Here is a 53783-nt window from a genome sequence, read left to right on the forward strand (position 1 = left end):
GGCGCCGAACAGCTCGCCGACGTGGTCTTCGTCGACCAGTCGCCCATCGGCAAGACCGCGCGCTCCAACCCGGTGAGCTACGTGGGCGCGTGGGACGCGATCCGCTCGCTGTTCGCCGACCTGCCGCTGTCGCGCCAGCGCGGCTACACGCCGGCCAAGTTCAGCTTCAACAGCGGCGACGGCCGCTGCCCCACCTGCGGCGGCTCGGGCTTCGAGCACGTCGAGATGCAGTTCCTCTCCGACGTCTACCTGCGCTGCCCCGACTGCGACGGCCAGCGCTACCGGCCCGAGATCCTCGAGGTGAAGATCGAGCGCGGCGGCCGCCTGCTGAGCGTGGCCGACGTGCTCGGCCTCACGGTGAGCGAGGCGGCCGAGCTGTTCCGCGCCGACCGCGAGGCCATCCGCGCGCTGCAGCCCATCGTGGACGTGGGCCTGGAATACGTGAAGCTGGGCCAGCCCGTGCCCACGCTGTCGGGTGGAGAGGCCCAGCGCCTCAAGCTCGCGGGCTTCCTGGCCGAAGCGGCCAAGGCCGGCAGCTCGAGCCGCCAGCCGGTGTCGCGCAAGGGCACGCTGTTCCTGTTCGACGAGCCCACCACCGGCCTGCACTTCGACGACATCGCCAAGCTCATGCGCTCGCTGCGCAAGCTCATCGACGCCGGCCATTCGCTGGTGGTGATCGAGCACAACCTCGACGTGATCCGCGCCGCCGACTGGCTGATCGACCTCGGCCCCGAGGGCGGATCGGGCGGCGGCACGGTGGTGGCCGAAGGCCCGCCCGAGCAGGTGCGCGAGCACCCCACGAGCCACACCGCGCGGGCCCTGCGCGAATACGCCGAGGCCATGGACCGCGTGGTGGCGGTGAACGACGCGCCTGCGCGGCCCTACGCCGCGGCGCGCGCGCGCCGCGCCGCGCCGCACGGCGACGCGATCCGCATCGTCAACGCCAAGGAACACAACCTCAAGCAGCTCAGCGTGGACATCCCGCGCGGCAAGTTCAACGTGATCTCGGGCGTGAGCGGCTCGGGCAAGAGCACCCTGGCTTTCGACATCCTGTTCAACGAAGGCCAGCGCCGCTACCTCGAAAGCCTCAACGCCTACGCGCGCAGCATCGTGCAGCCCGCGGGCCGGCCCGAGGTGGACGCGGTCTACGGCATCCCGCCCACGGTGGCGATCGAGCAGCGCCTCTCGCGCGGCGGCCGCAAGAGCACGGTGGGCACCACCACCGAGGTCTGGCACTTCCTGCGCCTGCTCTACGTGAAGCTGGGCACGCAGCACTGCGTGCACGACGGTGCGGCCGTGAAGCCGCAGAGCGCCGACAGCATTGCCGCCGCGCTGCTGCGCAAGCACGCGGGCCGGCACGTGGGCCTGCTCGCGCCGCTGGTGGTCAACCGCAAGGGCGTGTACACCGAGCTCGCCGACTGGGCGCGCCCGCGCGGCCACACCCACCTGCGCGTGGACGGCGAGTTCCTGCCCACCACGGGCTTCCCGCGCATCGACCGCTTCAAGGAACACACCATCGAACTGCCGGTGGCCGACTTCGTCGTGGATCCCGGCGACGAGGCGAACCTGCGCGCGCAGCTGGCGCGCACGCTCGAACACGGCAAGGGCGTGCTGCACCTGCTGCACCCGCTCGACGGCCTCAAGGAGGCCATCGCCGAGGGCCGGTCCACCAAGGCCATCGGCCAGGTGGAGGTGTTCAGCACCGCGCGCGCCTGCCCGGTGTGCAGCACCAGCTACCCTGAGCTCGATCCGCGCCTGTTCTCGTACAACAGCAAGCACGGCTGGTGCCCCGACTGCGTGGGCACGGGCGTGAAGCTCTCGCGCGAGCAGCGCAAGGCGCTCGACGACTCGGTGCGCGACGACGACCAGAAGGGCCGCGAGCAAAGCTTTGCCGAACCCGAGGTGGAAGGCGTGGGCGACGAGGTCTGCCCGGGTTGCGAAGGCACACGGCTGAATGCGCAGGCCCGTGCCGTGCGCTTCGCAGGGGTGGCCATCACCGACATCGCGCGCCTCTCGGTGAGCGAGGTGCGCCAATGGGTGGTCGGCCTGATGCAGGGCGCGGGCCTGAGCGGGCGCGAGGCCGACATCGCGCGCGACCTGCTGCCCGAGATCGAAAGCCGCCTGGCCTTTCTCGAACAGGTGGGCCTGAACTACCTCACGCTCGACCGCGGCGCGCCCACGCTCAGCGGCGGGGAGGCGCAGCGCATCCGCCTCGCGGCCCAGCTCGGCAGCCACCTGCAGGGCGTGTGCTACGTGCTCGACGAGCCCACCATCGGCCTGCACCCGCGCGACAACCAGATCCTGCTCGACGCGCTGCACCAGCTCGGCGAACAGGGCAACACCCTGGTGGTGGTGGAGCACGACGAAGACACCATCCGCCGCGCCGACCACGTGATCGACATCGGCCCGAGCGCGGGCAAGCGCGGCGGCCGCGTGGTGGCGCAGGGCACGGTGGCCGAGCTCTCGGCCAGCCCCGACTCGCTCACCGGCCGCTACCTGCTGCACGCCATGAAGCACCCGCTGCAGCCGCGCCGCCCGGTGCCGCCCGGCGACGACCAGACGCTCGAGCTGCGCGGCGCCACGCTGCACAACCTGCACCAGCTCGACGCGCGCGTGCCGCTCCAGCGGCTCGTGGTCATCACCGGCGTGTCGGGCTCGGGCAAGAGCACGCTCGCGCGCGACGTGCTGCTCACCAACGTCGCCGCGGCGGTGGGCATGCGCAGCACCGCCGCGGGCAAGAAGGCCTGGGACAAGGGCGAGCGCCCGGCCTGGAACGGCTGCGACAAGCTGCTCGGCAGCGAACCCGTGGACCGCGTGCTCGAGGTCGACCAGACGCCCATCGGCAAGACGCCTCGCTCGTGCCCGGCCACCTACATCGGCTTCTGGGACACGGTGCGCAAACTGTTCGCCGACACGCTCGAGGCCAAGGCGCGCGGCTGGGGCCCGGGCCGCTTCAGCTTCAACACCGGCGAAGGCCGCTGCCCGAGCTGTGAAGGCCAGGGCATGCGCACCATCGAGATGAGCTTCCTGCCCGACGTGAAGGTGCCTTGCGAGACCTGCCACGGCGCGCGCTTCAACCCCGAAACGCTGGCCGTGACCTGGAAGGGCAAGAACATCGGCGAGGTGCTGCAGATGGAGGTCGACGAGGCGGTGGACTTCTTCGCGTCCATGCCCGCCATCAGCCACCCGCTGCAGCTGCTCAAGGACGTGGGCCTGGGCTACCTCACGCTGGGCCAGCCCTCACCCACGCTGTCGGGCGGCGAAGCCCAGCGCATCAAGCTCGTGACCGAACTGAGCAAGGTGCGCGACGAGGTCGGCCGGCGCGGCCAGAAGGCGCCGCACACGCTCTACGTGCTCGACGAACCCACGGTGGGCCTGCACATGGCCGACGTGGAGAAGCTGATCCGCGTGCTGCACCGCCTGGTCGACGGCGGCCACAGCGTGGTGGTGATCGAACACGACCTCGACGTGATGGCCGAAGCCGACTGGATCATCGACCTCGGCCCCGAAGGCGGCGCGGGCGGCGGCCGCATCGTGGCGGCCACCACCCCCGAAGGCGTGGTGGCCGCGGGCACGCACACGGGCCAGGTGCTGGCGCCGGTGCTGGCGCGGGGGTGAGTCCCCGCGGCTGGCGCGTCACCCCCGCGCCAGCGGCAGCGCCGTCTTGTAGCGCACCTGCTTGAGCGCGAAGCTCGATCGGATCTTCTCGAGTTCTGGCAGCGGCGCCAGCCGCTCGAGGATGAAGCGCTCGAGCGTGCCCATGTCGGGCACGACCACGCGGATCAGGTAGTCGGAGTCGCCCGTCATCAGGTAGCACTCCATCACCTCGTCGAAGTCCGCGATGTGCCGCTCGAAGCGCGCCAGCGCCTCCTTGCTCTGGGTCTTGAGGCTGATGTTGATGAACACGTTCAGGCCCAGCCCCAGGCGCGCCGCGTCGGCCAGCGCCACGTACTGCCGGATCACCCCGGCCTTCTCCAGCGCCTTCACGCGCGCCAGGCAGGGCGAGGGCGACAGGCCCACGCGCTGCGCCAGCGCCACGTTCGACAAGGAACCGTCTTGCTGCAATTCGTGGAGGATCCGGCGGTCGAGCGCGTCGAGGTTCATTTGTGCTGAAAAGAGACAAGGTCGCAGCATTATGTGCTGCTGATTTGCCCTGTGGCGACCGTTTCGGCAGCACATGCCGCGCGCCCGCGCCTACAGTGCGCGGCCATGAGCCCGTCCGAACACCTGTCGCCCGACCCCGATCCCCAGGAAACCGCCGAATGGCAAGACGCGTTCCGGGCCCTGCTGCAGGCCCACGGCCCCACGCGCGCCCGCCAGCTGCTGGACGCGCTGGTGGCCACCGCGGGGGCCGGGCGCGTGGGCTGGCGGCCCAGCCTCAACACGCCCTACGTGAACACCATCGCCGCCGAGCAGCAGCCGGTGTTCCCGGGCGATCTCGCGATCGAGGAGCGGCTGGCTTCGCTGATGCGCTGGAACGCGCTGGCCATGGTGGTGCGCGCCAACCAGGCCTACGGTGAACTGGGTGGCCACATCGCGAGCTACGCGAGCGCGGCCGACCTGTTCGAGACCGGCTTCAACCACTTCTTCCACGGCCGCACCAATGCGCACGGCGGCGACTTGGTGTTCTTCCAGCCCCACAGCGCGCCCGGCGTGTACGCCCGCGCCTTCCTCGAAGGCCGGCTCAGCGAGCGGGACCTGCTGCACTACCGCCAGGAGATCGTGGCGCCCGCGCAGGGCGCGCGTGGCCTCTCGAGCTACCCGCACCCCTGGCTCATGCCCAACTTCTGGCAGTTCCCCACGGGCTCCATGGGCATCGGGCCGATCAGCTCGATCTACCACGCGCGCTTCATGCGGTACCTCACCCACCGCGGCCTGCTCGACTGCGGCGGCCGCACGGTGTGGGGCGTGTTCGGCGACGGCGAGATGGACGAGCCCGAGAGCATGAGCGCGCTCACGCTGGCCGCGCGCGAGAAGCTCGACAACCTGGTGTGGGTGGTCAACTGCAACCTGCAGCGGCTCGACGGCCCGGTGCGCGGCAACCACCGCATCATCGACGAGCTCGAACGCCTGTTCGCGGGCGCGGGCTGGAACGTGATCAAGCTGCTCTGGGGCAGCGACTGGGACGGCCTGTTCGCGCGCGACCACAGCGGCGCGCTGGTGCGCGCGCTCGGCGACACCGTGGATGGTCAGATGCAGACCTTCGCGGCCAAGGACGGCCGCTACAACCGCGAGAACTTCTTCGGCCAGAACCCCGCGCTGGCGGCGCTGGTGCAAGGCCTCACCGACGAGCAGATCGACCGCCTCAAGCGCGGCGGCCACGACCTGGTGAAGATCCACGCGGCCTATGCCGCAGCCCTGGCGCACCGCGGCCAGCCCACGGTGATCCTCGCGCACACCAAGAAGGGCTATGGCATGGGCGCGGCGGGCCAGGGCCGCATGACCACGCACAGCCAGAAGAAGCTCGACGCCGACGAACTGCTGGCCTTCCGCGACCGCTTCCAGCTGCCGCTGAGCGACGAGCAGGCCACCGGCCTGGCCTTCCTCAAGCCGGCCGAGGACAGCGCCGAGATGCGCTACCTGCGCGAACGCCGCGCCGCGCTCGGCGGCCCGCTGCCGCGCCGCGAATCGGCCTGCGCGGTGCTGCCCGTGCCCGCGCTCGACGGCTATGCCGGCTTCGCGCTGCAGGCCGACGGCAAGGCCATGAGCACCACCATGGCCTTCGTGCGCCTGCTCGGCAACCTGCTCAAGGACCGCACGCTGGGCCCGCGCATCGTGCCCATCGTGGCCGACGAGGCGCGCACCTTCGGCATGGCCAACCTGTTCAAGCAGGTGGGCATCTACAGCAGCGTGGGCCAGCGCTACGCGCCCGAAGACATCGGCTCGGTGCTGAGCTACCGCGAGGCGCTCGACGGCCAGATCCTCGAAGAGGGCATCAGCGAAGCGGGCGCGCTCGCGAGCTGGACCGCCGCGGCCACGAGCTACAGCGTGCACGGCCTGGCCATGCTGCCCTTCTACATCTACTACTCGATGTTCGGCTTCCAGCGCGTGGGCGATGCCATCTGGGCCGCGGCCGACCAGCGCGCGCGGGGCTTTCTCATCGGCGCCACCTCGGGCCGCACCACGCTCGGTGGCGAAGGCCTGCAACACCAGGACGGCAGCAGCCACCTGGTGGCCGCAACCATTCCCAACTGCAAGGCCTACGACCCCGCGTTCGCGGGCGAGATGGCCCTCATCGTCGACGCCGGCATGCGCGAGATGCTGGTGGACCAGCGCGACGTCTTCTACTACGTGACGCTCATGAACGAGAACTACGCCCAGCCCGACCTGCCGATCGCCGCGCACACGGGCGTGCTCAAAGGCGCTTACCGCTTTGCGAGCCTCGGCCCCGAGGGAGGCGAGCCGGTCACGCTCATGGGCTCGGGCGCGATCTTCACCGAGGTGCAGCGCGCTGCCGAGGTGCTGGCCGCCGAAGGCTGGCGCGTGCACCTGTGCAGCGTCACGAGCTGGAGCGAGCTGGCGCGCGATGCGCAGGCCGCCGAAGCCGAGGGCCGCACGCCCTGGTTGCACACCCTGCTGGCCGACACCGCGGGCCCGGTGATCGCCGCGAGCGACTACGTGCGCGCCGTGCCCGAAGCCTTGCGCGCCTGGCTGCCGCCGGACCGGCGCTACCGCTGCATGGGCACCGACGGCTTCGGCCGCAGCGACACGCGGGCCGCCTTGCGCGGCTACTTCGGCGTGGACGCGGCGCACATCGCGGCCGAGGCGCGTCGCTGAGCTCAGTCCTCGTTGCTGTTGATGAGGTGCTTCTTTTCTTCGCTGGGGCGCCTCGTCGTCTTGAAGAAGCGCGATGCGAGGTCTGAGCGGTCGGTGCTGGGGCGCGCCGCGTCGAGCGGCCGGTAACCGGCTTGATGCGTGCGCACCGCGGACAGGTTGAGGTTGAGCAGGGAGTGGGGGCGCGGCAAGGGAATGTCGGTGGCGGGCGCGCCGATCAGGGCCTCCTGGCTGGGGGCGGATGGGAAGACCGCTTGGGGTGACGCCTCGCGGCTGGACGACTGCAGGCTCACCGCCTGGTCGTCGAGGGGCTCAGGGCGCGCTTCATCGATCGCCACGCGCAACCGGTGCACGCAGGCGCGCAGTGCCTCGGTATCCGCGACCCCGCCTTGCTTGTCGGGGTTGTGGGCCAGATCGCAGAGCGCGCGGCCCGCCGCCCGGAGTGCCGGGGAGCCCTCGCTGGTGAACTGGAGGCCCAGTGCGTACAGGAAGTCCGTCATCGCACTCGCTGCGGCGGTGGCCGTGGCGCGGGGCGTGATGCCCTTCTGGGTGGACACATGTGCCACCCCGTCCACGACCTTGAGGTAAAGGACCTTGCGCGTGGGCCCTGGCTGTCCCCACCGCTTCAGCGACTGCAGGTAGTCATCGAGTGGCGCGACGTTGTCGATCGCGGGTGTGCTGTGGTGGGCGACGGCGGCGTACTTGAGTTGAGAGGTTCTTTCCATGGTCGTGCGGTAAGGGGTTGATGGCGGGGCGGCGGTGTGTGACAGCACGTGTGAAGGGGATGGGTGGGGTGGGTGGTTGCGTGCCGGGCGGGGTTCCGGCACGCCGTCGCCGAGGGCGGTGCGAAGCGCGCGATGATTCGCGTCTCGCCCGGCCCCGCCACCGCATGCCCCACCAGACCATCCACATCCACCCCGAGGCCCCCGCCAAGCCCGCGCTGGGCGCGCCTTGCAACGGCTGCGGCGTGTGCTGCCTGGCCGAGCCCTGCCCCCTGGGGCGCGTGATCTCGCGCAAGCGCGTCGGCGCCTGCGACGCGCTGCGCTGGGACGGCGCTGCGGCGCAGTACCGCTGTGGCGCGATCACCGATGCCGCGGGCGTGCTGGGCCCGCGCTGGGCCTGGGCCGCGCCGCTGCTGCGGCGACTGGCCAGGCGCTGGATCGCCGCGGGAGCGGGGTGCGATGCCAGCCTCGAGGCACAAGCGCCTGCGGGACCGCGCTGAGGCGCGCAGCGGGGCGATCGGGCGGCGCCCGCCGCTCATTGCGGTTCGGGCGGCTGGTCGGCGTTGCGGTCGGCCGAGCCCGGCGGCGTGCGCGGTGTGGTCCTGGCCGTGGACGCCCTGAGCGGCTGCGGCACGGGCTGTGGCCTCAGCGGCCGCGGGCTGTGGGGCGTTTGGCCCGTGAACGCCGTCTTGCGTTCCGGCGGCGTGGCGCCGGGCTCCTCGGTGCGGGGCAGCGCAAGGCGCGGCACGACCACTGGCCACGCCGGGGGCGCGGGCACGGTGGTCGGGACGTCGGCGACCATGGTGTCGCGCGGCGACGGCCGCTCGATCTCCTCGGGGCGCGGGTGCCCCACCTCTTTGGGCGGCAGGTGGCCGATGTCTGGCGCCGTGATGTGGTCGGTGAGTGTGGGCGGGCTGACGGGATGGTCGGCGTCGTGCAACACCTTCAGCGCCTCGCACAGGCTGTCGACCGGAAACTGGTTCTTGTGGCCCTTCGCGGTCAGGCACAGCTGCCGCAGATCCTCGCAGGCCTGCTCCACGAGCGCATTGCCACCGTGCTTGCGCCGGTAGACGGCAATGAGCTGCTGCAGCTGGCCCATGCCCGCTTCGCTTTGCAGCAGCGCGTCGCCGCCCGCGAGGTCGAGGACGAGGACGCGGGGCGTCTTGACATGCCCCTTGATCTTCAGCACGGCCTGGCCGTCCGCATCGGGTCTGACGTACAGGGCTTTGGGATGCCGCTCGAAATCGATGTGCTTGCGGACCATGCGGTCGCGCTTGGCCACCACCACCTGGTACATCGGCCCCACCGTGCGTTGCTCGGGGTCGGCGGCCTCGCGGGCCATGACCTCGGCGAGCGTGAGCAGCGGCCGGGGCGATTTGTGCGATTTGTGAATCATGGGATCGGCTCGATGGTGCAAGGCATGTGGGCCGTGTCACTGGGGGGCCGGGGCGTTGCTCTCGGGGCCGCCGCCACTGCCGGGTTGTGGCCTTGGCGCAGACCGCTCGTGGGTCTTCGACCGGCGCGACAGCGCGGTGACCCGGGGTGTCGAGCGCTGCTCCCCTCCCTCGTCGCGCCTTGAAGCGCGCCGATCGGTCAGTGACGCGGGCGTGCGGGCCAGGTGCGCCACGGCCAGCGGGGGCACGCGCGGAGGCGATGCGGGCACTTCCTCGATGGTTGGCAAGGGGTTCTGGAAGTTCATCGACTGGGGGCGCGTGAACTCGGGGGGGGTGGCCTGCAGACCAACAGCCAGCTCTTCGTCGGCGGCCGTGAGCTCCAGCAGGAGCCGGAGCAGGTTGCGGTTGCATGGCAGGCCGCTGCGCTGCACGTCGTTGCGGTTGCACAGGGTGTTCAGCTCGCGGCAGGCGGCAGCGACCTTGGCATTGCCCCGGTGCTTGTGGGGGTAGGTGGTGTAGAGGCTGCGCATCTGAACCAGGGCCCAGGTGCGCGCGGTCCAGTCCTTGGTGCGCTGGTCATTGATGCGCAGCAATCCGGCCGAGGGCCCCAGGCCCATGAAGGCGACGCCTTCGTGCCAGCGCCGGAAGAGCACCGGCGCGTCCGACGATGCGGTGGTTGCAGGCGGCTGCGCTTTCAGCGCGTTGCTGACCGTTTCGGTCAAGGGGCCGGCGTCGTACTGGTCTTCTTCCGCGGCGACCGTGGCTGCGTACGAGGCGGGCTTTTGGGCGTAGCGGGATGAGGCCGGCGACAGCGTGGTCTTGTTCATGGGGCGTGCTCCGATGCGGCAGGGGGTTGACCAGGACGGCCTTGTGTCGTCTCCCCCGTTGGCACGGTTCCCCAGAGCATCGGGTCAGAGCCCGCATGAAATCGAATCTTGTTGCTATCTTGATAGAAGCAACGCCGCCCCCACCGCCAACACCCCCACCGCCGCGATCAACACCCGCGTGCGCACCCGCAGCAGCTGCACCGCCTCCACCAGGCGTGCGTTCTGCTCGGCGAGCTCGCTCAGCGTCTGCGCCATTTGCTGTTGAACGGCGGCCTGCTGGTCGATGAGCTGGCGCGCCTCGATCAGGCGGTTGCGCAGCTCGCCCAGGGTCGGGGGTTCGGCGGCCGGGTCGAGCGGCGGGCCCGCAGGCACCGGCGTGGCCGGGGCCTTGTTCTTGTCGAGCAGCTTGCGCGCGGCGTTGAGCACCTTGGGGGCGTGCTCGATCACGTCACCCCAGGGGATGATCTTGAGCGCGGCGATCCAGGGAATGGCCATGGGCGGTGTCCTCGTGTGAATGGACGTGGGACGCCGCCCCGCCGCTCAGGGTTCCCGGCGCCGCAGCAACCATACCCCGAGCGCCGCCACCCCCACCAGCAGCGCCGGAAAACCCAGCGTGGGCGACCACTGCAGCGCCGCGCCGCCCAGGGCCGGTGCGAGCACGCCGCCCAGGGTATAGCTCATCACCAGCACCGCGGTGCTGTTGACCAGGGTGATGCCCTGCTCGCGCGAGCCGATGTCGATCATGGCGAGCGTGTAGAGGCAGCCGCCCGCGCCGCCCCACACGAAGGCCACGGGCGCGGCGAGCCAAGGCGTGCCGGCCACGAAAGGAATGAGCAGCGTGCCGCCGAGCGTGATGGCCGCGCACACGCGCATGAGCGTGAGGCGCGTGCTGCGCGCGTCGCCCCAGCGGGCCTTGGGGTGGTGCGCCATGCGGTCGGCCAGCACGCCCGCGGGCAGCATCATGAGCGCGCTGCCCAGGCCGCTGGCCGACACCAGCAGCGCGGCCGCCACCGCGCCCAGGCCCAGGGCCAGGCCGTAGAGCGGCAGGATGGACGTGAGCCCGCTCTCGAAGAAGCCGCCCACGAAGCCCACGGTCATGATCAGCGGGTGCGCGGCGAGCGCGTGCCACACGCCACGCAGGCCCACGCGGGCCTCGTGCGCGTCGGCCGCGGGCGGCACGCGGGGCGTGAGCAGGCTCCAGCCCAGGCCCACCGCCATGAAGCCGAACGCGGCCCACACCGCGGCCTCGCTCTGCGGGCCGACCCAGGCCAGCACCAGCGGCCCGAGCACGAAGGTGATGCCCACCAGGGTTTCGAACAGGCCCACGTAGCGGCCGCGCTGCGCGGGTGGCGCGAACTCGGCCACCAGGGCCTCGGCCAGCACCCAGCGCAGGCCCGAGGCCATGCCCGCGGCGATCTTGAGCGCGAACCACAGCGGCAGGGCGTCCGACAGCGCGAAGCCGATGGTGGCCACGGTGGGGATCAGCGCCGACAGCCACAGCGTGGGCCGGCGGCCCAGGCGCTGCGTGACGGCCGAGGCAAAGGGCACCATGAGCAGGATGCCGAGCCAGCCGCTGGCCGCGAACACGCCCGCGAGCGCGGTGGACACGCCGCCGTCCTTGAGACGCAGCAGCAGCAGGGGCGTGAGCATGAAGTAGCCCACGAGCTCGAAGAAGGTGGCGCCGAAGACGGCGGTGAGGCCCAGGCGCGCGTGCGCGGGCGGCGCGGCGGGCAGGCCCCGCGCCGGCAGCGGGTGCTCGCTCATGGCGCGGCCTGCGCGGCGAGCACGGCGTCCACCACGTCGGCGAAGCCCGCGCCGCGTTCGCGCGGTGCCACGTGGCGCGGGTGGTGGCTGAGTTGCGGCCAGAAGCGCGCCACGTTGGCCACGCCCACGCTGTGCGGGAAGCGCGCGAACATGACGGCGTCGTTGGTGGAGTCGCCCACGTACACCCAGTGCGCGATCTCGTCGTCGAGCGATCGGCCCAGGCGCTCGCGCACGATCCAGCGCGCGCCGCTGAGCTTGTCGTGCGCGCCGATCCAGGCGTTGATGTGGATGGAGCTCACGGTGGCCGTGAGCCCCAGGCCACGCAGGATGGCGACCACGCGCGCGATGTCGGCCTCGCCCAGGTGGGCGTGCTCGCTGTGGTCGATCGCGATGTCGGTCTCGCGGCCCGCGCTGTCGGTGGCCAGGCGCGCGTGCGGCAGCTCGGCGAGCACACGCGCGGCCGCGGCCTGCAGCCGCTCGGCGTTCTGCCGGCGGGTGGCCGCGTCCTGCGCATAGGTCTTGTGCAGCCGGCCCTTGTCGTTCCACAGCGCCACGGCGCCGTTCTCGGCCACGATGGCGTCGATCGGCCAGGCCAGGGCGAAGGGCTCGCTCCAGCCCGCGGGGCGGCCCGTGACCGCGAACACCGGCAGCCCGGCGGCGCGCAGGCGCTGCAGCGCGGCCTCGGCCTCTGGCGCGAGCGCGCCGTCGGCCGTGAGCGTGTCGTCGATGTCGGTGAGCACGCCGTGGATGCGCGCGCGCTCGGCCAGGGGCCAGTGGGCCAGGGGGGTGGGCTGCATGGGGGCGGCAGTGTCGCACAGCGCGCCATACCCCCTCGCGCCCGTCGCCTGTGTGCGATCTGTTGCACCCGTGCGGCGGCGGCTTGGATAGAATTCCGCCCCATCCGAGGAGCGTTGCAGCGCCCCACCCGCACCGAGCGGGCCGCGGGCGTGAGGCTCGGACCCCTGTTTGCAACGACGCTCATCCACTGCACGTGTGATGGGCTTTTTCATCCGCCCCCGCCGTGCCGTGCTTCCACCTCACAGGAGCGCCACATGAATGCACGAGTGAACCCCGTCAGCGCCGATAGCGCCATTGCCGACATCAACCTGGCCGATTGGGGCCGCAAAGAGATCCGCATCGCCGAAACCGAGATGCCCGGCCTCATGGCCATCCGCGAGGAATACGCGGAGAAGCAGCCCCTCAAGGGCGCGCGCATCACCGGTTCGCTGCACATGACCATCCAGACCGCGGTGCTCATCGAGACGCTGCAGGCGCTGGGCGCCGACGTGCGCTGGGCCTCGTGCAACATCTTCTCCACCCAGGACCACGCCGCCGCCGCCATCGCGGCCAACGGCACGCCGGTGTTCGCCATCAAGGGCGAGACCCTGGTCGACTACTGGGACTACACCCACCGCATCTTCGATTTCGGCCCCAAGGGCACGCCGGGCGAAGGCCCCAACATGATCCTCGACGACGGCGGTGACGCCACGCTGCTCATGCACCTGGGCAAGCGCGCCGAGAAGGATCCCTCGGTGCTGGCCAACCCCGGCAGCGAAGAAGAGCGCATCCTGTTCGCGGCTATCAAGGCCAAGCTCGCGCAAGACAGCACCTGGTACAGCCGCAAGAGCGCCGAGATCATCGGCGTGACCGAAGAGACCACCACGGGCGTGCACCGCCTGAAGGAAATGTCGGCCAAGGGCACGCTGATGTTCCGCGCCATCAACGTCAACGACTCGGTCACCAAGAGCAAGTTCGACAACCTCTACGGCTGCCGCGAGTCGCTGGTCGACGGCATCAAGCGCGCCACCGACGTGATGATCGCCGGCAAGGTCGCCGTGGTCTGCGGCTACGGCGACGTGGGCAAGGGCTCGGCCCAGGCGCTGCGCGCGCTGTCGGCCCAGGTTTGGGTGACCGAGATCGACCCCATCAACGCCCTGCAGGCCGCGATGGAAGGCTACAAGGTCGTGACCATGGAGTACGCCGCCGACAAGGCCGACATCTTCGTGACCACCACCGGCAACCGCGACGTCATCACCTACGCGCACATGGCCGCCATGAAAGACCAGGCCATCGTCTGCAACATCGGTCACTTCGACAACGAGATCCAGGTGGCGCAGCTCGAAGAGAAGTGCCAGTGGGAAGAGATCAAGCCGCAGGTCGACCACGTGATCTTCCCCGACGGCAAGAAGATCATCCTGCTCGCCAAGGGCCGCCTGGTGAACCTGGGCTGCGGCACCGGCCACCCGAGCTTCGTGATGTCCTCGAGCTTCGCGAACCAGACCATCGCGCAGATCGAGCTGTTCGCCCACAAGGAGGCCTACGACATCGGCAAGGTCTACGTGCTGCCCAAGCACCTCGACGAGAAGGTGGCCCGCCTGCACCTGAAGAAGGTCGGCGCCATGCTCACCGAGCTGACCGACGATCAGGCCGCCTACATCGGCGTGCCCAAGCAAGGCCCCTACAAGCCCGACACGTACCGCTATTGATCGCGGCCGTGCGTGCCGACCAGTTGCTGGTCGAGCGCGGACTCGCGGCGTCGCGCTCGCAGGCCCAGCGGCTGATCGCCGCGGGCGTGCGCTGGCGGCTCGGGGCGGGGCAGGCCTGGAGGCCCGTCGCCAAGAACGGCGAGGTGCTGTCTCCGCTGGCCGAGCTGGAACTGTCCGACGCCGCCGAGGCGCGCTACGTGTCGCGCGGCGGCTTGAAGCTCGAAGGCGCGCTTGCGCACACGGGCTTTGCGGTACAGGGCCTGCGCGCGCTCGACGTGGGCCAGAGCACCGGCGGCTTCACCGACTGCCTGCTGCAGCGCGGTGCCGCGCAGGTGGTGGGCGTGGACGTGGGCAGCGGCCAGCTGCATGCGCGCCTGCGCAGCGACCCGCGCGTGATCGCGCTCGAACACACGAACGCGCGCGAGCTCGACGCCGACGCACTGCGCGCGGCCGGCGCCGAGCCGCCGTTCGACCTGATCGTGGGCGACCTGTCGTTCATTTCGCAGACGCTGGTGTGGCCGGCGCTGCTGCCGCTGCTGAAAGCGGGCGGCCACGGACTGGTGCTGGTCAAGCCGCAGTTCGAGCTGCAGCCTGGCGACATCGGCAAGGGCGGGCTCGTGAAAGACGCGGCCAGCCACGCCCGCGTGCGCACGCGCATCACCGACGCGCTGCAAGGCCTGGGCCTGCAGCTGCTCGACTATTTCGACAGCGCCATCGCCGGTGGCGATGGCAACCGCGAGTTCTTCGTCTTCATTCGGAAACCGGCATGAACCTGCCCATCAGTTTCGAGTTCTTCCCGCCCAAGACGCCCGAAGGCGCCGAGAAGCTGCGCGCCGTGCGCCAGCAGCTCTATGTGCGCCAGCCGCTGTTCTGCTCCGTCACCTATGGCGCGGGCGGTTCGACGCAAGAGGGCACCTTCGGCACCGTGCGCGAGATCCTCGCCGAGGGCGTGGACGCGGCCTCGCACTTCTCGTGCATCGGCGCCACGCGCGCCTCGGTGCGCGCGCAGCTCGCGCAGCTCAAGGCCATGGGCGTGAAGCGCCTGGTGGCGCTGCGCGGCGACCTGCCCAGCGGCTACGGCCTGGGCGGTGAGTTCCAGTACGCGAGCGATCTCGTGGCCTTCATCCGCGCCGAGACCGGCGAGGACTTCCACATCGAGGTCGCGGCTTACCCCGAGGTGCACCCGCAGGCCAAGTCGCCCGAGGCCGACCTCAAGGCCTACGTGACCAAGGTGAAGGCCGGTGCGCACTCGGCGATCACGCAGTACTTCTACAACAGCGACGCGTATTTCCGCTTCGTCGACGACGCGCACCGCCTGGGCGCCGAGGTGCCGGTGGTGCCGGGCATCATGCCCATCACGAGTTCGGCGCAGCTGCTGCGCTTCTCCGACGCCTGCGGCGCCGAGATCCCGCGCTGGATCCGGCTGCGCCTGCAGGCCTACGGCGACGACACCGCGTCCATCAAGGCCTTCGGCCTCGACGTCGTGACCGACCTCTGCGACCAGCTGCGCAACGCGGGCGTGCCGGGGCTGCACTTCTACACCATGAACCAGAGCGTGGCCACGCTCGAGATCCTGCGCCGCCTCGACGGCCACTGACGCCATGGCCTTGCAACGCCTGCTCTCGCTCGTGCTGGTCGCTGCGCTGGCCGGGTGCGCGACCGGCCCCGCGCCGCGCGACGCGGGCGGTGCACCGGCCGTGGCGGTCGACGAGGCCGAGGTGATCGAGCGCGGCATGGCCTCGTGGTACGGCGACCGCCACCACGGCCGCCGCACCGCGAACGGCGAGGCCTTCGACATGAATGCGCTCACCGCGGCGCACCGCACGCTGCCCTTCGGCACGCGCGTGCGCGTGCTCAACCCGGGCAATGGCGCGTCGGTGGTGGTGCGCATCAACGACCGCGGCCCTTATGCGCAGGGCCGCATCATCGACTTGAGCCGCGCCGCGGCCGAGCGTCTGGGCCTGCTGCGCGAGGGCGTGGGCGCGGTCGTGCTGTTGGCCGTGGACGACGCGCGGCCTTGACCTGCGTCAAACGCCTGCTGCGCTGCAGCAGGCCGCGTCCGCGGCCTTGATCTGACGCAAATCCGCGCCAGCGGGGGACTTCTGTAATGCGTGTGGGGACTGTTCCCCGGCATCGCAAACAGACGACCATGAAACTGCATCACATCGCCGCGGCCGTGGCGGTCACGGCTGGCCTCTTCGCCTCCAGCGCCGCCCTGGCGCAGGACTTCAAGGAAGGCACCGTGCTCGTGCGCGCACGCGCCGTGCACCTGGACAGCGCCAACAAGGACAGCACCGGCCTGGGCCTGTCGATCGACAACAAGTGGCTGCCCGAGGTGGACTTCAGCTACTTCTTCTCGCCCAACATCGCGGCCGAACTGATCCTGACCGTGCCGCAGAAGCAGCACGTGTATTCGAACGGCGCCGAGATCGGCACGCTCAAGCACCTGCCGCCCACGCTCACGCTGCAGTACCACTTCCACACCGACAGCGGCATCAAGCCCTACGTGGGCGCGGGCCTGAACTACACGCGCTTCAGCTCGGTGAACCTGCTGGGCGGCGTGGCCGACATCGACCGCAACAGCTGGGGCCCGGCGCTGCAGGTGGGCGTGGACATCCCGCTGGCGAAGAACCTCTACCTCAACGTCGATGTGAAAAAGGCCTACATCAAGACCGACGTGAGCGCCGGCGGCGCAAAGGTCGGCAGCTTCAAGGTCGACCCGCTGCTCGTGGGCGTGGGCCTGGGCTGGCGCTTCTGAGGCCCGATGCCGCCGGGCCCCGGCCCGGCGGTGTGCGTTAACGCTCGTCGTAGCTCACCACGAGCGTGTCGCTCGTGGGCCGGGCCTGGCAGCTCAGCACGAAGCCCTGGTCGGTCTCCCAGGGTTCGAGCGTGAAGTTCTTGTCCATGGCCACGCTGCCCTGCATGACCTTGGCGCGGCAGGTGCAGCACACGCCGCCGCGGCACGACCAGGGCAGGTCGAGCCCGGCCTCGAGCGCCACGTCGAGCACGTGCTGGTCGCGGCCCATGCGCAGCGCGTGCGGCTTGCCGTCGAGCACCACGGTGAGGGCCACCTCGCCGGCGCTGGCGTCCACGTGGCCGAGCTGCACCTGGGCGCGCTGCGCGCGCGGCAGGGCGTCGAGCGCGGGCGAGCTGAAGCGCTCGGTGTGGATGCGCTCGGGCTTCACGCCCGCGCCGAGCAGGGCCTGCTCTGTGGCCTCGATCATGGCCTCGGGGCCGCAGATGAAGACCTCGTCCATGCTGGGCACGGGCAGCAGCGCCGCGATCAGCGCGCGTACCTTCTCGCCATCGATGCGGCCCTCGAGCAGCGGCACCTCCTGCGCCTGGCGCGAGAGGATGTGGACCAGCGTGAGCCGGTCGCGGAAGCGGTCCTTGAGGTCTTGCAGCGCCTCGTTGAACATCACGCTGGCCATGCGGCGGTTGCCGTAGACCAGGGTGAACTTGGCCGTGGGCGATTCTTCGAGCGTGCTGGTCATGATGGACAGGATGGGCGTGATGCCCGAGCCCGCCGCGAAGCCCACGCGGTGGATCGCGCGCGGGCGGTGCACGGTGAAGCGGCCATCGGGCGGCATGGCCAGCAGCGTGTCGCCGGCCTTGAGCTGCGTGGCCGCCCAGTTGCTGAACACGCCGCCTTCGACCGGGCGGATGCCCAGCGTGAGCTCGCCCTTGTGCGTGTACACGCTGCGCGGGCTGCTGATGGAGTAGCTGCGACGCACGTCCTGGCCGCCGATGAGGGCGCGCAGCGTGAGGAACTGGCCCGGCTCGAACGCAAAGGCGCTGCGCTGTTCGGGCGGCACGGCCAGCGTGACGGCCACCGAACCCGCGGCCTCGGGGCTCACGCGCGCGACGGGCAGTTCGACGAATCCGCGGGGGCTGGTGCTCATGGTCAGTAGGGCTTGAAGAGGTCGAAGGGTTCGAGGCAGTCGAGGCAGCGGTAGAGCGCCTTGCATGCGGTCGAGCCGAAGGGCGAGGTTTCGGTGGTGTGGGTGGAGCCGCAGCGCGGGCAGGGCACGGGCTGCGTCGCGGCGCGGCGCGCGAAGGTGACCACCTTGTCGCTGCCGTGCGCGGCGCGGCCGTTGGGCGGCGCGATGCCATAGGCGCGCAGCTTCTCGCGCGCTTCGGGCGTCATCCAGTCGGTGGTCCAGGCCGGCGCGAGCTGCGTGACCACGCGCGCTTCGAGGCCGGCCGCGGTGAGCGCGGCGCGGATGTCGTCCTCGATCTGCCCCATGGCCGGGCAGCCGCTGTAGGTGGGCGTGATCACCACCTCGGTGACGCCGTCGGCACCGCTGCGCACCTCGCGCAGGATGCCGAGTTCGCTCAGGCTCACCACCGGGATCTCGGGATCGCTCAGGGGCGCGATGGCCGCGCGAACGGCGTCCAGCGGGTCGGTGCGCAGCGCCGGGTTCATGGCCTCACCACACGGCCGCGGGGTGCTCGCGCGCCAGGCCCTGCATCTCGGCGAGCACGAAGCCCATGTGCTCGGAGTGCACGCCGTGTCGGCCCTGCGTCACGTAGCCGCCGTCGGCGGGCCGCTTGAGCGTGGCCTCGGCCACGGCCTCGTCGACCAGGGCGTCCCAGGCCGGCTTGAGCGCCGCGAGCGCCACGCCGGTGCCGTTGGCCACGGCCGCGGCTTCGGCGGCGTCGCCGATCCAGAATTCCTGCGTGTAGGGCAGCAGGTGGTTGAGCGCGGCCTGCGCGCGCGCGCGGCTGTCGTCGGTGCCGTCGCCCAGGCGCACCAGCCAGTCGCCCGCGTGGCGCAGGTGGTAGCGCACCTCCTTGAGCGATTTGGCCGCGATGCCCGCGAGCTGCGCGTCGGCGCTGTGCTGCAGGCGTTCCCACCACAGCGCCATGAGCGCGGCGTAGAGGAAATTGCGCACCGTGGTGGTGGCGAAGTCGCGGTCTTGCCGCGCGGGGCCCGCGAGCGGGCCGTGGTGCGGCAGTTCGAGCAGCGTGAAGTTGCGGAACTCGTGCGCACCGCGGAAGTACGCAAGCGTGTCTTCGCTGACGCCACCGTCCACGCGTGCGCCCTGCAGGTGTGCGAAGCGCTGCGCCTGCTGCGGGTCGGCGTTGATCTGCGCGGCCGCGTGCTGGTAGAGCAGCCGCGCCTGGCCCAGGTGGTCGAGCGCGTGGTTGGCGAGCGCGAGGTCCTCTTCGAGGATGGGGCCGTGGCCCGCCCACTCGGCGTTGCGCTGGCCGAGCAGCAGCGCGTTGTCGGCCAGGTGCAGCAGGTGATCGACCGGCGCGGCGCTCACATGTGCCCCACTTTCTCGGGGATCTCGTAGAAGGTGGGGTGGCGGTAGATCTTGTCGGCCGCGGGGTCGAAGAACGCGTCTTTCGAATCGGGCTCGCTCGCGGTGATGCTCGCCGAGGGCACGACCCAGATGCTCACGCCTTCCTGGCGGCGCGTGTACACATCGCGCGCCATCTGCAGCGCGTGTTGCGCGTCGCTCGCGTGCAGGCTGCCGCAGTGCTTGTGCTCCAGGCCCTGCTTGCTGCGCACGAACACCTCCCACAGCGGCCATTCCTTCAAAGCGGGGGTGCTCATGCGGCCTCCTTCAATTGGCGTTGCTGTTGCTTGCGCGCGTGGGCCAGCGCGGCTTCGCGCACCCAGGCGCCGTCTTCCCAGGCCTTCACGCGCGTGGCCAGGCGCTCCTTGTTGCAGGGGCCGTTGCCGTTGACGACCTGCCAGAACTCGTCCCAGTCGATGGCGCCGAAGTCGTAATGGCCGCGTTCGGCGTTCCACTTGAGCTCGGGGTCGGGCAGGGTCACGCCGAGCACCTCGGCCTGCGGCACGGTGGCGTCGACGAACTTCTGGCGCAGCGCGTCGTTGCTGATGCGCTTGATGCCCCAGCGCATGCCCTGCACGCTGTTGGGGCTGTTGTCGTCGGGCGGGCCGAACATGGCCAGGCACTTCCACCACCAGCGGTTCACCGCGTCCTGCACCATGGCCTTCTGCTCGGCCGTGCCCTGCATCATGGTGAGCAGCGATTCGTAGCCCTGGCGCTGGTGGAAGCTCTCTTCCTTGCAGACGCGGATCATGGCGCGCGCATAGGGCCCGTAGCTGCAGCGGCACAGGGGGATCTGGTTCATGATTGCCGCGCCGTCGACCAGCCAGCCGATCACGCCCACGTCGGCCCAGTTCAAGGTGGGGTAGTTGAAGATGGAGCTGTACTTGGCTCGGCCGCTGTGCAGCGCGTCGAACATCTGGTCGCGGCTGGTGCCCAGGGTCTCGGCCGCGCTGTAGAGGTACAGGCCATGGCCGCCTTCGTCCTGCACCTTGGCCAGCAGGATGCTCTTGCGCTTGAGGCTGGGGGCGCGGCTGATCCAGTTGCCCTCGGGCAGCATGCCCACGATCTCGCTGTGCGCGTGCTGGCTGATCTGGCGCACCAGCGTCTTGCGGTAGGCCTCGGGCATCCAGTCGCGCGGTTCGATCTTGCCGTCGGCGTCGATCACGGCGTCGAAATGGGCCTGCAGCGCGGCGTCCGCCTCGGTGGCCACGGGCTGCAGGGTCGCGGCGGGCGGGCCGCCGTCGGGCACGTTGAAGGATTGGGTGTACATGCGCGTCTCCTCGCCAACGGGGGCGTGGCGCGCAGTCTAACAAATTAACCGACCGATCGGTTGGTTAATTGAGTGGCACCGTCGGGCGGCGCGTGGGGCCGGGCTCAGCCCTCGCCCGATTCCAGGGTGTGGCCCTGGCCGCGGCCGCGGCCCAGCACCTTCACCAGCAGCGGCAAGGTCTCGGCCAGCGCGGCCGAGAGCGTGTGCGGCGGGTTGATCACGAACATGCCGCTGGCCGTGAGGCCGGGGCGTTCGTCGGGCGCGAGCGGGGGGTGGCCCGCGGCCAGGGTGGCGTGCAGCCAGGGGCGGCCCGCGCGCTGGGCGTGGCCGCGCAGCTTGCGCGGCAGGTCGTGCGCCTCGGTGCGCGGGATCACCGGGTACCAGACCACGTAGGTGCCGGTGGCGAAACGCTTGAGCGCGTCCTGTATGCAGGCGCTCACTTTGGCGTAATCGCTCTTGAGTTCGTAGCTCGGGTCGATCAACACCAGGGCGCGGCGCGAGCCCTTGGCGTCGGCGGGCGGCGGCAGCAGGGGCTTGAGGCCCTCGAAGCCGTCTTCGCGCTTGACGACCACCGCGCGGCCGGCGTCGAGCTGGGCAATGTTGGCCGACAGGGTTTTGCCGTCGGTCGGGTGCAGCTCGAACAGCTTGAGCCGGTCGCGCGATTCGTGGCGCATCAGCTGCTGGATCACGAAGGGCGAGCCGGGGTAGACGCGCAGCGAGCCGCTGGGGTTGAAGCCGGCCACGAGGTCGAGGTAGTCGTCGAGCAGCGGCGTGCTCGCGGGGGCGGGGCCGCTTGCGGGGCGCTGTGCGGCAAACAGGCGCACCACGCCGTGTTCCGCCTCGCCGCCCTTGTCGGCGAAATCGCCGTCGAGCCGGTACAGGCCAGCGCCTGCGTGCGTGTCCACCAGCGTGATCGCGGGCGGCTTGAGCATGAGGTGGCGCAGCGTGGCGATCAGCACCAGGTGTTTGAGCACGTCGGCGTGGTTGCCGGCGTGAAAGGCGTGGCGGTAGGAGAACATGGGCCGCGCATGGTAGCGCCGGAATTGCCCCGGGCGCCCGGATTTCGTACAATCGCGGGCTTCGCAGCGTTTTTGCTGGCCCCGCGGCGAAGCTTCCAACACCACCTAAGAGGGTTCCGAAAGAGAACCGCCGACCGTGGAAAAGGGCCGCCAAACCCTCGTAACAGAGAAAACTCATGACCAAAACGTTCAGCGCCAAACCCGCTGACGTGAAGCACGAGTGGTTTGTGATTGACGCGACCGACAAGGTCCTCGGACGAGTTGCCAGTGAAGTGGCTCTCCGACTGCGCGGCAAGCACAAGGCCATCTACACGCCTCACGTCGATACCGGTGACTTCATCGTCGTCGTCAACGCCGCCAAGCTGCGCGTGACGGGCACCAAGTCCACCGACAAGATCTACTACCGCCACTCGGGCTTCCCGGGCGGCATCTACGCCACCAACTTCCGCGACATGCAGGCCAAGCACCCCGGCCGCGCGCTGGAGAAGGCCGTCAAGGGCATGCTGCCCAAGGGCCCGCTGGGCTACGCCATGATCAAGAAGCTCAAGGTCTACGGCGGCGCCGAGCATCCTCACACCGCCCAGCAGCCGCAGGCGCTGGACATCTAAGGAGCCCTGAATGATTGGTGAATGGAACAACGGCACCGGCCGTCGCAAATCCAGCGTCGCCCGCGTGTTCCTCAAGAAGGGCAGCGGCAAGATCACGGTCAACGGCAAGGACATCGCGGTGTTCTTCGGCCGCGAGACCTCGATCATGATCGCCAAGCAGCCGCTGATGCTGACCAACCACGCCGAGACCTTCGACATCCAGGTCAACGTGCACGGTGGCGGTGAATCGGGTCAGGCCGGCGCGGTGCGCCACGGCATCACCCGCGCGCTGATCGACTACGACGCGAGTCTCAAGCCCGCGCTGTCGCAAGCCGGCTTCGTGACCCGCGACGCCCGCGAAGTGGAACGGAAAAAGGTCGGTCTGCGCTCTGCACGCCGCCGCAAGCAGTTCAGCAAGCGCTGATCCTCCGGCCACGGCCCACAGAAACCGCCTGCAAGTTCCGCTTGGGGCGGTTTCTGCTTTCTGGGCCTTGCTTTCTTTTGCTTGCACTTGAATGAAAGGCTTGCATGCGTTGGCGCTTGGGGCGTAGGCGGTGGTCGGCAGGGGCGCCGCGCATGTCGGTGCGCGGGGCGCTGCCCTGGCCCCTGCGCTGGCTGCTGCTGGCGCTCATGCTGGGCTTTTCGGGCGCACTGGCCCTCTGGGCCTTCGAGTTCGGCCGCGACCTGGCCGGCCTCGACCGCAATGCGCGCCAGGAACTTCAGCAGCTGCGCCGCGAGGTGGTGAGCCTGCGCACCGAGCTCGCCGAGTCGCAGGCGCAAGGCAACGTCGCGCAGAGCCAGCGCACCATCGAGCAGGCCTTGCTCGAACAGCTGCGGGTGCAGATCCGCCAGCTCGAGGCCGACAACCAGTCGCTGCGTGCCGACCTGGGCTTCTTCGAGCGCCTGCTGCCCGCAGGCAGCGGCGACGAGCTCGCCATCCGCGGCCTGCAGGCCGAGCGCCTGTCGCCCACCCAGTGGCGCTGGCAGGTGCTCATGATCCAGCCGGGCCGCCGTGCGCCAGAATTCCGCGGATCGCTGGAAATCAGCTTTGCCGGCACGCTCGCGGGCAAGCCCTGGACCGCCAAGCAGGCGCCGGCGCCACAGGCGGTGCTGGTCAAGGGCTACCTGCGCCAGGAAGGCGTTGTCGAGCTGCCTGCCCAGGCCGAGATCAAGTCCGTGACCGCCAAGGTCCTTCAGGGCAACGCGGTCCGGTCGGTCCAGACGTCCGGCCTGTGACACCCACCGACGTTCAGAGGAGCCCACCATGTTCGGCAAGACCAAGCAGCCCCCGATCAAGAGCCTGATCGCACAGGGCACCCGCATCCAGGGCGACCTGCAGTTCGCCGATGGCCTGCGCATCGACGGCGAGGTCGGCGGCAACATCCGTGCGGTCGACGGCCAGTCCAGCCTGCTGATCGTGAGCGAGGTGGCCTCGGTCACCGGCTCGGTCGAGGCCGACCACGTGATCATCAACGGCCACGTGAAGGGCCCGGTGCTCGCGCGCGAACTGCTCGAACTGCAACCCAAGGCCCACATCGAGGGCGACGTGACCTACCGCTCGATCGAGATGCACCAGGGCGCGCGCATCTCGGGCCAGCTGCGGCCGGTGGCCGCCGACGGCAGCGCGGAAATGCCCACACTGAAATTGGCGGCAAACAACCGATAGCCGCAATCCCGAGCGCCCTGCCGTACCATTCAGGGTATTCGCGGGGCAGCCCGCCCCCACGAGAAGAGGAATTCCCATGAGCGCCGTTGCCGAGACCGTCCAGACCGACATGCCCGCCCCGCTGGTTTTCACCGACAGCGCCGCCGCCAAGGTGGCCGAGCTGGTGGCTGAAGAGGGCAATCCCGACCTCAAGCTGCGCGTGTTCGTGCAAGGTGGCGGCTGCTCGGGCTTCCAGTACGGCTTCACCTTCGACGAGGTCGTCAACGAAGACGACACCGCGATGAACAAGAACGGCGTGACCCTGCTGATCGATGCCATGAGCTACCAGTACCTGGTCGGTGCCGAGATCGACTACAAGGAAGACCTCCAGGGTGCGCAGTTCGTGATCAAGAACCCGAACGCCACCACCACCTGCGGCTGCGGTTCGAGCTTCAGCGTCTGAGCCTTCTGCCGCCGGCATGAAAAAAGGAGCCCCAGGGCTCCTTTTTTGTGGGCGGGCGCGGGGGCCGCTCAGTCGGCGCTGGCCTGGCGCACCTGGGCGGCGGCCTCGAGCTTGCTGCGCTGGGCCTGGGCCACGGCCGCAAAGCTGCCGCGCAGGTTCTCGGGCAGCTTGATCGCTTCGCTTTCGCGCGCGATCACCAGCGGGTCGCGGTGCACGCCGTTGTCGCGGAACTCGAAGTGCAGGTGCGGGCCGGTGGACATGCCGGTGGAGCCCACGTTGCCGATGAACTCGCCCTGGGCCACGCGCTGGCCGGTGCGCACGCCGATGCGGCTCAGGTGCGCATACACCGTGACCTGGTTGTTGCGGTGGCGCACGAAGATCACGTTGCCGTAGCCGCGTTGCACGCCCGCGAACTCCACCAAGCCGTCGCCCACGGTGCGCACCGGCGTGCCGGTGGGGGCCGCGAAGTCGACACCGAGGTGGGCGCGCTGGGTGCCCAGGACCGGGTGGAAGCGCATGCCGTAGCCGCTGCTCACGCGCGAGAACTCGAGCGGCGAGGACAGGTAGAAGCGGCGTTTGCTCTCGCCGTCGAAGCCGTAGTAGCCGCCCTTCACACCCGGGGCTTCGAACCACACGGCCTCGTGGGTGCGGCCGTTGTTGATGAAGTCGGCGGCCAGGATGCGGCCGGTCTTGAGCGGCTCACCGTCGGCCACCAGGGCTTCGTAGACCACGTGGAAGCGGTCGCCCTTGCGCAGGTCGCGGCGGAAGTCGATGTCGCTGGCGAACATCTCGGCCAACTGCACCGCGACCGCGTCGGGGATGTTGGCGGCGTCGGTGGCCGCGAACAGCGAGCTGTTGATCTCGCCGCTCACCAGGCGCGGGCTGGCTTCGAGCCGGCCCTTCTCGAGCCGGGCGCTCAGGCCGTCGGGCGCGCGCTCGACCACCAGGCGCAGGAAGCCGCGGTCGTCGCGCGGATCGACCCAGCGCGCGGTGAGGCGCTCGAGTTCCTGGCTGGGTGAGGCTTCGGCGTGCACCAGGCGGGTCTGGCGGCTGGCGAGCAGCTGGCGGGCCAGCGGGTCGCGGCCCAGGAAGGTCTGGGCTTCGGTGTCGTTCACGCCCAGGCGTTTGAGCAGGCTTTGCGGTGTGTCGTCGCTGCGCGTGGTGTCGCTGCGGTACAGGGTCCAGGGCTTGGTGTCGGCCAGCAGCGGGTTGCCTTGTTCGAGGCCCAGGGGGATCAGCGGCGAGGCGATCAGCGTGGGCTGGGCCGACGCGGGCAGGGCCTCGACCACCTGGTGCACGGGCAGGTCGGCGGCGTCGGGGGCGAGCGGGGCAATGCCGAAGGCCGTCACGCCGGTGCCGAGCAGGAGAACGCCGAGGCTGCCCATGAGGCGGCGGGGGTGGCGGGCGATCGATTCAGCGGTCTGGCGGCCCAGGTCGGCCGCCGCGTTCAGGGTCTGGCGTATCAATTTCGGTCATCCATGAAAGGGCCGGTGAGGGCTCTTGGCCACACACCGGCGTCCAGGGAGTGAGCGGGCGGCGCTGCGAGAGTTCACGCCGCGGGCCGGCTTTACACGTGTGCTTTGCCATGTGCAAAAAACACGCCAACTAAAATCCGGCGACAACCGGCAAGTGTACCCACGGGCCGGGCCCCTCCCATCGGAACAAACACGTATGAAGAACGGCTCAATTTCGCCCGACCTGCCGACCTCGCGCCCCAGCGGTGCCGAAACGCTGACCGACGGCGTGAGGCACGCGCTGGCCGTCACCCGGCGCGGGTGCGAAGAATTGATCCCCGAGGCCGACTGGGTGCAAAAATTGTCACGTTCGGAGCGCACCGGCACGCCGCTGCGCATCAAGCTGGGGCTGGACCCGACCGCGCCCGACATCCACATCGGCCACACCGTGGTGCTCAACAAGATGCGCCAGCTGCAGGACCTGGGGCACACGGTGATCTTCCTGATCGGCGACTTCACCTCGCTGATCGGCGACCCCTCGGGCCGCAACAACACCCGCCCGCCGCTCACGCCCGAGCAGATCAAGGCCAACGCCGAGACCTATTACAAGCAGGCCAGCCTGGTGCTCGACCCGGCCAAAACCGAGATCCGCTACAACAGCGAGTGGAGCCTGCCGCTGGGCTCCATGGGCATGATCCAGCTCGCGGCCAAGTACACCGTGGCGCGCATGATGGAGCGCAACGACTTCCACCAGCGTTTCACGGCCGGCACGCCGATCAGCGTGCACGAGTTTCTCTACCCGCTGATGCAGGGCTACGACTCGGTGGCGCTCAAGAGCGATCTCGAACTCGGCGGCACCGACCAGAAGTTCAACCTGCTCATGGGGCGCCACCTGCAGGCCGAGTACGGCCAGGAGCCGCAGTGCATCCTGACCATGCCGCTGCTCGAAGGGCTCGATGGCGTGGACAAGATGTCCAAATCCAAGGGCAACTACATCGGCATCACCGAAGACGCCAACACCATGTTCGCCAAGGTGCTGAGCATCTCCGACGACCTGATGTGGCGCTGGTACACACTGCTCTCGTTCCAGTCGATCGAGGCGATCGAGGCGCTGCGGCGCGAGGTGGCGGGCGGGCGCAACCCCAAGGACGCCAAGGTGATGCTGGCCAAGGAGATCACCGCGCGCTTCCACAGCACCGCGGCCGCCGAAGCGGCCGAGCAGGACTTCATCAACCGCTCCAAGGGCGGTGTGCCCGACGACATCCCCGAGGTGTCGCTGTCGGGCGCGCCCCTGGGCATCGCGGCGCTGCTCAAGTCGGCCGGCCTGGCGCCGTCGTCGAGCGAGGCCAGCCGCCTCATCGATGGCGGCGGGGTGCGGGTGGACGGCGCCGTGGTGAGCGACAAGGGCCTGAAGCTGCCGGCCGGGACCTACGTGGTGCAGGTGGGCAAGCGCAAGTTCGCGCGCGTGAGCCTGGGCTGAGGCCCGGTCGGGTTCAGCGCGCGCCGGCCTGCTCCAGCAGCGCCACCATCGCGCCGTAACCCCGCGCCTTCGCGAGCGCGAGCGGCATCTGACCCTGCCGGTCCGCGAGCTGCAGGTTCGCGCCGGCGCCGATCAGGGCCTTGAGCGTGGCCTGGTGGCGCGCACCGCCATCGCCCAGCACGATGGCTTCGATCACCGCCGTCCAGTGCAGGTTGTTCACGTGGTCCAGCGGCGCGCCGGCCGCGATCAGCTGGCGCACCACGCCGTCGTGGCCGAGGTGGGCCGCGGCGATCAGCGCGGTGCCGTCGTAGCGGCTGGTCACGAGCTTCGCGCTCGCGCCCAGCTGCAGCAGCACGCGCAGCGTCTCCTCGTCGTCGGCCACCGCCGCGATGGTGACCGCGTCGTAGCGGCCGTGTTCGAGCCGCGCGGTGTCGGCACCGGCCTGCACCAGCGCGCGCACGGCCTCGCGCTGGCGCGCGAAGGTGGCCACGTGCAGCGGCGTGCGGCCCGCGGCGTCGGTGGCGTCCACCGGCGCGCCGGCCTTGAGCAGGCGCTGCAGCGCGGGCACATCGCCGCGCTGCGCGGCTGCGTGCAGGCCCTGGTAGGCCGCGATTTCGGCCGGCGCCGGCGGCACCTGCGCCGCCACCGGCAGGCCCGCCGCGGCGAGCGTCAGCAGCAGCGCGCGGCGCTTCATTGCAGGGCCGCCTTCAGCTGGTCGAGCGCGGCCACGGCGCACTGCTCGTCCAGGTGGCCGCCGGGCGCACCGCCCACGCCCACCGCGCCGATCACCTCGTTGCCCGCGCGCACCGGCACACCGCCGCCAAGCAGCAGGTAGCCGGGAATGTCCTTGAGGTTGGCCGCCGCGGGGTTTTTCTGCGAGGCCTCCATCATGGCCAGCGTGGTGTTGCGCGCCGAGGCCGAGGTGTAGGCCTTGAGGCGGCTGGCTTCAAGGGTGTGCGGGCCGGCGTTGTCGGCGCGCTGCACCGCGCGCACGTTGCCCGCTCGGTCCACCACGGTGGCCGTCACGGCGTGGCCGTTGGCGCTGCACGCGGCCACGGTGGCGGCGGCGATCTGGTTGGCCAGTTCGAGCGACACGTTGCGCTCGCTGCGCACCAGCGGCGCGGCGGACTGGGCCTGCGCGAAGGCGCAGGCGGCGAGCAGGGACAGGGCGAGGGCGGTGCGGATCGGGGTGTTCATGCGGGTCTCCAGGCGGTGGGTTTCGGTTCGATCAACCGTGCCCGCACTGTAGGAACCGCCCGCCGCGCGCACCATTCGGCCGGCTACGCCCGCGGCTCCGTAAAACTACGCAGCGCCCGCGCCGCCCGCTTCGGCCACCAGGGCCGCGTAGCCCCGCACGAGCTGGGCGAGCGAATCGACCTGCAGCTTCTCGAACACGTGGGCGCGGTGGGTCTCCACGGTGCGCGGCGACAGGTCGAGCACACGCGCGATGGCCTTGTTGGACAGGCCCTCGACGATCAGCGCGAGCACCTCGCGCTCGCGCGGCGAGAGCTGCTGCCAGCGATCCCGCGCGGCGCGGTCGGTCTGCGCGCGCTGGCGCGATTGAACGTGCTGGCGCACGGCCTGCTGCAAGGCCTCGATCAGCGCCTCGTCGTCCACCGGCTTCTCGAGGAATTCGGCCGCGCCGGCCTTGAAGGCGCGCCGGCACATGTCCACCGTGCCGTGGCCGGTGAGCAGGATCACCGGCTGGTCCACGCCCTGGGCGACCAGCGTGTCGAGCACGCTCAGGCCGCTGATGCCGGGCATGCGCACGTCGAGCACGATGGCGCCGATGCCCTCGCGGTCGAAGCCGGCGAGGAAGGCCTGCGGATCGGCCCATGGCACCACGCGCAGGCCCACGGTGCCGATCAGCAGCGCCAGGCTGTCGCGCACGGCCTCGTCGTCGTCGAGCAGGTGCACGGTGGGGGATCGGTCGTCGGGGCTCATGCTTCGTCCAGCGGCAGGTGCAGGCAAAAGCGCGCGCCGCCGCTGGGGGCGTTGTCGGCGCTCAGGCGGCCGCCCTGGGCATTGGCCAGCGATTCGCTGAGCGTGAGGCCCAGGCCCAGCCCGCCCTCGCGCGTGCTGAAGAAGGGCTCGAACAGGCGCGGCAGCACCTCGGGCGGCAGGCCCGGGCCGGTGTCGGCCACCGTGAGCACGGCCTGATCGCCCTCGCGCTGCACCGCGAGCCTCAGCTCGCGCGGGCCCTGAGGCTGGCGGTCCAGGGCCTGCAGCGCGTTGGTGATCAGGTTGTGCACGATCTGATCGATCGCGACCGGATCGGCCTGCACCGCCAGCGCCTCGCTGGCCAGCCAGCGCACGGTCACGCCGCGGTGCTGGATCTCGGGCTGCAGCAGGTGCAGGGCCTCGCGCACGCAGGCGGCCAGATCGAGCCGGGCGCGCCCGCCCGCGGCACCGGCCGGCGGTTCGAGCCCGCGGCGCAGCCGGCCCAGCACCTCGGCCGCGCGCCGCGCCTGCGCCGCGGCGCGGCCCATGGCCTCGCGCGCGGTGTCCAGCGCCGGGGGCTCGTCGGCCAGCAGGCGCTGCGCGGCCTGGGTGCTCGACAGCACCGCGGTGAGCGGCTGGTTGAGCTCGTGCGCCAGGCCGGCCGCGAACTCGCCCATGGCGTTGAGCCGGCCGAGCTGGCCCAGGCGCAGCAGGGCCTCGGCGCGCTGGCGCGCCTCGCGCAGGCGCAGCGCGTGGCGCAGCGCGGCCAGGCCCGCGGTCACGGCCAGCACCCACGCGCCCATGGGCAGCCAGGGCAGCTCGCCCCAGCCCACCCAGCGCGTGGCCACGGCGTGGAAGGGCTGGCTCTCGGCGGCCACCACCTTGTCGAAATCGAAGCGCCAGCCGCGCGCGAGCGGGCGGCCCGGCTGCACGGTGTGCGTCTGTCCGTTCCATTGCAGCGCCACCTGCACCGGGCTGCGCGCGCGGTCCATGGGCCAGTCGGCGTCGGGCACCAGGCCCGCAAGCGCGATCACCAGCGCGTAGGCGCTGTCGCCGCTGCCGCGCACCAGGGTGTAACGGCCCTGCGCCAGATCGCCCTCGGCCATGGCCGCGCGGCCGCTGGCGCGTGACGCGGCTTCGGCCCGGGCCAGCGCCTCGTCGCCCCAGGCGCTGCCGGGCGCGCGTTCGCGCACCTGCAGCAGCCGCGGGTAGATGGCGCTCAGGCGCGGCAGGGCGTCGCCGCGCTCGGGCTCGAGCAGGGCCAGCGTGGCGAGCACCGCGTCGTGCTGCACCACCTGCTGGCTCAGCAACCGGTGCACGATGCGCGCGTCGGTTTCGAAGGCCGCGCGCTGCGCGTCGAGACCGCGCTGGGCGATCAGCCATGCGCCGCCCAGCGACAGGCCCAGGCCCGCCGCCATCCAGCCCAGCCGGGACCACCACGCGCGTTGCATGCGAGGCATTCTGGCACGCGCACAATGCGCGCCATGGTCCATGTGCTCGAACGCCTCACCCCGCGCCGCCTGCTGCAGATCTCCGTCGGCGTGGCCGTGCTCACCATCGCGCTCAAGACCGCGGCCTGGTGGGTCACGGGCTCGGTCGGTCTGCTGTCGGACGCGCTCGAATCGCTGGTCAACCTGGCCGGTGCGACCTTCGGCCTGCTCATGGTGACCGTGGCCGCGCGCCCGGCCGACGACGACCACCCCTACGGCCACCACAAGGCCGAGTACTTCTCGTCGGGCTTCGAGGGCGTGCTCATCGGGGTCGCGGCGATCGCCATCGTCTGGGCCGCGGTGCAGCGCCTGCTCGCGCCGCAGCCGCTGGAGCAGATCGGCATGGGCCTGTGGCTGTCGGTGCTCAGCTCGGTGTTCAACGGCCTGCTCGCCTGGGTCATGCTGCGCGCCTCGCGCGTGCACCGCTCGGTGGCGCTCGAGGGCGACGCACGCCACCTGTTCACCGACGTCTGGACCTCGGTGGGCGTGATCGGCGGCATCGCGCTCGTGGGCCTCACGGGCTGGCTCTGGCTCGACCCGGTGATCGCCATCGGCGTGGCGCTCAACATCCTGCGCGAAGGCGTGCGCCTGGTGTGGCAGGCCTCGCAAGGTCTCATGGACGAGGCGCTCGACCCCGAGCTGCAGGGCACGATCGACCGCTTGCTCGAAGGCTTCACGGCCGCCCACGGCGGGGCGTCGGTGCTGCGCTTCGACCACGTCACCACGCGCAAGGCCGGCCAGCGCCGCTTCGCCGACCTGCACATGCACGTGCCGGGCGGCTGGTCGCTCACGCGCGCCGCGGCGCTGCGCGGCGAGGTGGAGCAGGCCCTCATGGCCGCCGTGCCCGGCCTGCGCGCGAGCATCCAGCTCCTGCCCACCGATGTGGAGGTGCAAGCCCTGGGCGACGACGGGGAGGGCGCCGCGTGATCGCCCTGTTGCAGCGTGTGAGCCAGGCCCGCGTGGAGATCGCGGGCGAAACCGTGGGCGCGATCGGCGCGGGACTGCTGGTGCTGGTGTGCGCCGAGCCCACCGACACCGAGGCCGTGGGGCAGAAGCTGCTCCAGAAGATCCTCAGGCTGCGCATCTTCGCGGACGCGGCGGGCAAGATGAACCGCAGCCTGCAGGACGTGGGCGGCGGCCTGCTGATCGTGAGCCAGTTCACCCTGGCGGCCGACACCTCGGGCGGCAACCGCCCGGGCTTCACCCAGGCCGCGCCGCCCGCGCTCGGCGAAGCGCTGTACGACGCCTTCGTGGCCGCGGCGCGTGCGGCCCACCCCGAGGTCGCCACGGGCCGCTTCGGCGCCGACATGGCGGTGCACCTGGTCAACGACGGCCCGGTGACCATCCCCCTGCGCATGGGCGCCTGATCATGGACACCCCCGCCACCACCCCCGCCACCGCGCGCGATGCCGAAGCCCGTGCCCACCTGCTGGTGGGCGCGCTGCAGGCCCTGCTCGCCGGCGCGCTCTACGCCTCGGCGACCGCCCCGACCCCCGTGTGGCCGGCGACGCAGCCCGCGGCGTTCGTGCCGCTGCTGCTGTTCATGGCGCTGGCGCCGCTCGCGTTCTACCTGTCGAGCGCCGCGCCGCTGCGCCGCCGCGCCGGCATCGCGCTGGGCGCGGGCGCGCTGGCGCTGGCCGTCGGCCTGTACCACGGGCTCACGGTGAGCGGGCTCGGCCTGCTCGATGGTGAACGCCTGCCGTTCACGCCCGACGACACGCTGCCGCCCCTGCTGCTGCTCGCGCTGGCGCTGCTGGTGGCCGTGCCCGCGCTCGCGGTGGCGCAGGGCGCGCGCGTGCGCTACGAGGCCTGGTTCGACGGCCTGCTGCACAACACCCTGCTGCTCTTGCAGGGCGGCCTGGTCACGGGCCTGTTCTGGCTCGTGCTGTTCAGCGCGGCCAGCCTGTTCCGGCTCGTGAAGCTGCCCTTTCTGCACCAGCTCATCGAACACGCGGCGTTCTGGATTCCCGCCACCGCGCTGGTGTTCGGCTATGGCGTGTCGCTCGCGGTGAAGCACCGTGGCGTCGCGCGCTTCCTGTTCGAGCGCCTCACGCAGCTGTGCGGCTGGATCTACCCGCTCGCGGGCGCGCTGGGCCTGGCCTTCGTGGCGAGCTGGCTGGTGCAGGGCATCGGGCCGCTGCTGCAGACGCGCCGCGCGGCCTTTCTGCTGCTGTGGTTCTCGGTGCTGTGCGTGCTGCTGGTGAATGCGGCGTCGCGCGGCGGCCTCGACGCCCCGCGTTACCCGCGCTGGCTGCGCCGCGCGCTGTCCACCGGCCTGCTGGTGCTGCTGCCCATGGTGGCGGTGGCGGTGTACGCGCTGGGCCTGCGCATCGCGCAGCACGGCTGGACGGTGGACCGCGTGTGGGGCGTGTTCGTGGCCCTGGTGGTGGCGGTGTTCGCGCTGGGCTATGCGCTCAACGCGCTGGCCGAATGGGCGGGCCGGCGCGAGCGCTGCCTGGTGCCCGCCACCAACGCGGCGGCCGCGGTCTTCGTGGTGGCCGGGCTGTTGCTGCTCGGCGGCGGCGCGCTGGACCCGCGCCGCCTGAGCGTGAGCGACCAGTTGCAGCGCCTGGCCCGCGGCGCGCCGGATGAAGAGGGTCTGGTGCGCTACCTCGCACGCGAGGGCGGCGTGTTCGGGCGCCGCGCGCTCGAGGCGCTGGCCGCCAACGACCCCGCGCTCGGCGGCGTGCCCGCGCCGCGCCAGCAACTGGCGCGCCACGCGCTGCTCAGCGCGCGCGAGCGCAAGGCGCTCGAGGCCGAGATCGTGAAGACCCTGCCGGTGCTGCCCGCCGGCACCGCGGTGCCGCCTGCGCTCTACGGCGCGCTCGTGCGGGGCGAGTACCTGGGGCATTGCACGCCCGAGACCTGCCTGGTCTGGCGGTTGCCGGCCGAGGTGGCGGGCGAGGGCGTGTTCACGCTGCTGTCGCGCGAGCCGGGCGTGGGCGGCAGCCTGTGGGCGGCGAATCCGCAGGGCGAGTGGTTCTCGCGCGGGCAGTTGCCGGCGCTCGGGGTGGACGAACGCTGCCAGCGCCGCGAAGCGGGCGAGCGCCTGTTCGACGCGGTGCGCGCGGGGCAGGTGGGCCTGCGTGCCCGGCCGGGCCGCGACATCGAGGCCGGCGGCCTGCGTTTCCCGATCGAACGCTGGGACGGCAGCGCCGGCTGCTGAGGCGGCTAAGGCCGCTCAGGCGCGGGGATCGGCGTAGGGGTCGGGTTCGCCCAGGCCCGCGAGGATGGCGGTTTCGCGCGCTTCCATGGCGTCGGCGTCGGCCTCGCTGGTTTCGTGGTCCCAGCCCTGGGCGTGCAGGGTGCCGTGCACCAGCAGGTGCGCGTAGTGCGCGGCCAGCGGCTTGCCGAGCTGCTTCGCCTCGGCGGCGACCACGGGGGCGCACAGCACCAGGTCGGCCATCACCACGGGCTCGGTGGCGTAGTCGAAGGTGAGCACGTTGGTGGCGTAGTCGCGGCCGCGGTAGTCGCGGTTGAGCGCCTGGCCTTCTTCGGCGTCGACGATGCGCACGGTGATCTCGGCGTCGGCATCGAGCGCATGGCGCATGCAGCGGCGCACGAAGTGGCGCGGCAGCGCGGCGCGGTGTTCGGCCACGCCGTCGAAGCGGCCGAACTGCAGGGACAGGGTGAGGTCGGGCAGGGCCATGGGGCGGCGCTCGCGGTCGTGGGCGTTGGGGTCAGGCGGCGCTGCGGCGCGCGCGGCGCGGCGCGGGGGCGTCTTCGCGCGCGGGGCTGCGCGCCTCGTAGGCGTCGACGATGCGGGCCACCAGCGGGTGGCGCACCACGTCGGCGCTGGTGAGGCGGTTGAAGCCGATGCCGTTGACGCGCTTGAGCACGCGCTCGGCGTCGATCAGGCCCGAGAGCTGCGTGGCGGGCAGGTCGATCTGGCTCACGTCGCCCGTGACCACGGCCTTGCTGCCGAAGCCGATGCGCGTGAGGAACATCTTCATCTGCTCGGGCGTGGTGTTCTGCGCCTCGTCGAGGATGACGAAGGCATGGTTGAGCGTGCGCCCGCGCATGAAGGCCAGCGGCGCGATCTCGATCTGCTGGCGCTCGAAGGCCTTCTGCACCTTGTCGAAGCCCATGAGGTCGTAGAGCGCGTCGTAGAGCGGGCGCAGGTAGGGGTCGACCTTCTGCCCCAGGTCGCCGGGCAGGAAGCCGAGCTTTTCGCCGGCCTCGACCGCGGGACGCGTGAGCACGATGCGCTGCACCGCGCTGCGCTCGAGCGCGTCGACCGCGCAGGCCACGGCCAGGTAGGTCTTTCCGGTGCCGGCCGGGCCGATGCCGAAGGTGATGTCGTGCTGGGCCATGTTCTCGAGGTAGCGCGCCTGGTTGGGCGTGCGCCCGCGCACCTCGCCGCGGCGCGTCTGCATGGCCAGCGCGCCCTCGCCGGGTTCGGTCAGCGCGGTGTCGCCGCTGAGCATGAGCTGCACCTGCTCGGGCGGGATCGGGCCGCGCGCCATTTCGTAGAGCGCCTGGATCACCTCGAGCGCCTGCTGCGCCCGGGCCTTGGGGCCTTCGATGCGGAATTGCTCGAAGCGGTGCGCCACCTTCACCTGCAGCGCGGCTTCGATCGCGCGGATGTGGGCGTCGAGCGGGCCGCACAGGTGCGCCATGCGGGTGTTGTCCGGCGGGCTGAAGGTGTGTCTGAGAATCAAGCCGATAATCCGTGGAGCGTCAAAAGGACTCCGATGATAGGCAAGTTGACCGGCACGCTGCTGGAGAAGAACCCGCCCCAGATCCTGCTCGATTGCCACGGCGTGGGCTACGAGGTGGACGTGCCCATGAGCACCTTCTACCACCTGCCCGCCAGCGGCGAGAAGCTGTCCCTGCTGACGCACTTCGTGGTGCGCGAGGACGCGCAGATCCTCTACGGCTTCGCCACCGCGGGCGAGCGCGACGCCTTCCGGCAACTCATCAAGATCAGCGGCGTGGGCCCGCGCACCGCGCTGGCCGTGCTCTCGGGCCTGTCGGTGAACGACCTGGCCCAGGCCGTGAGCGCACAGGAGCCGGGCCGGCTCGTGAAGGTGCCCGGCATCGGCAAGAAGACCGCCGAGCGGCTGCTGCTCGAGCTCAAGGGCAAGATCGGCGTCGACCTGGGTCTGCCCGCGGGCGCCACGCGCAGCGACGCGCAGACCGATATCCAGCAGGCGCTGATGGCCCTGGGCTACAGCGAAAAAGACGCGGCCGCCGCGCTCAAGGCGCTGCCGGCCGACGTCGGCGTCACCGACGGCATCAAGCTCGCGCTCAAGGCGCTCGCCAAGTAAGCTCGCCAGGCAAATGAGCATCCAGACCGACGATTTCGCCCCGTCGCCGCGCGTCATCTCGCCGGTGAGCGTGTCGCCCAAGGAAGAGGCGATCGAGCGCGCGCTGCGCCCCAAGCTGCTCGACGAGTACGTGGGCCAGATGAAGGTTCGCGAGCAGCTTGAGATCTTCATCGGCGCCGCGAAGAAGCGCGCCGAGGCGCTCGACCACGTGCTGCTGTTCGGCCCGCCCGGCCTGGGCAAGACCACGCTGTCGCACATCATTGCGCAGGAGCTCGGCGTGAACCTGCGCCAGACCAGCGGCCCGGTGCTCGAAAAGCCCAAGGACCTGGCGGCCCTGCTCACCAACCTCGAGCCCAACGACGTGCTCTTCATCGACGAGATCCACCGGCTCTCGCCGGTGGTCGAGGAAATCCTCTATCCCGCGCTCGAGGACTACCAGATCGACATCATGATCGGCGAGGGCCCGGCGGCGCGCAGCATCAAGCTCGACCTGCAGCCCTTCACCCTGGTGGGTGCGACCACGCGCGCGGGCATGCTCACCAACCCGCTGCGCGACCGCTTCGGCATCGTGGCGCGGCTGGAGTTCTACACGGCCGACGAGCTCGCGCGCATCGTGCGCCGCAGCGCGGGCCTGCTCAACGCGCCCATCGACACCGAAGGCGCGTTCGAGATCGCGCGCCGCTCGCGCGGCACGCCGCGCATCGCCAACCGCCTGCTGCGCCGCGTGCGCGACTACGCCGACGTCAAGGGCGGCGGCCACATCTCGAAGGACATCGCCGAGCGCGCGCTCGCCATGCTCGACGTCGATCCCCAGGGCTTCGACCTGATGGACCGCAAGCTGCTCGAGGCCGTGATCCACCGCTTCGACGGCGGCCCCGTGGGCCTGGACAACATCGCCGCGAGCATCGGCGAAGAGCGCGACACCATCGAGGACGTGATCGAGCCCTACCTGATCCAGCAGGGCTACCTGCAGCGCACGCCGCGCGGGCGCACCGCCACGCTCGCGGCCTACCGCCACCTGGGCGTGGTGCCGCCCCAAGGCGAGGGCGGGCTGTTCTCCGAGGCCGGCTGACACCGCCATGAGCGACACGCCTCCCGCCGACCCGAGGGCGCTGTCACAGGCACAGCCGGCCAGCGCCACGGAGTCGCTGTACCGCGCGGCGCTGGGCCCGCGGGCGCTGGGGCACTACCTGCCGGCCTTCGCGCGCTTCGACGAGCTCGGCGTGGCGCGTCCCCACTGGAACCACGCGGCGGGCTGGCTGGGCTGGCACTGGCTGCTGTACCGCCGGCTCTGGCGCGCGGCCCTGCTGCACATGGCCTTGCTGGCCCTGGCCCTCGGGGCCTGGTGGTGGCTGCAGGCCAACACCGGGCCCTGGCCCGCGGGCGTGCGCTGGGGCCTGCTCGCGGCCATCGCCGTGGTGGCCGTGGCCGCGCCCGGCTGGTGGGGCGACGCCTGGCTGCACGCCGCGGTGCGCCAGCGCATGACCGACGCGGTGCGCGAGGCCAAGACCGTGCAGGAGGCCTGCGACCGGCTCGCGCGGCCCGCGCTGGCGCACAAGGCCTGGGTGCTGGTGGTGCTGCTCGAGATCGCGGCGCTGCTGGCCTGGCGCATGGGCGGGCCCCCCTGGGGCGATTCGCCGCCGCCCCGGCCCGAACCGCTCGTGGGCGAGGCGGTGCCGGCGCCCCCAGCCGCGCCGCCTGCTGAGCCGCCGCCCGCGCCCGCGCCGGCGCATGCGCCCGAGCCGTCTGTGCCGCCGTCACCGCCGCCGGCAGAGCCACCGGCGGCTCCCGCACCGGAGCCTGTGCCGGCCCCGGCCGTGCCTACACCCGCACCTGCACCTGCACCCGTGACCGTGGCCGCACCCGCACCCGACAACAACGCCGCGCTGCGTCCGCGCCTGGGCGGCCATGGCGTGTCCGTGGGCATCTTTGCCGACCCGGCCAATGCCGAGCGCGTGGCCAAGCGGCTGCGCGACGCGGGCCTGCCGGTGGTGAGCGATCCGCTGGAGTCGGCGCGCGGCACGCTCACGCGCGTGCGCGTGGGCCCGCTCGAATCCGCCGAAGAGGCCGCGGCCGCGGCCGAGACCGTGCGCAACCTCGGGCTCGAGGCGCGCCCCTACGGCCCGCGCTGACCTAGCCCAGCGCGCCGCGCGCGTCCACGCGCAACAGCCGCTCCACGTGGCCGGCGCTCAGGCCGCCACGCACGCCCACCAGCACGTCGTGCAGGTTCACCGTGGGGTCGCAGTGGCCGGGCACCAGCCACACGGTGTCGCCCAGCGCGGGCAGGTGCGCGCCACGCAGCACGCCGTGCTCGTCGCCGCCGTTGGCGAAGTCCAGGCCCTCGGGCCACCACACGCGCGGCAGGCCGCTGTCGATGGCGTGGCTCTTGTGGCCGGCGTCGATCACCGCGCGGCCTTCGGGCCGGCTCATCACCTGGGCTTTCACGAACAGCGCGTGCTCGAAGGCCGGCGCGTCGGCGTCGGCCGCGTTGGCCGCGTAGTCGGCGTCCATGAACAGGTAGGAGCCGGCCTGCAGCTCGCCCCATTGGCCGCTCGCGGTCTCGTGCACGAAGGTGCCGGTGCCGGCACCCGTGACCAGTGGCACCGCAATGCCCGAGGCCTCGAGCAGGCCGCGGGTGAGCGCCACCGCCTCGGCGGCGCGCGCGATGCTGGCGCGGCGCTCGGCGCCCGAGCGCTGGTGCTGGGCCGTGCCGTGGTAGGCCTGCAGGCCCGCGAAGCGCAGCACCGGGTGGGCCGCCACCGCGCGCGCCAGCGCCAGCGCGGGCTCGCCCGGGGCCGCGCCGCAGCGGCCGTGGCCGACGTCGATCTCCACATACACGTCGATCGCTGCGGCCGCGGTCACGCCCGCGTGCGCGAGCGCGTCGGCCAGGCGCTGCACGCCGAGCGCGCTGTCGACCGCGAGGCCGAAGCGCGTGCCGCCCGCGCGCACCGCGGCGGCGAGGCGCGCGAGCTTGGCCTCGTCCACCACCTCGTTGCTCACGTAGATGTCGCTCACGCCCTGCGCGGCCAGCGCCAGCGCCTCGCCGATCTTCTGCACGCACACGCCCACCGCGCCGTGCGCCATCTGCAGCCTGGCGAGCTCGGCGCACTTGTGCATCTTGGCGTGCGGGCGCAGCCGCAGGCCGCGCGCGCGGCAGAAGTCTGCCATGCGGTGCAGGTTGCGGTCCATGGCGTCGAGGTCGAGCACCAGCGCGGGCGTGTCGATCGCGGCCACGGGCTGGCCGACCAGGTGCGAAAAGCGGTCAGGCGCTGCGTTCATCGAGCACGTCCTCGTCGTCGCCCACCTGCAGGTGGCTCACGTCGCCCCAGCCCACCAGGCTCAGGCCTTCGGGCGACCAGAGCAGGCGGTTCACGCCGGCATTGGCGAGCTGCCAGGTGCGCGGCGCCTGCAGCTCCAGGCGCGTGGCGGCGCGGTAGATCACGTCGAGCACGCCGCCGTGCGCCACCAGCAGGATCTGCTCGCCCAGGTGCTGCTGCGCGAGTTCCTCGACGGCGGCGACCACGCGCTCGCGCAGCTGCACCAGGGTTTCGCCGCCCGGGGGCGCGAAATCGGGCATGCGCTTGCGCCAGGCCAGGGTCTCGGTGGGGTAGCGCAGGGCCAGCTCGTCCCAGGTGTGGCCTTCGAAGCGGCCGAAGCCGCGCTCGCGCAGTCCGATGTGGGTGTGGATCGGCAGGCCATGGCGCTCGGCCACGGCCTGCGCGGTGTCGCGCGCGCGTTTGAGATCGCTGCTGTAGACGGCGGCGATGGGCTCGTCGCGCAGGGCCTGGCCCAGCCGCGCGGCCTGCCAGCGGCCGTGTTCGTTGAGGTCGATGTCGGTGTGGCCCTGGATGCGGGTGTCGCGGTTCCAGGCGGTTTCACCGTGGCGCACGGCCAGGATTCGTGTGGCTTGCAAAGCGTTGGGGGGCGTGGAAAGACCGATGAAATGTACCGGGCCTTGCGAGACAATGGGCCGCATGGATTCGCCGAGCGCACCGGGCGCCGACTTCACCACGCTGTTCCACTTCCTGCCGATCGGTGCTTACCGCAGCTCCGCCGACGGGCAGATGATCCACGCCAACGCGCAACTGGCGCGCATCAACGGCTTTCGCGACGTCGACGAGCTGCTGGCCCACGCGCGCGCCGACCCTGACGGCTGGTACGCCGACCCGCAGCGCCGCGCCGAATTCCGCGCGCTGCTGGCGCGCGATGGCGCGGTGCGCGGCTTCGTGTCCGAGGTCCGCAGCCGCCACGTCGGCGAGCGCATGTGGGTGCGCGAAAACGCCCACGTGGTGCGCGACGCCAGCGGCCAGGTGCTGTTCTACGAAGGCACGGTCGAAGACATCAGCGCCCAGATGGCCCAGCAGCAGGCCATCGACGAGCAGCAGGAGCGCATGCGGGCGCTGGCCGACCAGATCCCCGGCATGCTGTTCTCGCTCGTGGTGCACCACGACGGCTCGCGCAGCTACCGCTTCGTGAGCTCCGGCGTGCGCGAGCTGTATGGCGTGGAGCCCGAAGACGTGATGCGCGACGCGACGCTGATCGCGCGCATGCTGCACCCCGACGATGCCCCCCGGCTGCAGGTCGAGACCCAGGCGCTGCTCGAGCAGGCGCTGGTGCTCTCGGGCGAGTTCCGCATCCGCCTCGCCGACGGCCGTGTCAAGTGGGTGCACAACCGCTCGATCGAGGTGCGGCGCGACAGCGAAGGCGTGCACCGCGTGGGCGTGCTGCTCGACATCACCGAACGCAAGCGCGCCGAAGACGCCCTGCACGAAAACGAGGCGCTCTGGAAGCTGGCGCTGGAAAGCGCGGGCGAGGGCGTGTGGGACTGGAACCTCGTGACCGGCGAGGAATACCTTTCGGACAGCATGCTCGCGCTGTATGGCTACACGCGCGAAGAACTGCGCGGCGAAGCGGTGGCGCTCGACGCCCGCACCCACCCCGACGACGTGGTGGGCATGAGCCTCGCGCGCATCGCCCACTTCGAGGGCCGCTCGCGCGTGTACCGCAACGAACACCGCGTGCAGGCCAAAGACGGGCGCTGGGTCTGGGTGCTCACGCGCGGCATGGTGATCGCGCGCGACGAGCAGGGCCGGCCGCTGCGCATGGTGGGCACGCACACCGACATCACCGAGATGAAGCAGGCCGAGGAGCAGCGCCACGCGCTCGAGGCGCAGCTGCGCGAGAGCCAGAAGATGGAAGCCATCGGCACCCTGGCCGGCGGCGTGGCGCACGACTTCAACAACCTGCTCGCGGCCATCCTCGGCAACCTGGTGCTGGCGCGCGAAGACGTGGGCCCCGACCACCCGGCCCAGGAAAGCCTGGCCGAGATCAACCGCGCGGCGATCCGCGCGCGCCAGCTGGTGCAGCAGATCCTCACCTTCAGCCGGCGCGGCACGCAGGTGATGGAGCGCCAGCCGCTGCTGCCGCTGGTGGACGAGGCGCTGCGCCTCATGCGCTCGCTGCTGCCCGCGGGCGTGCGGCTGACCACGCGGCTGTCCGAGCAAGCCTTGCCCGTGCTGGTCGACGGCACGCAGATGCAGCAGGTGCTCATGAACCTGTGCACCAATGCCTGGCAGGCTTTCGAAGGCCGGGCCGGCGAGGTCACGGTGACGCTCGAAGCCGTGACGCTGGATGCGGGCCACGCGCTGCAGCTTGGCGCCATCGAGCCCGGCGCGTACGCGCGGCTGAGCGTGGCCGACAACGGCCCGGGCATGGATGAAGCCACGCAGCGCCGCGTGTTCGAGCCCTTCTTCACCACCAAGGCCCCGGGCACGGGGACCGGCCTGGGCCTGGCCGTGGTGCACGGCATCGTCAAGGCGCACCGCGGCGCGATCGGGCTCGTGAGCCGGCCGGGCGCGGGGGCGCGTTTCGACGTCTACCTGCCGCTCGCCGCGGCCGATGTCGCGCCGCAGGAGGACGCCATCGCGCCCGCGGCGGCGCCGCTCGAGCCGGTGCGCGCCGGCCTGCACGTGGTCTACGTGGACGACTACGAGGCCCTGGTGTTCCTGGTCAACCGGCTGCTGCGCAAGCAGGGCTACCGCGTGACCACCTTCGAGTCCGGGCAGGCGGCGATCGACTGGTTCGCCCAACACCCCGACGAACCCGTGGACCTGCTCGTGACCGACCAGAACATGCCCGGGCTCTCGGGCATCGAGGCGGCGCGCGAACTGCGCCGGCTGCGCCCCGCGCTGCGCATGGCGGTGGTGTCGGGCCACGTGAGCGACGCGCTGATCGCCGAGGCCGCGGCCATCGGCATCACCGAGGTCATGGCCAAGCAGGACAGCATGGACGCGCTGGGCGCCGCGATCCGCGGGCTGCTCGAGCCCGCCGGCGCCTGATCAGCGCGGCACCTCGATGTTGACCTGGCGCACGCCGGCCGGCGGCGTGGGAAAACCCTGCAGCGCGGCGTCGAGCATCGCGGTCCAGAGCGCGGGCGTGCTGTTCCAGCGGCCGTCGTGCGCGCCGCGCGTTTCGTAGACCACGCGGTTGCTCGCGGCGTCGCGGATCACGAGCGAGACGCTGCGCTGGTAATAGGGCGTCTCGAAGCGCGGCACGGGCGGGAAGAAGATCACCTGGCCGCTGCCCGTGACCACGTAGTCGCGGCCCGGCAGCGCGAAGGGCGAGCCGTAGTAGCCGTAGGGCCCCCAGCGGTCCCAGGGGCTTTCCCAGGGTGCGTGGGGCAGGCGCACCACGCTCGCGCTCACCTGCACCGCCCAGGGCGCCGACACGCCGGGCGCCGCGCGGGTCCAGCCGAGCTTGGCGAGCGAGGCCTCGGCATAACGCTCGAGTTCGTCCTGGCCGCGCGCGTTCGCTTCCTGTTGCGAGGGCAGGCGCTCGAAGCGGTAGACCTGGGGCGCCGCGGGCACGCCGGCGTTGGGGGCGCGGTCCTGCCAGCGCGGAAAACTCTGCACCTGGTTGTCGACCAGGAAGACCGAGGCGCAGCCCGAGAGCAGCAGCGCGGCGAGGGCGGGAACGGCGAGGCGCAGAAAGGCGGTGTTCATGCAGGCTCCGCGAGGGGCCGGCTCAGCCGCCGGCGGCGATGGGTATGACCGTGCGCGCGCCGGACGGGTTCCCGTCGGCGTCCCAGCCCGTGGCCGTGGGCGCGGATGGGGGTGGGGCGCAGGGCTCTTCGTCGAAGGCCTTGTCGCCGGCATCATCGGGCTGGCCCGTGGCGCGCAGGGTTTCAAACGGAAACAGCGTGCGGTCCATGAGGTGGCTGGGCACCACGTTCTGCAGCGCGTTGAACATGTTCTCGATGCGGCCCGGGTACTTCGCGTCCCACTCGCGCAGCAGGTTGCCCACCTGCTTGCGCTGCAGGTTCTCCTGGCTGCCGCACAGCGTGCACGGGATGATGGGGAACTGCCGCACCTCGGCCCAGCGCGCCAGGTCTTTCTCGGGCACGTAGGCCATGGGGCGGATCACCACGTTCTTGCCGTCGTCGCTCACCAGCTTGGGCGGCATGCCCTTGAGCTTGGCGCCGAAGAACATGTTGAGCAGCAGCGTCTGCAGGATGTCGTCGCGGTGGTGGCCGAGCGCGATCTTGGTGGCGCCGAGTTCGCCGGCCACGCGGTAGAGGATGCCGCGGCGCAGCCGGCTGCACAGGCTGCACAGCGTCTTGCCCTCGGGGATCACGCGCTTGACGATCGAGTAGGTGTCCTGGTTCTCGATGTGGAACTTCACGCCGAGCTGGGTGAGGTACTCGGGCAGCACGTGCTCGGGAAAGCCCGGCTGCTTCTGGTCGAGGTTGACCGCGATGAGCTCGAAATCGACCGGTGCGCGCGCCTGCAGCTTGAGCAGGATGTCGAGCATGCCGTAGCTGTCCTTGCCACCCGAGAGGCAGACCATCACGCGGTCGCCCTGCTCGATCATGTTGTGGTCGACGATGGCGCGGCCGACCTCGCGGCACAGGCGTTTCTCGAGCTTGTGGTTTTCGAGTTCGATGTTCATGTTCGTGCCTTTCAGGGCCTCACCACTGGCCGCTTTCCATGCGGATCGCGACCTCGCAGTCGTCGAAGATCTCGAGCTTGGCGATCTTCACGCGCACACCGATCACGCCCGGCAACTGCATGAGCCGGCGCGTGAGCTTGCCGATCAGGCTCTCGAGCAGGTTCACGTGCTCGGCGGTGCACTCGTCGATGATGATCTGGCGCACCTTGCGGTAGTCGAGCACGTGCGAGATGTCGTCGTCCTTGGGCAGCAGCGGCTGCGTGCCCTGGTTGAGCTCGGCGTCCACGCGGATCGGCTGCGGCGCGTGCTTTTCGTGGTCGAGGATGCCCAGGTTGGCATCGAAGCGCAAGCCGCTGAGCGTGAGGGTCTGGTTGCCGGCGACGGTGGGGATCATGGGGCCCTCACATCAGGGAGAAGTCGCGCTCGAAGCGCATCAGGTGCTGGCCGCCGTCGACCAGCAGCGAGGTGCCGGTGATGGACCCGTTGGCCAGCACGAAGGCCACGGCCGCGGCCACGTCGGCCGCGGTGGACGAGCGGCCCAGCGGCGACTGCTTATGCAGCTCGGCGAACTTGTCGTCGCTGAGCAGGTGGCTGGTGAGCGTGAGCCCGGGCGCCACGCCGACCACGCGCACGCGCGGCGCCAGCGCCAGCGCCAGCATGGTGGTCGCGGCCTCGAGCGCGGCCTTGGACAGCGTGTAGCTGAAGAAGTCCGGGTTCATGTTCCAGAGCTTCTGGTCGAGCAGGTTCACCACCGCCCCGTGGCCGTTGGGCGTGCCGCGTTCGCTCAGGTGTTCGTGCAAGGCCTGGGCCAGCACCACCGCGGCGCCGGTGTTGGCGCGCAGGTGCATTTCCATCGCGCCGTAGTCGAAGCTGCGCGCGCTGTCGTGCTCGAAGGTCGAGGCGCTGTTGACCACCGCGTCGACCGCGCCGAAGCGCTGCACCACGGCCGGCAGCAGGGCGCGCACGCTGCGCTCGTCGGCGAGGTCGGCGAAGAAGGTGTGGGCGCTGCCGGCGCGACCGCTGGCGGCCTCGCAGTCGGCCGCGGTCTGGCGCGCCTCGTCCACCGAATGCCGGTGGTGGATGGCGACGTTCCAGCCCGCGCGCGCGAGCGTGAGGGCGATCTCGCGGCCCAGGCGTTTGCCCGCGCCGGTGACCAGCGCGGTGCGGGGCGAATCGGGGGTGGAAGCGGGTGGGGTGGGGGCCATCGGGGACAATGCGGCGCGTGAACACCGCACCCGTGAACGAGGCCGAGAGTGTAGCCAGCGCCCTGCGGGCGCGCATCGCCGCGGCCATTCGCGCCGCGGGCGGCTGGCTGCCGTTCGAGCGCTACATGGCGCTGGCGCTCTACGAGCCCGGCCTGGGCTACTACGCCAACCCCAGCCGCAAATTCGGCCACGGGCCGCAGCAGGGCAGCGATTTCGTGACCGCGCCCGAGCTCACGCCGCTGTTCGGCCGCACGCTCGCGCGCCAAGTGGCGCAGGCGCTCGACGCCACCGGCACCGACGAGGTCTGGGAGTTCGGCGCCGGCAGCGGCGCGCTGGCCTTGCAGCTCATCGAAGGCCTGGCCGAGCGCGGCCGCCCGCCCGCGCGCTACCGCATCGTCGACCTCTCGGGCGTGCTGCGCGAACGCCAGCGCGCCACACTGGCCGCGCACGCCGATCGGGTGCAGTGGGTGGATGCGCTGCCCGAGCGCTTCGAGGGCGTGGCGGTGGGCAACGAGGTGCTCGACGCCATGCCCGTGACCCTGCTCGCGCGCGTGGGCGGCCAGTGGTTCGAGCGCGGCGTGGCGCTGGACGGCGAGCGCCTGGCCTGGGCCGACCGGCCCACCGACTTGCGACCCCCGATCGAGGTGCCCGGCGCGCACGACTACCTCACCGAGATCCACCCGCAGGCCGAAGCCTTCGTGCGCACCCTGGCCGACCGGCTCGCGCGCGGCGCGGCCTTTCTGTTCGACTACGGCTTTCCCGAGGCCGAGTACTACCACCCGCAGCGCGCCATGGGCACGCTGGTGGCGCACCGTGCCCACCGCCGCGACGACGACGTGCTCGGCGACCCGGGTGAGAAGGACATCACCGCGCACGTGAACTTCACCGGCATCGCGCTCGCCGCGCAGGACGCGGGCTTGGACGTGATCGGCTACACCGGTCAGGGCCGCTTCCTCATCAACGCCGGCCTGATCGACCTGGCGCGCGAGGCCGGGGTGCGCGAGAACGCGCTGATGCAAAAGCTCGTGAACGAGCACGAGATGGGCGAGTTGTTCAAGGTGATCGCGCTCGCCCCGCGCGCGAGCAGCGCAGGCTGGGTGCCGATCGGCTTCAGCGCGGGCGACCGCACCCACCGGCTCTGAAAGGTCCGCCGTGATCCGCTGGATGATCGTGATCTTCCTGGCCCTGCTGCTGATCAGTTGGGCCACGCCGCTGCTGCGCAAGCTCGGCCTGGGCCGGCTGCCGGGCGATCTTCACTTCCGCGCCTTCGGCCGCGAGTGGTTCCTGCCCTTTGCGAGCACCGTGCTGCTGAGCTTCGTGGCGACGCTGATCGGCTACCTGGTGTGATCAGGCCGCGGCCGCGGTGTGGCCGCGCGCGGCCACGGCCTGCATGTAGGCCAGGTAGTCGGCGTTGAGCGCGGGGTCGTTGACCAGTTTCTGAACGCCCACCGACAGGGCCACCGATGCAGGATCGTTGTGGCCGGAAGCGGGGTCTTGACCCTGGGTGGCAATGACCGGGCTCAGCAGCCGCAGCGCGAAGGCGTTGGCAAACCAAGCCGTCTTGAGCTTCTCCTTGTCAATGCCTGGCTGGAGGGCGGCCTGTTCGATGACCTCGAGTCCCAGGCGCACGTCCTGGCAGAAGGCCAGCGGCAGGCGCTCGGGCGGCACTTGCTGCAGCGCCTGTGTCAAAGGCGCCTGCACCAGTTGGGCGAGTTGGTTTTTGTGGCTCGGATCTTTCTTGTCGAGGCCGGCGATGTGCTCTCGCATTTCGCTCGGCGCCATGGTTGCGCTCATCTGGTTGACCAGCGCTTTCATCTCGTCCGAGAGGGCAAGTGCCGACATCACCAAGGCGATGGCCGAGTTGCCGCGGAATGCTGTCGCCACGTTGCTGATGCCTTTCACCTCGGTGGCGAGCTCCTGTCTCAGCAGAGCCCTGGCTTGCAGCGGGTCGGCCTTGGCCAATTTGCCCAGCAATTCGACCTCGAACAGCGTCTCGGGATCGCAGTTGCCCTTGGCGCTGAGGGCCTTTTGCGCCAACGACAGGGTGTCGGCGTTCAAGTCCGGGTAGCGCACCGACGCCAACAAAGCCCGAGTGTCCTGTTGCGCGCGCTGCTCCGGATTCCTGGGCAGGCGCGCACCCACATCGCTGCCCTCGGCCAGGCGCTGGTAGTGCTGTAACAGCGCGAAGCGGAACGCGCCTGCGCGGGCCGCTTTGCCAATGTCGGGGTCGACGCTCAGGGCGTCATTCATGTAGCCCTTGATGGTCTGAAGGGCAGCGTCGCGGTCGGCCACGCTCGCGTTCTCCATGCATCCCAGCGCCTGCAGTGCGTCGGCCGCGATGGCGTGCATGTTCAGATCGGCCATGGTGTGGCCGCTCAGCACGCGCACAGAGCCATCGGCCTGGAGGCCCCAGCTGTCGAGGCCGATGCGTGCCGCCGCGCCTTCGCCCCAACGGGCATCGACCATACGTGCCAGCTGCTTCATGGCCGCGTCCGATTGCTCTCGGAGCTTCTCGCGCGACGGCTTGTGCCCCAGGGCCGCGAGGAATGCCGTCTTGGACAGCGGCTTGGTGTACAGCACGCCGTCCTTGTACCGCAGGAGCGCGTGAGCGCTGCGTTTGCCGTCGAACGCCGTGGCGACCGCGCCCAGGCGCGTGTTGGGCTCGATCTTGATTCCGACTTTGTTGGAGAACATGGGGCAGCAATGAAGTGGGGAAATCGAAGGGATGGGAGCGGGCATCAGCCGCGCATGCCGAGCAAGTAAGCCGTCGGGCGCCCGGTGGCGGTATCGGGCGGTGCTTGCGGTGGCGTGCGCAGCAGTTCGCGCCACACCTGCGCCTTGGCGGCGAAGCCTTCGAGGCGGGTTCTGAGGGGCTCGGCGTCGAGCGACGCCGGTGCCAGCAGCTGGCGCAGGCGCAGCACGCCATCGGGCGTGAGGCTCGCGGCGGTGTCGGCCGACAGGCCGGTGTACTGCAGCAGCAGTTCGTTCATCTTCTGCGAGGCCAGCCCCTGGGGCGCTTCGCCGATCGAGGCGCCGACCGACACCAGCCCGTCGTCGCGGACCTCGACCTCGACCCAGAGCTCGTCGGCGAACAGCAGGGTCCAGCAGGGCTCCTGGTCTTCGCGCACAAAGCCCAACACATGGTCGGATGCGTCAACGATGGTCGCGATCAGGTGGTCGATGTGCTCGAGTTCGGTCATGGCGGAGATCCTTCGGTGAGGCTTTTCAGTGGCCTGCCCAAACCCGGGGTTCCGCCCTGGCCGGAGCCTAGGTCGCCGGGTTTAGAGCGCGTGCGCCAGGGCCTAACCCTATGATTTCGCCATGAGCCCTCCCGCGCCCCTCGCCCGTTTGCTGGCCGACGTCGGCGGCACCAACGCCCGCTTCGCCTTCCAGCCAGCGCCCGGCGCCCCGTTCGAGGCGGTGCAGGTGCTGCCGGTGGCCGGATTCCCGCGCCTGCAGGATGCGCTGCGCCACTACCTCGCGGGCATTGCCCCGCGCACGGTGCGGGCCGCGGCCATCGCCATCGCCAACCCGGTGCTGGGCGACGCGGTGCGCATGACCAACCACCACTGGGCGTTCTCGCAGCGCGAACTGCAGGCCGAGCTGGGTTTTCGGCACCTGCGTGTGCTCAACGACTTCACCGCGCTCGCGCTCGCGCTGCCGGTGTTGCCCGAGGCGCACCGGCGCCAGGTGGGCGGTGGCACGGCCGATCCCCGGGCCGCCATCGGCCTGCTGGGTGCGGGCACGGGCCTGGGCGTGTCGGGCCTGCTGCCCGACGGCCGCGGCGGCTGGGTGCCGCTGCAGGGCGAGGGCGGCCACGTGACGCTGGCCGCGCAGGATGCGCGCGAGCGCACCGTGATCGACGGCCTGGTGCGCCGGTACGGCCATGCCTCGGGCGAGCGGGTGTGCAGCGGCGAGGGCCTGCTCGACACCTTCCGCGTGCTCTGCGAGGCCGAAGGCGCGGCGGTGCAGGGCATCGCCACGCCGGCCGATGTGACCGAGGCCGCGTTGTCCGCGGCGCAGCCGCAGGCCGTGGCCGCGCTCGAGGTGTTCTGCGCGCTGCTTGGCACGGTGGCGGGCAACCTCGCGCTCACGCTGGGCGCGCGCGGCGGCGTGTACATCGGCGGCGGCATCGTGCCGCGCCTGGGCCCGGCCTTCGACGCCTCGCCGTTCCGGGCGCGCTTCGAGGCCAAGGGCCGTTTCGCCACCTACCTGCGCGGCATTCCCGTGTGGGTGATCACCGCGCCCGACTCGCCCGCGCTGCTGGGTGCGGCGCGCAGCCTCGACGGCTTGGATTGAACGCGCGCTTGCGCTACGCTGGCTGGCCAACCGCTACCCAGGAGGCCGCATGAGCAACCCACTGCGCACCGTGCTCGTCTTTTCGCACGAAGACCAGGCCTGGCTGCGGCGGTCCAACCTGGTGGTGCCCGACTACTGGCGGGGCCACGGCGTGGCCCCCATGCCCGGCGACGTGTTCCGCGTCGGCGGGCGGCAGTTCACCATCCAGGGCCGGCTGTGGGAGCACGACCTGCACGGCCCGCTGCTGCGGGTCTTCGTGGGCGCGGCCCACGCCGAGAGCGACTCGGTGTTCGGCTGAGCTCGCGCCGCGCGCTCAGCGCGCCGCGGCGGCCGCGGCCTCGCGCAGGTTCGCCGCGTTGGCGGCTTCGCTGTCGGCGTGCACCGTGAGGTTGGGGTAGGGCAGGCGGATGCCGCGCGCCCCGAAGGCCGCCTTGAGCCGGCGCAGGAATTCGCGCCGCACGCCCCATTGTTCGATCGGCAGCGTGCGGAAGCGGCAGCGGATCACCACCGAGGCGTTGTCCCAGCGCTCCACGCCGGCCACCTCCAGATCGTCCAGGATGCGCGCGCCGAAGGCCTGGTCGGCGCGCAGGCCGGCGGCCACCTCGCGGATCACCTGCACCACGGCGTCCACGTCTTCGTGCACCGAGACCGCGACGTCGCAGACCGCCTGGCTGAAGCCGCGCGTCATGTTGACCACCGTGGTGATGTGGCCGTTGGGCACGTAGTGCACGTTGCCGTCGTAGTCGCGCAGCTGCACGTAGCGCAGCGTGACCTCTTCGACCACGCCCGCGTGCTCGCCGAGCTTCACCACGTCGCCCTGGCGGATCTGGTTCTCGAGCAGCAGGAAGAAGCCCGTGAAGTAGTCCTTGACCAGGCTCTGCGCGCCGAAGCCCACGGCCAGGCCGACCACACCCGCGGCGCCGAGGATGGGCGCCACCGACACGCCGAGCTCGCCCAGCACCAACATGCCTGCGATCAGGCTCACCACCACCACCGAGAGGTAGCGGAACACGCGGCTGAGCGTTTCGGCGCGCTTGATCGCTTCGCGGTCGTTGTCGAGCTGGCCGGCCACGCGGTCGCGCAGCAGCCGGATGGCGCGCCGCGCGATGCCGACCACGACCCAGGCCGCGATCAGGATCAGCACGATGCGCAGCCCGCTGGTGGCCAGGCTGCCCAGGCCCTGCCACCAGCCGGTGGCGATGTCGATGAATCTTTCGTTCAAACCGTTTTCTCCTGTGCAGGGGTCGCTTGCAGCGCGCGCAGGAAGCGCTCGCGCCACCAGTGCACGTCGTGCGTGCGGATGCGTTGCAGCAGCGCCTGGTGGCGCTGCTGGCGCTCGGCCAGCGGCATCTGCAGCGCGCGCTGGATGGCCTCGGCTGTGCGCGCGGTGTCGTAGGGGTTCACCAGCAAGGCCTCCTTGAGCTGTTCGGCCGCGCCCGCGAAACGCGAGAGCACGAGCACGCCGGGGTCTTCGGGGTCCTGCGCGGCCACGAACTCCTTGGCCACCAGGTTCATGCCGTCGCGCAGCGGCGTCACCAGCGCCACCGCGGCCGCGCGGTACAGGCCGGGCAGGCGCTTGCGCGCCACGTTGCGGTGGATGTAGCGCACGGGCATCCAGTCGAGCTCGCCGTGTTCGCCATTGATGGCGCCCGAGAGGCTTTCGAGCTCGGCGCGCAGCGAGGCGTAGGCGTCCACCGATTCGCGGCTCGGCGAGGCGATCTGGATCAGCGTGGCGCTGCCCTGGTTCTCGGGGTACTTCTGCAGCAGGGTGCGAAAGGCCTTGAGCCGTTGCGGCAGGCCCTTGGAGTAGTCGAGCCGTTCCACGCCCACGAGCAGGCGCCGGCGCGCGTACTCGCGGCGCAGCTGGTCGTGCATGTCCTGCGCTTCGCGCTGGCGCGTGAGGGCCTGGAATTCGTCCACGTCGATGCCGATGGGGAAGGCCTGCACCTGCAGGGTCTTGCCGAAGGCGTGCCAGCCATGGTCGCCCTCGGCGCGCGCCTGCAGTTCGTCGCTCGCGTAGCGCGCGAAGTGGGTCACGTCGGCCTCGCTCTGCAGGCCCACGAGGTCGTAGGCAAACAGCGAGCGCATCAGCCATTCGTGCTCGGGCAGTGCGGCCAGCATCAGCGGTGGCGGCAACGGGATGTGCAGGAAAAAGCCCATGCGCTGCTCGCAGCCCATGGCGCGCAGCTCGGCCGCGAGCGGGATCAGGTGGTAGTCGTGGACCCAGATCAGGTCGTCGGGCCGCAGCAGGGCCTTGAGCTTGAGCGCGAACAGCTGGTTGACGCGCCGGTAGCCCGAAATGCTGCCGCCGTCGAAGTCGGCGAGGTCGAGCCGGTAGTGGAACACCGGCCAGAGCACGCCGTTGCTGTGGCGTTCGTAGTAGGCGTCGTGGTCGTCGCGGCAGAGGTCGACCGTGACCAGCTGCACCGGGCCGGCCTGCTGGCGGTTGACCTCGCCTTCGCCGGGCGTGCCGCCTTCGGTGATGCGCCCGCTCCAGCCGAACCACAGGCCGCCGCTGGCTTCGAGGGCCTGGCCCAGGGCCACGGCCAGGCCGCCGGCCGCGGTCTTGCGCGGATCGGCGACGCGGTTGGAGATGACGACGAGGCGGCCCATGCTCAGATCACCGAGTCCCAGGGGGCCGACAGCCGCATCGCGGCGTTGATCAGGCCCACCATCGAATAGGTCTGCGGGAAGTTGCCCCACATTTCGCCCGTGGTGGCGTGGGTGTCTTCCGACAGCAGGCCCAGCGGGTTGCGCACCGCGAGCATGGCTTCGAAGACCGCGCGCGCCTCGGCCTGGCGGCCGGTGCGCGCGAGCGCGTCGATGCGCCAGAAGGTGCAGATGTTGAACGCCACCTCGGGTTTGCCGAAGTCGTCGGGCGCTTCGTAGCGCCGCATGTAGGGGCCGTCACACAGGTGCTGCTCGAGCGCGCGCAGCGTGGCCACAAAGCGCGGGTCGCGCGGATCGATCAGGTTCACCTCGGCCATCAGCAGCACGCTGGCGTCGAGGTCGCGGCCGCCGAAGCTCTCGGCGAAGGCCTGGCGTTCCTCGCTCCAGGCCTCGCGCAGGATGCGCTCGCGCATGTGTGCCGCGCGCTCGCTCCACACGCGTTCGCGCTCGGGCAGGCGCAGCTTGCGCGCGATCTTGGCGAGCCGGTCGCACGCGGCCCAGCCCATGAGGGCCGAGGAGGTGTGCAGCCGCGCGCGCGTGCGCAGCTCCCACATGCCCGCGTCGGGCTGGTCGAACACGCGCACCGCGTGCTCGCCGATGGCCTCGAGGCGGTGGAACTCGTCGAGGCCGGGCTGGTGCAGCAGGCGGTGGTCGTGAAAGGCCTGTGCCGAGGCGAGAACGATGTTGCCGTACACGTCGTGCTGGAAGTGTTCGTGCGCCTGGTTGCCCACGCGCACCGGTCCCATGCCGCGGTAGCCGGGCAGGGTGCTCACGGTGCGCTCTGGCAAATCGCGTTCCAGACCCACGCCGAAGAGCGGCTGCACGTGGCCGTCGCGCCCGCGCGTGCTGTCGACCACCACGTTGGACACCCAGCGCAGGTAGTCCTCCATGGTGCCGACCTCGGACAGGCTGTTGAGCGCGCGCACCACGAAGAAGGCGTCGCGCAGCCAGCAGTAGCGGTAGTCCCAGTTGCGCTGGGTGCCGGGCGCTTCGGGGATGCTGGTGGTCATGGCGGCCACGATGGCGCCGGTGTCCTCGAACAGCGAGAGCTTGAGCGTGATGGCGGCGCGGATCACCGCGTCCTGCCACTCGAGCGGCAGCGCCAGACGCTGCGTCCAGGTGCGCCAGTAGGCAATGGTCTCTTGCTCGAAGTGGCGCGCGGTGTCGCCCACGCCGTGCTGCAGGGTCTCGTCGGGCCCGAGCAGGAAGCTGTGTTCCTGCAGCAGCAGGAACGGCTCGGCCGCGAGCACGTGGCTGATCGGCGCGTCGGTGTACAGGCGCAGCGTGAGGTGTTCGCCCACGTAGCGGATGTGGTGGCTGCCCGAGGTGGTGCGCGGCGCGTTCGCGCCCCAGTCGAAGCGCGGCGACAGCCGCACGCGGATGCGCGGCGCGCCTTTGAGTGCGCGCACGCGGCGCACGATCTGCATCGGCCGGAACATGCGTCCGCGGGTGGCGAAACGCGGCGCGAAGTCGGTGATCTGCAGGCCCTGGCCGTGGCGGTCCCAGAGCTCGGTCACCAGCACCGCGGTGTTGGGCTCGTAGCGCTGGCGCGCTTCGGCAAAGTCCTCGATGTCGATCGCCCAATCGCCCCTTTCGCCCGTTGCGCCGCCGTCGCCGCCCAGCAGGGCGCAGAACACGGGGTCGCCGTCGAAGCGCGGCATGCACGACCAGACCAGGCGGGCGCGTGCGTCGATCAGGGCGCTGATGGTGCAGTTGCCGATCACGCCCAGTTGCAGCGACGCGGGGGCGGGGGGGGCGAATCCGTGGCTC

At 71.1% G+C, this 53783-nt stretch carries 57 protein-coding genes and 1 riboswitch (3 of these 58 running past the window's edge); of the genes, 25 read left to right on the forward strand and 32 right to left on the reverse strand.

Annotated features, from left to right (window positions below; genetic code table 11):
• Window positions 1-3618, forward strand: the 3' portion of a protein-coding gene (uvrA, locus tag G9Q37_RS19300) for an excinuclease ABC subunit UvrA (RefSeq protein WP_240936436.1). It extends 2199 nt beyond the left edge of the window; 3618 of the gene's 5817 nt are visible here — the last part of the coding sequence; its start codon lies off the left edge, out of view; the stop codon is at window positions 3616-3618.
• An 18-nt stretch (window positions 3619-3636) separates the two neighbouring features.
• Here uvrA and G9Q37_RS19305 read toward each other — a convergent pair whose 3' ends face one another.
• Entirely contained in the window at window positions 3637-4104 is a 468-nt protein-coding gene (locus G9Q37_RS19305) for an Lrp/AsnC family transcriptional regulator (RefSeq protein WP_166229832.1), read from the reverse strand.
• 105 nt (window positions 4105-4209) lie between these two features.
• Between G9Q37_RS19305 and mdeB the strand changes: the two genes are divergently transcribed.
• Window positions 4210-6777 carry an alpha-ketoglutarate dehydrogenase gene (mdeB, locus tag G9Q37_RS19310; protein ID WP_166229834.1) on the forward strand — a complete coding sequence of 856 codons (2568 nt, stop codon included), beginning with the start codon at window positions 4210-4212 and terminating at the stop codon, window positions 6775-6777.
• A gap of 2 nt (window positions 6778-6779) precedes the next feature.
• On the opposite strand, the gene G9Q37_RS19315 is transcribed toward mdeB, so the two are convergent.
• Window positions 6780-7499: a hypothetical protein gene (locus G9Q37_RS19315; RefSeq protein ID WP_166229836.1), complete on the reverse strand. Its 720-nt coding sequence runs from the start codon at window positions 7497-7499 to the stop codon at window positions 6780-6782.
• A 164-nt stretch (window positions 7500-7663) separates the two neighbouring features.
• On the opposite strand from G9Q37_RS19315, the gene G9Q37_RS19320 reads away from it, so the two are divergent.
• The gene (locus tag G9Q37_RS19320; RefSeq protein ID WP_166229838.1) at window positions 7664-7996 is read left to right on the forward strand and encodes a hypothetical protein; all 333 of its coding nucleotides are present in this window, start codon (window positions 7664-7666) and stop codon (window positions 7994-7996) included.
• Window positions 7997-8031: 35 nt separating this feature from the next.
• Here G9Q37_RS19320 and G9Q37_RS19325 read toward each other — a convergent pair whose 3' ends face one another.
• From G9Q37_RS19325 to G9Q37_RS19345, 5 genes are all read right to left on the reverse strand, one after another.
• Window positions 8032-8892: a hypothetical protein gene (locus G9Q37_RS19325; protein ID WP_166229840.1), complete on the reverse strand. Its 861-nt coding sequence runs from the start codon at window positions 8890-8892 to the stop codon at window positions 8032-8034.
• Window positions 8893-8928: 36 nt separating this feature from the next.
• Complete coding sequence (locus tag G9Q37_RS19330; RefSeq protein WP_166229842.1) at window positions 8929-9717, reverse strand: hypothetical protein; 789 nt, start codon at window positions 9715-9717, stop codon at window positions 8929-8931.
• 114 nt (window positions 9718-9831) lie between these two features.
• The gene (locus G9Q37_RS19335) at window positions 9832-10212 is read right to left on the reverse strand and encodes a hypothetical protein (RefSeq protein ID WP_166229844.1); all 381 of its coding nucleotides are present in this window, start codon (window positions 10210-10212) and stop codon (window positions 9832-9834) included.
• Between the two features lie 45 nt (window positions 10213-10257).
• Window positions 10258-11481 (reverse strand): MFS transporter, encoded by a 1224-nt coding sequence (locus tag G9Q37_RS19340; protein WP_166229846.1) that lies wholly within the window; start codon window positions 11479-11481, stop codon window positions 10258-10260.
• A complete protein-coding gene (locus G9Q37_RS19345; RefSeq protein WP_166229848.1) occupies window positions 11478-12278 on the reverse strand; it encodes an HAD-IIB family hydrolase in 801 nt (266 codons plus the stop codon). Before G9Q37_RS19345 ends, G9Q37_RS19340 begins: the two co-directional genes overlap by 4 nt.
• A 100-nt stretch (window positions 12279-12378) precedes the next feature.
• Window positions 12379-12468, forward strand: a riboswitch (S-adenosyl-L-homocysteine riboswitch).
• A 65-nt stretch (window positions 12469-12533) separates the two neighbouring features.
• Here G9Q37_RS19345 and ahcY point away from each other — a divergent pair.
• The 5 genes from ahcY to G9Q37_RS19370 all read left to right on the forward strand — a co-directional run bounded on the left by ahcY (window position 12534) and on the right by G9Q37_RS19370 (window position 16725).
• Complete coding sequence (ahcY, locus tag G9Q37_RS19350) at window positions 12534-13967, forward strand: adenosylhomocysteinase (RefSeq protein WP_166229850.1); 1434 nt, start codon at window positions 12534-12536, stop codon at window positions 13965-13967.
• Between the two features lie 8 nt (window positions 13968-13975).
• Complete coding sequence (locus G9Q37_RS19355) at window positions 13976-14737, forward strand: TlyA family RNA methyltransferase (RefSeq protein WP_166229852.1); 762 nt, start codon at window positions 13976-13978, stop codon at window positions 14735-14737.
• A complete protein-coding gene (metF, locus tag G9Q37_RS19360) occupies window positions 14734-15564 on the forward strand; it encodes a methylenetetrahydrofolate reductase [NAD(P)H] (protein WP_166229854.1) in 831 nt (276 codons plus the stop codon). The genes G9Q37_RS19355 and metF overlap by 4 nt, the downstream gene beginning before the upstream one ends.
• 4 nt (window positions 15565-15568) lie before the next feature.
• Window positions 15569-15988 (forward strand): septal ring lytic transglycosylase RlpA family protein, encoded by a 420-nt coding sequence (locus tag G9Q37_RS19365; RefSeq protein ID WP_166229856.1) that lies wholly within the window; start codon window positions 15569-15571, stop codon window positions 15986-15988.
• 128 nt (window positions 15989-16116) lie between these two features.
• The gene (locus tag G9Q37_RS19370) at window positions 16117-16725 is read left to right on the forward strand and encodes an OmpW/AlkL family protein (RefSeq protein WP_166229858.1); all 609 of its coding nucleotides are present in this window, start codon (window positions 16117-16119) and stop codon (window positions 16723-16725) included.
• A 37-nt stretch (window positions 16726-16762) separates the two neighbouring features.
• Here the strand turns inward: G9Q37_RS19370 and G9Q37_RS19375 are convergent, their stop codons facing one another.
• The 6 genes from G9Q37_RS19375 to G9Q37_RS19400 all read right to left on the reverse strand — a co-directional run bounded on the left by G9Q37_RS19375 (window position 16763) and on the right by G9Q37_RS19400 (window position 21562).
• The gene (locus G9Q37_RS19375) at window positions 16763-17869 is read right to left on the reverse strand and encodes a 2Fe-2S iron-sulfur cluster-binding protein (RefSeq protein ID WP_166229860.1); all 1107 of its coding nucleotides are present in this window, start codon (window positions 17867-17869) and stop codon (window positions 16763-16765) included.
• 2 nt (window positions 17870-17871) lie between these two features.
• Window positions 17872-18393, reverse strand: a complete 522-nt coding sequence (gene paaD, locus G9Q37_RS19380) for a 1,2-phenylacetyl-CoA epoxidase subunit PaaD (protein ID WP_166229862.1) — start codon at window positions 18391-18393, stop codon at window positions 17872-17874.
• 4 nt (window positions 18394-18397) lie between these two features.
• Window positions 18398-19237: a 1,2-phenylacetyl-CoA epoxidase subunit PaaC gene (paaC, locus tag G9Q37_RS19385; RefSeq protein WP_166229864.1), complete on the reverse strand. Its 840-nt coding sequence runs from the start codon at window positions 19235-19237 to the stop codon at window positions 18398-18400.
• Complete coding sequence (gene paaB / locus G9Q37_RS19390; RefSeq protein WP_166229866.1) at window positions 19234-19530, reverse strand: 1,2-phenylacetyl-CoA epoxidase subunit PaaB; 297 nt, start codon at window positions 19528-19530, stop codon at window positions 19234-19236. Before paaB ends, paaC begins: the two co-directional genes overlap by 4 nt.
• Window positions 19527-20543 (reverse strand): 1,2-phenylacetyl-CoA epoxidase subunit PaaA, encoded by a 1017-nt coding sequence (gene paaA / locus G9Q37_RS19395; RefSeq protein WP_166229868.1) that lies wholly within the window; start codon window positions 20541-20543, stop codon window positions 19527-19529. The genes paaB and paaA overlap by 4 nt, the downstream gene beginning before the upstream one ends.
• Window positions 20544-20647: 104 nt before the next feature.
• A complete protein-coding gene (locus G9Q37_RS19400; protein WP_166229870.1) occupies window positions 20648-21562 on the reverse strand; it encodes a 23S rRNA (adenine(2030)-N(6))-methyltransferase RlmJ in 915 nt (304 codons plus the stop codon).
• A gap of 176 nt (window positions 21563-21738) precedes the next feature.
• On the opposite strand from G9Q37_RS19400, the gene rplM reads away from it, so the two are divergent.
• The 5 genes from rplM to erpA all read left to right on the forward strand — a co-directional run bounded on the left by rplM (window position 21739) and on the right by erpA (window position 24257).
• Entirely contained in the window at window positions 21739-22170 is a 432-nt protein-coding gene (rplM, locus tag G9Q37_RS19405; RefSeq protein ID WP_166229872.1) for a 50S ribosomal protein L13, read from the forward strand.
• Window positions 22171-22180: 10 nt separating this feature from the next.
• Window positions 22181-22573, forward strand: a complete 393-nt coding sequence (gene rpsI / locus G9Q37_RS19410) for a 30S ribosomal protein S9 (protein ID WP_166229874.1) — start codon at window positions 22181-22183, stop codon at window positions 22571-22573.
• A 152-nt stretch (window positions 22574-22725) separates the two neighbouring features.
• Window positions 22726-23385, forward strand: a complete 660-nt coding sequence (locus G9Q37_RS19415; protein ID WP_338074439.1) for a DUF6776 family protein — start codon at window positions 22726-22728, stop codon at window positions 23383-23385.
• A gap of 28 nt (window positions 23386-23413) precedes the next feature.
• Complete coding sequence (locus tag G9Q37_RS19420) at window positions 23414-23815, forward strand: bactofilin family protein (protein WP_166229878.1); 402 nt, start codon at window positions 23414-23416, stop codon at window positions 23813-23815.
• A gap of 76 nt (window positions 23816-23891) precedes the next feature.
• Entirely contained in the window at window positions 23892-24257 is a 366-nt protein-coding gene (erpA, locus tag G9Q37_RS19425; protein WP_166229880.1) for an iron-sulfur cluster insertion protein ErpA, read from the forward strand.
• 68 nt (window positions 24258-24325) lie between these two features.
• On the opposite strand, the gene G9Q37_RS19430 is transcribed toward erpA, so the two are convergent.
• Entirely contained in the window at window positions 24326-25723 is a 1398-nt protein-coding gene (locus G9Q37_RS19430; RefSeq protein ID WP_240936437.1) for a M23 family metallopeptidase, read from the reverse strand.
• Window positions 25724-25928: 205 nt separating this feature from the next.
• Here G9Q37_RS19430 and tyrS point away from each other — a divergent pair, with 205 nt between their 5' ends.
• Window positions 25929-27191, forward strand: coding sequence for a tyrosine--tRNA ligase (gene tyrS / locus G9Q37_RS19435; protein WP_166229882.1), 1263 nt, complete (start codon window positions 25929-25931; stop codon window positions 27189-27191).
• Between the two features lie 13 nt (window positions 27192-27204).
• On the opposite strand, the gene G9Q37_RS19440 is transcribed toward tyrS, so the two are convergent.
• The 4 genes from G9Q37_RS19440 to G9Q37_RS19455 all read right to left on the reverse strand — a co-directional run bounded on the left by G9Q37_RS19440 (window position 27205) and on the right by G9Q37_RS19455 (window position 30583).
• Window positions 27205-27885, reverse strand: coding sequence for an ankyrin repeat domain-containing protein (locus G9Q37_RS19440; RefSeq protein ID WP_166229884.1), 681 nt, complete (start codon window positions 27883-27885; stop codon window positions 27205-27207).
• Window positions 27882-28388: a GlcG/HbpS family heme-binding protein gene (locus G9Q37_RS19445; protein ID WP_240936438.1), complete on the reverse strand. Its 507-nt coding sequence runs from the start codon at window positions 28386-28388 to the stop codon at window positions 27882-27884. Before G9Q37_RS19445 ends, G9Q37_RS19440 begins: the two co-directional genes overlap by 4 nt.
• 105 nt (window positions 28389-28493) lie before the next feature.
• Window positions 28494-29135, reverse strand: a complete 642-nt coding sequence (locus tag G9Q37_RS19450) for a response regulator transcription factor (protein ID WP_166229887.1) — start codon at window positions 29133-29135, stop codon at window positions 28494-28496.
• Entirely contained in the window at window positions 29132-30583 is a 1452-nt protein-coding gene (locus tag G9Q37_RS19455) for a sensor histidine kinase (protein ID WP_166229889.1), read from the reverse strand. The genes G9Q37_RS19450 and G9Q37_RS19455 overlap by 4 nt, the downstream gene beginning before the upstream one ends.
• 24 nt (window positions 30584-30607) lie before the next feature.
• Between G9Q37_RS19455 and G9Q37_RS19460 the strand changes: the two genes are divergently transcribed.
• The 3 genes from G9Q37_RS19460 to G9Q37_RS19470 are packed head-to-tail and all read left to right on the forward strand — an operon-like array spanning window position 30608 to window position 33788.
• The gene (locus G9Q37_RS19460) at window positions 30608-31549 is read left to right on the forward strand and encodes a cation diffusion facilitator family transporter (RefSeq protein WP_476702846.1); all 942 of its coding nucleotides are present in this window, start codon (window positions 30608-30610) and stop codon (window positions 31547-31549) included.
• On the forward strand, window positions 31546-31989 hold the full coding sequence (gene dtd / locus G9Q37_RS19465; protein WP_166229891.1) for a D-aminoacyl-tRNA deacylase: 444 nt from the start codon (window positions 31546-31548) through the stop codon (window positions 31987-31989). Before G9Q37_RS19460 ends, dtd begins: the two co-directional genes overlap by 4 nt.
• A 2-nt stretch (window positions 31990-31991) precedes the next feature.
• Window positions 31992-33788: a DUF4153 domain-containing protein gene (locus G9Q37_RS19470; RefSeq protein WP_166229893.1), complete on the forward strand. Its 1797-nt coding sequence runs from the start codon at window positions 31992-31994 to the stop codon at window positions 33786-33788.
• 15 nt (window positions 33789-33803) lie between these two features.
• Here G9Q37_RS19470 and ybeY read toward each other — a convergent pair whose 3' ends face one another.
• Window positions 33804-34271: an rRNA maturation RNase YbeY gene (gene ybeY, locus G9Q37_RS19475; RefSeq protein WP_166229895.1), complete on the reverse strand. Its 468-nt coding sequence runs from the start codon at window positions 34269-34271 to the stop codon at window positions 33804-33806.
• 31 nt (window positions 34272-34302) lie between these two features.
• A complete protein-coding gene (locus G9Q37_RS19480) occupies window positions 34303-35283 on the reverse strand; it encodes a PhoH family protein (RefSeq protein ID WP_166229897.1) in 981 nt (326 codons plus the stop codon).
• Window positions 35284-35316: 33 nt separating this feature from the next.
• On the opposite strand from G9Q37_RS19480, the gene ruvA reads away from it, so the two are divergent.
• Genes ruvA through G9Q37_RS19495 form a run of 3 tightly spaced genes read left to right on the forward strand, consistent with a single transcriptional unit; the run spans window position 35317 to window position 38024 of the window.
• Window positions 35317-35892 (forward strand): Holliday junction branch migration protein RuvA, encoded by a 576-nt coding sequence (gene ruvA / locus G9Q37_RS19485; protein WP_166229899.1) that lies wholly within the window; start codon window positions 35317-35319, stop codon window positions 35890-35892.
• Between the two features lie 13 nt (window positions 35893-35905).
• Window positions 35906-36964, forward strand: coding sequence for a Holliday junction branch migration DNA helicase RuvB (gene ruvB, locus G9Q37_RS19490; RefSeq protein ID WP_166229901.1), 1059 nt, complete (start codon window positions 35906-35908; stop codon window positions 36962-36964).
• A 7-nt stretch (window positions 36965-36971) separates the two neighbouring features.
• Entirely contained in the window at window positions 36972-38024 is a 1053-nt protein-coding gene (locus tag G9Q37_RS19495; RefSeq protein ID WP_166229903.1) for an SPOR domain-containing protein, read from the forward strand.
• 1 nt (window position 38025) lies between these two features.
• On the opposite strand, the gene G9Q37_RS19500 is transcribed toward G9Q37_RS19495, so the two are convergent.
• Window positions 38026-39171, reverse strand: coding sequence for a DSD1 family PLP-dependent enzyme (locus tag G9Q37_RS19500; RefSeq protein WP_166229905.1), 1146 nt, complete (start codon window positions 39169-39171; stop codon window positions 38026-38028).
• Window positions 39155-39805 carry a histidine phosphatase family protein gene (locus tag G9Q37_RS19505; protein WP_205710680.1) on the reverse strand — a complete coding sequence of 217 codons (651 nt, stop codon included), beginning with the start codon at window positions 39803-39805 and terminating at the stop codon, window positions 39155-39157. Before G9Q37_RS19505 ends, G9Q37_RS19500 begins: the two co-directional genes overlap by 17 nt.
• Window positions 39806-39866: 61 nt before the next feature.
• Here G9Q37_RS19505 and G9Q37_RS19510 point away from each other — a divergent pair, with 61 nt between their 5' ends.
• Complete coding sequence (locus tag G9Q37_RS19510) at window positions 39867-42230, forward strand: hybrid sensor histidine kinase/response regulator (RefSeq protein ID WP_166229907.1); 2364 nt, start codon at window positions 39867-39869, stop codon at window positions 42228-42230.
• On the opposite strand, the gene G9Q37_RS19515 is transcribed toward G9Q37_RS19510, so the two are convergent.
• Genes G9Q37_RS19515 through G9Q37_RS19530 form a run of 4 tightly spaced genes read right to left on the reverse strand, consistent with a single transcriptional unit; the run spans window position 42231 to window position 45044 of the window.
• Complete coding sequence (locus G9Q37_RS19515; protein ID WP_166229909.1) at window positions 42231-42893, reverse strand: DUF4136 domain-containing protein; 663 nt, start codon at window positions 42891-42893, stop codon at window positions 42231-42233.
• 22 nt (window positions 42894-42915) lie between these two features.
• Window positions 42916-43839: a tRNA 2-thiocytidine(32) synthetase TtcA gene (ttcA, locus tag G9Q37_RS19520; protein WP_166229911.1), complete on the reverse strand. Its 924-nt coding sequence runs from the start codon at window positions 43837-43839 to the stop codon at window positions 42916-42918.
• 19 nt (window positions 43840-43858) lie between these two features.
• On the reverse strand, window positions 43859-44233 hold the full coding sequence (locus tag G9Q37_RS19525; RefSeq protein ID WP_166229913.1) for a dihydroneopterin aldolase: 375 nt from the start codon (window positions 44231-44233) through the stop codon (window positions 43859-43861).
• Window positions 44234-44240: 7 nt separating this feature from the next.
• Window positions 44241-45044 (reverse strand): SDR family oxidoreductase, encoded by an 804-nt coding sequence (locus G9Q37_RS19530; protein WP_166229915.1) that lies wholly within the window; start codon window positions 45042-45044, stop codon window positions 44241-44243.
• Between the two features lie 8 nt (window positions 45045-45052).
• On the opposite strand from G9Q37_RS19530, the gene G9Q37_RS19535 reads away from it, so the two are divergent.
• Both G9Q37_RS19535 and G9Q37_RS19540 read left to right on the forward strand, forming a co-directional pair.
• The gene (locus G9Q37_RS19535; RefSeq protein WP_166229917.1) at window positions 45053-46186 is read left to right on the forward strand and encodes a class I SAM-dependent methyltransferase; all 1134 of its coding nucleotides are present in this window, start codon (window positions 45053-45055) and stop codon (window positions 46184-46186) included.
• Window positions 46187-46196: 10 nt separating this feature from the next.
• Window positions 46197-46391 (forward strand): DUF2905 domain-containing protein, encoded by a 195-nt coding sequence (locus G9Q37_RS19540; RefSeq protein WP_166229919.1) that lies wholly within the window; start codon window positions 46197-46199, stop codon window positions 46389-46391.
• Here the strand turns inward: G9Q37_RS19540 and G9Q37_RS19545 are convergent, their stop codons facing one another.
• Both G9Q37_RS19545 and G9Q37_RS19550 read right to left on the reverse strand, forming a co-directional pair.
• Entirely contained in the window at window positions 46392-47738 is a 1347-nt protein-coding gene (locus G9Q37_RS19545) for a hypothetical protein (RefSeq protein ID WP_166229921.1), read from the reverse strand.
• 44 nt (window positions 47739-47782) lie between these two features.
• Window positions 47783-48244, reverse strand: a complete 462-nt coding sequence (locus G9Q37_RS19550) for a type III secretion system chaperone (protein ID WP_166229923.1) — start codon at window positions 48242-48244, stop codon at window positions 47783-47785.
• 121 nt (window positions 48245-48365) lie between these two features.
• Between G9Q37_RS19550 and glk the strand changes: the two genes are divergently transcribed.
• Entirely contained in the window at window positions 48366-49343 is a 978-nt protein-coding gene (glk, locus tag G9Q37_RS19555) for a glucokinase (RefSeq protein ID WP_166229925.1), read from the forward strand.
• A 49-nt stretch (window positions 49344-49392) separates the two neighbouring features.
• Window positions 49393-49641: a hypothetical protein gene (locus G9Q37_RS19560; RefSeq protein ID WP_166229927.1), complete on the forward strand. Its 249-nt coding sequence runs from the start codon at window positions 49393-49395 to the stop codon at window positions 49639-49641.
• 15 nt (window positions 49642-49656) lie between these two features.
• Here the strand turns inward: G9Q37_RS19560 and G9Q37_RS19565 are convergent, their stop codons facing one another.
• Window positions 49657-50565, reverse strand: coding sequence for a mechanosensitive ion channel family protein (locus G9Q37_RS19565; RefSeq protein ID WP_166229928.1), 909 nt, complete (start codon window positions 50563-50565; stop codon window positions 49657-49659).
• Window positions 50562-51956, reverse strand: coding sequence for an alpha,alpha-trehalose-phosphate synthase (UDP-forming) (gene otsA, locus G9Q37_RS19570; RefSeq protein ID WP_166229930.1), 1395 nt, complete (start codon window positions 51954-51956; stop codon window positions 50562-50564). Before otsA ends, G9Q37_RS19565 begins: the two co-directional genes overlap by 4 nt.
• 2 nt (window positions 51957-51958) lie before the next feature.
• A protein-coding gene (locus tag G9Q37_RS19575; protein WP_166229932.1) for a glycoside hydrolase family 15 protein crosses the window boundary here: on the reverse strand, window positions 51959-53783 show its 3' portion. The gene runs 2 nt beyond the window's last position; the window shows 1825 of its 1827 coding nt (coding positions 3-1827); its start codon straddles the right edge of the window (only 1 of its three bases is visible, at window position 53783); its stop codon occupies window positions 51959-51961.
• Window positions 53782-53783 carry a 2-nt sliver of a trehalose-phosphatase gene (gene otsB / locus G9Q37_RS19580; protein WP_166229934.1) on the reverse strand. Its footprint extends 733 nt past the window's final position, so a 2-nt sliver of its 735-nt coding sequence is all that appears in the window; the start codon falls outside the window, past its right edge; the stop codon is cut by the window's right edge — 2 of its three bases fall inside, at window positions 53782-53783. Before otsB ends, G9Q37_RS19575 begins: the two co-directional genes overlap by 4 nt.

This window comes from Hydrogenophaga crocea (assembly GCF_011388215.1).
In the GTDB taxonomy this organism is placed as follows: Bacteria; Pseudomonadota; Gammaproteobacteria; order Burkholderiales; family Burkholderiaceae_C; genus Hydrogenophaga; species Hydrogenophaga crocea.

What these genes read in the sequence shown, in the direction of transcription:
- metF (WP_166229854.1), top strand. Translation starts at nt 14,734, where the DNA reads ATGAACCTGCCCATCAGTTTCGAGTTCTTCCCGCCCAAGACGCCCGAA.
- G9Q37_RS19330 (WP_166229842.1), bottom strand. Translation starts at nt 9,717, where the DNA reads ATGAACAAGACCACGCTGTCGCCGGCCTCATCCCGCTACGCCCAAAAG.
- erpA (WP_166229880.1), top strand. Translation starts at nt 23,892, where the DNA reads ATGAGCGCCGTTGCCGAGACCGTCCAGACCGACATGCCCGCCCCGCTG.
- G9Q37_RS19365 (WP_166229856.1), top strand. Translation starts at nt 15,569, where the DNA reads ATGGCCTTGCAACGCCTGCTCTCGCTCGTGCTGGTCGCTGCGCTGGCC.
- G9Q37_RS19500 (WP_166229905.1), bottom strand. Translation starts at nt 39,171, where the DNA reads ATGAACGCAGCGCCTGACCGCTTTTCGCACCTGGTCGGCCAGCCCGTG.
- ahcY (WP_166229850.1), top strand. Translation starts at nt 12,534, where the DNA reads ATGAATGCACGAGTGAACCCCGTCAGCGCCGATAGCGCCATTGCCGAC.
- G9Q37_RS19450 (WP_166229887.1), bottom strand. Translation starts at nt 29,135, where the DNA reads ATGAGCCCCGACGACCGATCCCCCACCGTGCACCTGCTCGACGACGAC.
- paaD (WP_166229862.1), bottom strand. Translation starts at nt 18,393, where the DNA reads ATGAACCCGGCGCTGCGCACCGACCCGCTGGACGCCGTTCGCGCGGCC.
- glk (WP_166229925.1), top strand. Translation starts at nt 48,366, where the DNA reads ATGAGCCCTCCCGCGCCCCTCGCCCGTTTGCTGGCCGACGTCGGCGGC.
- G9Q37_RS19345 (WP_166229848.1), bottom strand. Translation starts at nt 12,278, where the DNA reads ATGCAGCCCACCCCCCTGGCCCACTGGCCCCTGGCCGAGCGCGCGCGC.
- G9Q37_RS19550 (WP_166229923.1), bottom strand. Translation starts at nt 48,244, where the DNA reads ATGACCGAACTCGAGCACATCGACCACCTGATCGCGACCATCGTTGAC.
- G9Q37_RS19340 (WP_166229846.1), bottom strand. Translation starts at nt 11,481, where the DNA reads ATGAGCGAGCACCCGCTGCCGGCGCGGGGCCTGCCCGCCGCGCCGCCC.
- G9Q37_RS19325 (WP_166229840.1), bottom strand. Translation starts at nt 8,892, where the DNA reads ATGATTCACAAATCGCACAAATCGCCCCGGCCGCTGCTCACGCTCGCC.
- G9Q37_RS19440 (WP_166229884.1), bottom strand. Translation starts at nt 27,885, where the DNA reads ATGAAGCGCCGCGCGCTGCTGCTGACGCTCGCCGCGGCGGGCCTGCCG.
- rplM (WP_166229872.1), top strand. Translation starts at nt 21,739, where the DNA reads ATGACCAAAACGTTCAGCGCCAAACCCGCTGACGTGAAGCACGAGTGG.
- paaA (WP_166229868.1), bottom strand. Translation starts at nt 20,543, where the DNA reads ATGTACACCCAATCCTTCAACGTGCCCGACGGCGGCCCGCCCGCCGCG.
- G9Q37_RS19510 (WP_166229907.1), top strand. Translation starts at nt 39,867, where the DNA reads ATGGATTCGCCGAGCGCACCGGGCGCCGACTTCACCACGCTGTTCCAC.
- tyrS (WP_166229882.1), top strand. Translation starts at nt 25,929, where the DNA reads ATGAAGAACGGCTCAATTTCGCCCGACCTGCCGACCTCGCGCCCCAGC.
- G9Q37_RS19460 (WP_476702846.1), top strand. Translation starts at nt 30,608, where the DNA reads ATGCGCGCCATGGTCCATGTGCTCGAACGCCTCACCCCGCGCCGCCTG.
- G9Q37_RS19415 (WP_338074439.1), top strand. Translation starts at nt 22,726, where the DNA reads ATGTCGGTGCGCGGGGCGCTGCCCTGGCCCCTGCGCTGGCTGCTGCTG.
- otsA (WP_166229930.1), bottom strand. Translation starts at nt 51,956, where the DNA reads ATGGGCCGCCTCGTCGTCATCTCCAACCGCGTCGCCGATCCGCGCAAG.
- ybeY (WP_166229895.1), bottom strand. Translation starts at nt 34,271, where the DNA reads ATGGCCCTGCCCGACCTCACCCTGTCCCTGCAGTTCGGCCGCTTCGAC.
- paaB (WP_166229866.1), bottom strand. Translation starts at nt 19,530, where the DNA reads ATGAGCACCCCCGCTTTGAAGGAATGGCCGCTGTGGGAGGTGTTCGTG.
- ttcA (WP_166229911.1), bottom strand. Translation starts at nt 43,839, where the DNA reads ATGAACATCGAACTCGAAAACCACAAGCTCGAGAAACGCCTGTGCCGC.
- G9Q37_RS19375 (WP_166229860.1), bottom strand. Translation starts at nt 17,869, where the DNA reads ATGAGCACCAGCCCCCGCGGATTCGTCGAACTGCCCGTCGCGCGCGTG.
- ruvA (WP_166229899.1), top strand. Translation starts at nt 35,317, where the DNA reads ATGATAGGCAAGTTGACCGGCACGCTGCTGGAGAAGAACCCGCCCCAG.
- G9Q37_RS19400 (WP_166229870.1), bottom strand. Translation starts at nt 21,562, where the DNA reads ATGTTCTCCTACCGCCACGCCTTTCACGCCGGCAACCACGCCGACGTG.
- G9Q37_RS19420 (WP_166229878.1), top strand. Translation starts at nt 23,414, where the DNA reads ATGTTCGGCAAGACCAAGCAGCCCCCGATCAAGAGCCTGATCGCACAG.
- G9Q37_RS19335 (WP_166229844.1), bottom strand. Translation starts at nt 10,212, where the DNA reads ATGGCCATTCCCTGGATCGCCGCGCTCAAGATCATCCCCTGGGGTGAC.
- G9Q37_RS19455 (WP_166229889.1), bottom strand. Translation starts at nt 30,583, where the DNA reads ATGCAACGCGCGTGGTGGTCCCGGCTGGGCTGGATGGCGGCGGGCCTG.
- rpsI (WP_166229874.1), top strand. Translation starts at nt 22,181, where the DNA reads ATGATTGGTGAATGGAACAACGGCACCGGCCGTCGCAAATCCAGCGTC.
- G9Q37_RS19315 (WP_166229836.1), bottom strand. Translation starts at nt 7,499, where the DNA reads ATGGAAAGAACCTCTCAACTCAAGTACGCCGCCGTCGCCCACCACAGC.
- G9Q37_RS19525 (WP_166229913.1), bottom strand. Translation starts at nt 44,233, where the DNA reads ATGATCCCCACCGTCGCCGGCAACCAGACCCTCACGCTCAGCGGCTTG.
- G9Q37_RS19470 (WP_166229893.1), top strand. Translation starts at nt 31,992, where the DNA reads ATGGACACCCCCGCCACCACCCCCGCCACCGCGCGCGATGCCGAAGCC.
- G9Q37_RS19530 (WP_166229915.1), bottom strand. Translation starts at nt 45,044, where the DNA reads ATGGCCCCCACCCCACCCGCTTCCACCCCCGATTCGCCCCGCACCGCG.
- mdeB (WP_166229834.1), top strand. Translation starts at nt 4,210, where the DNA reads ATGAGCCCGTCCGAACACCTGTCGCCCGACCCCGATCCCCAGGAAACC.
- G9Q37_RS19320 (WP_166229838.1), top strand. Translation starts at nt 7,664, where the DNA reads ATGCCCCACCAGACCATCCACATCCACCCCGAGGCCCCCGCCAAGCCC.
- G9Q37_RS19305 (WP_166229832.1), bottom strand. Translation starts at nt 4,104, where the DNA reads ATGAACCTCGACGCGCTCGACCGCCGGATCCTCCACGAATTGCAGCAA.
- G9Q37_RS19560 (WP_166229927.1), top strand. Translation starts at nt 49,393, where the DNA reads ATGAGCAACCCACTGCGCACCGTGCTCGTCTTTTCGCACGAAGACCAG.
- G9Q37_RS19495 (WP_166229903.1), top strand. Translation starts at nt 36,972, where the DNA reads ATGAGCGACACGCCTCCCGCCGACCCGAGGGCGCTGTCACAGGCACAG.
- G9Q37_RS19445 (WP_240936438.1), bottom strand. Translation starts at nt 28,388, where the DNA reads ATGAACACCCCGATCCGCACCGCCCTCGCCCTGTCCCTGCTCGCCGCC.
- G9Q37_RS19535 (WP_166229917.1), top strand. Translation starts at nt 45,053, where the DNA reads ATGCGGCGCGTGAACACCGCACCCGTGAACGAGGCCGAGAGTGTAGCC.
- G9Q37_RS19515 (WP_166229909.1), bottom strand. Translation starts at nt 42,893, where the DNA reads ATGAACACCGCCTTTCTGCGCCTCGCCGTTCCCGCCCTCGCCGCGCTG.
- G9Q37_RS19545 (WP_166229921.1), bottom strand. Translation starts at nt 47,738, where the DNA reads ATGTTCTCCAACAAAGTCGGAATCAAGATCGAGCCCAACACGCGCCTG.
- G9Q37_RS19370 (WP_166229858.1), top strand. Translation starts at nt 16,117, where the DNA reads ATGAAACTGCATCACATCGCCGCGGCCGTGGCGGTCACGGCTGGCCTC.
- ruvB (WP_166229901.1), top strand. Translation starts at nt 35,906, where the DNA reads ATGAGCATCCAGACCGACGATTTCGCCCCGTCGCCGCGCGTCATCTCG.